The 57,671-nt window shown below is 42.0% G+C and carries 49 protein-coding genes, 1 other RNA gene, 2 pseudogenes and 1 CRISPR repeat array (1 of these 53 running past the window's edge); of the genes and pseudogenes, 37 read left to right on the top strand and 15 right to left on the bottom strand.

The features are described from left to right. Positions 1-666: the 5' portion of a sulfite exporter TauE/SafE family protein gene (locus IEW82_RS05860; RefSeq protein ID WP_188690667.1), read on the bottom strand. 204 nt of this gene lie to the left of the window's left edge; only the first 666 of its 870 coding nucleotides appear in the window; it begins with the start codon at positions 664-666; the stop codon falls past the left edge of the window. A gap of 224 nt (positions 667-890) precedes the next feature. Here IEW82_RS05860 and IEW82_RS05855 point away from each other — a divergent pair, with 224 nt between their 5' ends. After that, a complete protein-coding gene (locus IEW82_RS05855; protein ID WP_188690666.1) occupies positions 891-1,886 on the top strand; it encodes a formylglycine-generating enzyme family protein in 996 nt (331 codons plus the stop codon). A gap of 44 nt (positions 1,887-1,930) precedes the next feature. Beyond that, positions 1,931-2,815 (top strand): LysR family transcriptional regulator, encoded by an 885-nt coding sequence (locus IEW82_RS05850; protein ID WP_188690663.1) that lies wholly within the window; start codon positions 1,931-1,933, stop codon positions 2,813-2,815. Positions 2,816-2,921: 106 nt separating this feature from the next. On the opposite strand, the gene IEW82_RS05845 is transcribed toward IEW82_RS05850, so the two are convergent. The 3 genes from IEW82_RS05845 to IEW82_RS05835 form a co-directional block, all read right to left on the bottom strand. Next, entirely contained in the window at positions 2,922-4,478 is a 1,557-nt protein-coding gene (locus IEW82_RS05845; protein WP_188690660.1) for a cation:proton antiporter, read from the bottom strand. Between the two features lie 1,464 nt (positions 4,479-5,942). Further along, positions 5,943-7,115, bottom strand: a complete 1,173-nt coding sequence (locus IEW82_RS05840) for an MFS transporter (protein ID WP_188690657.1) — start codon at positions 7,113-7,115, stop codon at positions 5,943-5,945. Positions 7,116-7,184: 69 nt separating this feature from the next. Beyond that, positions 7,185-7,859, bottom strand: coding sequence for a FadR/GntR family transcriptional regulator (locus tag IEW82_RS05835; protein ID WP_188690655.1), 675 nt, complete (start codon positions 7,857-7,859; stop codon positions 7,185-7,187). A gap of 865 nt (positions 7,860-8,724) precedes the next feature. On the opposite strand from IEW82_RS05835, the gene IEW82_RS05830 reads away from it, so the two are divergent. The 3 genes from IEW82_RS05830 (at position 8,725) to IEW82_RS05820 (ending at position 11,536) form a co-directional block, all read left to right on the top strand. Next, positions 8,725-9,732, top strand: coding sequence for a DUF1646 family protein (locus IEW82_RS05830; RefSeq protein ID WP_188690652.1), 1,008 nt, complete (start codon positions 8,725-8,727; stop codon positions 9,730-9,732). A 365-nt stretch (positions 9,733-10,097) separates the two neighbouring features. After that, a complete protein-coding gene (locus IEW82_RS05825; protein ID WP_188690649.1) occupies positions 10,098-10,469 on the top strand; it encodes a MerR family transcriptional regulator in 372 nt (123 codons plus the stop codon). 71 nt (positions 10,470-10,540) lie between these two features. Beyond that, positions 10,541-11,536 (top strand): oxidoreductase, encoded by a 996-nt coding sequence (locus tag IEW82_RS05820; RefSeq protein WP_188690646.1) that lies wholly within the window; start codon positions 10,541-10,543, stop codon positions 11,534-11,536. 63 nt (positions 11,537-11,599) lie between these two features. Here IEW82_RS05820 and IEW82_RS05815 read toward each other — a convergent pair whose 3' ends face one another. Further along, positions 11,600-11,737, bottom strand: coding sequence for a hypothetical protein (locus IEW82_RS05815; protein ID WP_188690643.1), 138 nt, complete (start codon positions 11,735-11,737; stop codon positions 11,600-11,602). Between the two features lie 161 nt (positions 11,738-11,898). Between IEW82_RS05815 and IEW82_RS05810 the strand changes: the two genes are divergently transcribed. The 11 genes from IEW82_RS05810 to IEW82_RS05765 all read left to right on the top strand — a co-directional run bounded on the left by IEW82_RS05810 (position 11,899) and on the right by IEW82_RS05765 (position 26,139). Then, entirely contained in the window at positions 11,899-12,351 is a 453-nt protein-coding gene (locus IEW82_RS05810) for a GNAT family N-acetyltransferase (protein ID WP_188690640.1), read from the top strand. A gap of 241 nt (positions 12,352-12,592) precedes the next feature. Further along, positions 12,593-13,546: a nucleoside hydrolase gene (locus IEW82_RS05805; RefSeq protein WP_188690636.1), complete on the top strand. Its 954-nt coding sequence runs from the start codon at positions 12,593-12,595 to the stop codon at positions 13,544-13,546. A 231-nt stretch (positions 13,547-13,777) separates the two neighbouring features. Next, positions 13,778-14,333: a CRISPR direct-repeat array (repeat unit 32 nt; unit sequence GTCGCACTCCTCGTGAGTGCGTGGATTGAAAT). Positions 14,334-15,053: 720 nt separating this feature from the next. Continuing rightward, the gene (locus IEW82_RS20515) at positions 15,054-15,911 is read left to right on the top strand and encodes a CRISPR-associated endonuclease Cas3'' (RefSeq protein ID WP_444544436.1); all 858 of its coding nucleotides are present in this window, start codon (positions 15,054-15,056) and stop codon (positions 15,909-15,911) included. After that, complete coding sequence (gene cas3, locus IEW82_RS05800) at positions 15,844-17,454, top strand: CRISPR-associated helicase Cas3' (RefSeq protein ID WP_444544435.1); 1,611 nt, start codon at positions 15,844-15,846, stop codon at positions 17,452-17,454. Before IEW82_RS20515 ends, cas3 begins: the two co-directional genes overlap by 68 nt. A 19-nt stretch (positions 17,455-17,473) precedes the next feature. Then, on the top strand, positions 17,474-18,202 hold the full coding sequence (gene cas5c, locus IEW82_RS05795) for a type I-C CRISPR-associated protein Cas5c (RefSeq protein ID WP_188690634.1): 729 nt from the start codon (positions 17,474-17,476) through the stop codon (positions 18,200-18,202). Then, on the top strand, positions 18,203-20,122 hold the full coding sequence (cas8c, locus tag IEW82_RS05790) for a type I-C CRISPR-associated protein Cas8c/Csd1 (protein WP_188690631.1): 1,920 nt from the start codon (positions 18,203-18,205) through the stop codon (positions 20,120-20,122). It begins immediately after the preceding gene. Between the two features lie 12 nt (positions 20,123-20,134). Continuing rightward, complete coding sequence (cas7c, locus tag IEW82_RS05785; protein WP_188690626.1) at positions 20,135-20,965, top strand: type I-C CRISPR-associated protein Cas7/Csd2; 831 nt, start codon at positions 20,135-20,137, stop codon at positions 20,963-20,965. Further along, entirely contained in the window at positions 20,952-21,611 is a 660-nt protein-coding gene (gene cas4 / locus IEW82_RS05780) for a CRISPR-associated protein Cas4 (RefSeq protein WP_188690623.1), read from the top strand. Before cas7c ends, cas4 begins: the two co-directional genes overlap by 14 nt. After that, entirely contained in the window at positions 21,608-22,639 is a 1,032-nt protein-coding gene (gene cas1c, locus IEW82_RS05775; protein WP_188690620.1) for a type I-C CRISPR-associated endonuclease Cas1c, read from the top strand. Before cas4 ends, cas1c begins: the two co-directional genes overlap by 4 nt. Before the next feature lie 9 nt (positions 22,640-22,648). Continuing rightward, positions 22,649-22,939 (top strand): CRISPR-associated endonuclease Cas2, encoded by a 291-nt coding sequence (cas2, locus tag IEW82_RS05770; RefSeq protein ID WP_188690616.1) that lies wholly within the window; start codon positions 22,649-22,651, stop codon positions 22,937-22,939. Positions 22,940-23,433: 494 nt separating this feature from the next. Beyond that, the gene (locus IEW82_RS05765) at positions 23,434-26,139 is read left to right on the top strand and encodes a calcium-translocating P-type ATPase, SERCA-type (protein ID WP_188690600.1); all 2,706 of its coding nucleotides are present in this window, start codon (positions 23,434-23,436) and stop codon (positions 26,137-26,139) included. An 822-nt stretch (positions 26,140-26,961) separates the two neighbouring features. On the opposite strand, the gene IEW82_RS05760 is transcribed toward IEW82_RS05765, so the two are convergent. From IEW82_RS05760 to IEW82_RS05750, 3 genes are all read right to left on the bottom strand, one after another. Continuing rightward, positions 26,962-27,543 carry a hypothetical protein gene (locus IEW82_RS05760; RefSeq protein ID WP_188690597.1) on the bottom strand — a complete coding sequence of 194 codons (582 nt, stop codon included), beginning with the start codon at positions 27,541-27,543 and terminating at the stop codon, positions 26,962-26,964. Between the two features lie 127 nt (positions 27,544-27,670). Beyond that, the gene (locus IEW82_RS05755) at positions 27,671-27,826 is read right to left on the bottom strand and encodes a type II toxin-antitoxin system antitoxin (RefSeq protein ID WP_188690593.1); all 156 of its coding nucleotides are present in this window, start codon (positions 27,824-27,826) and stop codon (positions 27,671-27,673) included. Between the two features lie 12 nt (positions 27,827-27,838). After that, a complete protein-coding gene (locus IEW82_RS05750; protein WP_188690590.1) occupies positions 27,839-28,681 on the bottom strand; it encodes an SPFH domain-containing protein in 843 nt (280 codons plus the stop codon). A gap of 184 nt (positions 28,682-28,865) precedes the next feature. Here IEW82_RS05750 and IEW82_RS05745 point away from each other — a divergent pair, with 184 nt between their 5' ends. From IEW82_RS05745 to IEW82_RS05720, 6 genes are all read left to right on the top strand, one after another. Continuing rightward, positions 28,866-29,003 carry a hypothetical protein gene (locus IEW82_RS05745; protein ID WP_188690587.1) on the top strand — a complete coding sequence of 46 codons (138 nt, stop codon included), beginning with the start codon at positions 28,866-28,868 and terminating at the stop codon, positions 29,001-29,003. Between the two features lies 1 nt (position 29,004). Beyond that, a complete protein-coding gene (locus IEW82_RS05740; RefSeq protein WP_188690585.1) occupies positions 29,005-29,145 on the top strand; it encodes a DUF6241 domain-containing protein in 141 nt (46 codons plus the stop codon). A 262-nt stretch (positions 29,146-29,407) separates the two neighbouring features. Then, entirely contained in the window at positions 29,408-29,818 is a 411-nt protein-coding gene (locus IEW82_RS05735; RefSeq protein WP_188690582.1) for a histidine kinase dimerization/phospho-acceptor domain-containing protein, read from the top strand. Between the two features lie 38 nt (positions 29,819-29,856). After that, a complete protein-coding gene (locus IEW82_RS05730) occupies positions 29,857-30,975 on the top strand; it encodes an ATP-binding protein (RefSeq protein ID WP_229672379.1) in 1,119 nt (372 codons plus the stop codon). 895 nt (positions 30,976-31,870) lie between these two features. Continuing rightward, complete coding sequence (bglX, locus tag IEW82_RS05725) at positions 31,871-34,036, top strand: beta-glucosidase BglX (RefSeq protein WP_188690576.1); 2,166 nt, start codon at positions 31,871-31,873, stop codon at positions 34,034-34,036. Positions 34,037-34,052: 16 nt separating this feature from the next. Next, positions 34,053-37,388 (top strand): GH36-type glycosyl hydrolase domain-containing protein, encoded by a 3,336-nt coding sequence (locus tag IEW82_RS05720; RefSeq protein WP_188690574.1) that lies wholly within the window; start codon positions 34,053-34,055, stop codon positions 37,386-37,388. Positions 37,389-37,758: 370 nt separating this feature from the next. On the opposite strand, the pseudogene IEW82_RS05715 reads toward IEW82_RS05720, so the two are convergent. After that, positions 37,759-38,010, bottom strand: a pseudogene (locus IEW82_RS05715) (AAA family ATPase); the annotation flags it as partial. Here IEW82_RS05715 and IEW82_RS19980 point away from each other — a divergent pair. After that, positions 38,007-38,240 (top strand): annotated as a pseudogene (locus IEW82_RS19980) (TipAS antibiotic-recognition domain-containing protein); the annotation flags it as partial. The pseudogenes IEW82_RS05715 and IEW82_RS19980 sit on opposite strands and share 4 nt — an antisense overlap. Positions 38,241-38,475: 235 nt before the next feature. After that, positions 38,476-39,846 (top strand): RsmF rRNA methyltransferase first C-terminal domain-containing protein, encoded by a 1,371-nt coding sequence (locus tag IEW82_RS05705; RefSeq protein ID WP_188690569.1) that lies wholly within the window; start codon positions 38,476-38,478, stop codon positions 39,844-39,846. A gap of 280 nt (positions 39,847-40,126) precedes the next feature. Here IEW82_RS05705 and IEW82_RS05700 read toward each other — a convergent pair whose 3' ends face one another. Next, entirely contained in the window at positions 40,127-40,816 is a 690-nt protein-coding gene (locus tag IEW82_RS05700; protein WP_188690563.1) for a metallophosphoesterase family protein, read from the bottom strand. A 303-nt stretch (positions 40,817-41,119) separates the two neighbouring features. Beyond that, positions 41,120-41,461 carry a hypothetical protein gene (locus tag IEW82_RS05695; protein WP_188690561.1) on the bottom strand — a complete coding sequence of 114 codons (342 nt, stop codon included), beginning with the start codon at positions 41,459-41,461 and terminating at the stop codon, positions 41,120-41,122. 130 nt (positions 41,462-41,591) lie between these two features. Here IEW82_RS05695 and IEW82_RS05690 point away from each other — a divergent pair, with 130 nt between their 5' ends. From IEW82_RS05690 to IEW82_RS05655, 8 genes are all read left to right on the top strand, one after another. After that, on the top strand, positions 41,592-41,891 hold the full coding sequence (locus IEW82_RS05690; protein WP_188690557.1) for a hypothetical protein: 300 nt from the start codon (positions 41,592-41,594) through the stop codon (positions 41,889-41,891). A 147-nt stretch (positions 41,892-42,038) separates the two neighbouring features. Beyond that, complete coding sequence (locus IEW82_RS05685) at positions 42,039-43,055, top strand: aldo/keto reductase (protein WP_188690553.1); 1,017 nt, start codon at positions 42,039-42,041, stop codon at positions 43,053-43,055. Between the two features lie 675 nt (positions 43,056-43,730). Next, on the top strand, positions 43,731-45,734 hold the full coding sequence (locus IEW82_RS05680; RefSeq protein WP_188690550.1) for a methyl-accepting chemotaxis protein: 2,004 nt from the start codon (positions 43,731-43,733) through the stop codon (positions 45,732-45,734). A 314-nt stretch (positions 45,735-46,048) separates the two neighbouring features. After that, positions 46,049-46,702 (top strand): response regulator, encoded by a 654-nt coding sequence (locus tag IEW82_RS05675; RefSeq protein WP_188690548.1) that lies wholly within the window; start codon positions 46,049-46,051, stop codon positions 46,700-46,702. A 6-nt stretch (positions 46,703-46,708) separates the two neighbouring features. Continuing rightward, positions 46,709-47,815: a sensor histidine kinase gene (locus IEW82_RS05670; RefSeq protein WP_188690546.1), complete on the top strand. Its 1,107-nt coding sequence runs from the start codon at positions 46,709-46,711 to the stop codon at positions 47,813-47,815. Between the two features lie 186 nt (positions 47,816-48,001). After that, positions 48,002-48,937, top strand: a complete 936-nt coding sequence (locus IEW82_RS05665; protein WP_188690543.1) for an ABC transporter ATP-binding protein — start codon at positions 48,002-48,004, stop codon at positions 48,935-48,937. Positions 48,938-48,956: 19 nt separating this feature from the next. Further along, positions 48,957-50,078 carry an ABC transporter permease gene (locus IEW82_RS05660; RefSeq protein ID WP_188690541.1) on the top strand — a complete coding sequence of 374 codons (1,122 nt, stop codon included), beginning with the start codon at positions 48,957-48,959 and terminating at the stop codon, positions 50,076-50,078. Further along, on the top strand, positions 50,079-51,224 hold the full coding sequence (locus tag IEW82_RS05655) for an ABC transporter permease (protein WP_188690538.1): 1,146 nt from the start codon (positions 50,079-50,081) through the stop codon (positions 51,222-51,224). A 208-nt stretch (positions 51,225-51,432) separates the two neighbouring features. Here IEW82_RS05655 and IEW82_RS05650 read toward each other — a convergent pair whose 3' ends face one another. Next, positions 51,433-51,918 (bottom strand): QueT transporter family protein, encoded by a 486-nt coding sequence (locus tag IEW82_RS05650; protein ID WP_188690535.1) that lies wholly within the window; start codon positions 51,916-51,918, stop codon positions 51,433-51,435. 291 nt (positions 51,919-52,209) lie between these two features. Next, complete coding sequence (locus tag IEW82_RS05645; protein WP_188690532.1) at positions 52,210-52,413, bottom strand: zinc ribbon domain-containing protein; 204 nt, start codon at positions 52,411-52,413, stop codon at positions 52,210-52,212. Between the two features lie 165 nt (positions 52,414-52,578). Between IEW82_RS05645 and IEW82_RS05640 the strand changes: the two genes are divergently transcribed. The 3 genes from IEW82_RS05640 (at position 52,579) to ssrS (ending at position 54,019) form a co-directional block, all read left to right on the top strand. After that, entirely contained in the window at positions 52,579-53,532 is a 954-nt protein-coding gene (locus IEW82_RS05640; RefSeq protein WP_188690529.1) for a bile acid:sodium symporter family protein, read from the top strand. Positions 53,533-53,552: 20 nt separating this feature from the next. Beyond that, a complete protein-coding gene (locus IEW82_RS05635) occupies positions 53,553-53,783 on the top strand; it encodes an excisionase family DNA-binding protein (protein ID WP_188690526.1) in 231 nt (76 codons plus the stop codon). A gap of 59 nt (positions 53,784-53,842) precedes the next feature. Beyond that, positions 53,843-54,019, top strand: a non-coding RNA gene (ssrS, locus tag IEW82_RS05630) — 6S RNA. A 391-nt stretch (positions 54,020-54,410) separates the two neighbouring features. On the opposite strand, the gene IEW82_RS05625 is transcribed toward ssrS, so the two are convergent. Both IEW82_RS05625 and IEW82_RS05620 read right to left on the bottom strand, forming a co-directional pair. Further along, entirely contained in the window at positions 54,411-55,079 is a 669-nt protein-coding gene (locus IEW82_RS05625; RefSeq protein WP_188690522.1) for a CidB/LrgB family autolysis modulator, read from the bottom strand. After that, a complete protein-coding gene (locus IEW82_RS05620) occupies positions 55,076-55,450 on the bottom strand; it encodes a CidA/LrgA family holin-like protein (RefSeq protein ID WP_188691100.1) in 375 nt (124 codons plus the stop codon). Before IEW82_RS05620 ends, IEW82_RS05625 begins: the two co-directional genes overlap by 4 nt. A gap of 115 nt (positions 55,451-55,565) precedes the next feature. On the opposite strand from IEW82_RS05620, the gene cidR reads away from it, so the two are divergent. Both cidR and IEW82_RS05610 read left to right on the top strand, forming a co-directional pair. Beyond that, positions 55,566-56,462 (top strand): cidABC operon transcriptional activator CidR, encoded by an 897-nt coding sequence (gene cidR, locus IEW82_RS05615; RefSeq protein ID WP_188690518.1) that lies wholly within the window; start codon positions 55,566-55,568, stop codon positions 56,460-56,462. Between the two features lie 18 nt (positions 56,463-56,480). Beyond that, positions 56,481-57,374 carry an MFS transporter gene (locus IEW82_RS05610; RefSeq protein ID WP_229672376.1) on the top strand — a complete coding sequence of 298 codons (894 nt, stop codon included), beginning with the start codon at positions 56,481-56,483 and terminating at the stop codon, positions 57,372-57,374. Positions 57,375-57,671: the final 297 nt, after the last annotated feature.

The raw sequence follows: 57,671 nt of genomic DNA, 5'->3' as shown, positions 1-57,671 counted from the left end.
CGCAAAAATGGATGTTGCAGTGGCATTGTGAGTAGAAACCTTAAATAGATAAATTAAAATAGGAACAAGAAGCCAGCCGCCGCCGATGCCGAGGTAACTTGATAATATCCCCATGATAAAGCCAAGCGGGATTAACCATTTATCTTGTAATTGGGTGTTTTTCTCAGGTTGTGGGGCTACAGTATTTTGATAAGATATAGCTTCTGCGCCTTCTAATCCGGATGCGGCTTGATTGTATGAAGCACTGGCTGTGGCGATTTCTCTTACAGGTTGTTTTGTTTTTGCCTTTCTTGCAAAAGGAGAATTCTTGCTGAACAAAAAGAGTCCGAGTGCAACGAGTATGGTAGCAAAAACGACAAAAAAGTATTGAGAAGAGAAAGATTGCAATAACCAGACACCCAAAAGTGATCCAGGCAGGGCGCTTATCCCTATAATAAGACCCGTTTTATAATTGATTTTTTTCTGTTTGGCATAGCCCATCACTCCTGACAAGGAATTGATCAAAACAATAACGAGCCCTGATCCAGAAGCAACCGCTGGGTTCATATGGAAGATTAAGAGTAGAGCAGGGACAAATATAAATCCACCACCAGCTCCGACAATGGTCCCATAGCCACCAGCGATGATGCCGATAATAAGAAGTAAGAGTCCTGTAGAAAGTGCCATGATGTTTCCCCCTTCGTCTCTTTCCTCTAAATTCTCTCAAACCGGGTAGTGGGTGTAAATTCACTTTATTTTATAGGGTATAACCAAATTGAATACGCCCAATACCTTCATTTAATGTTAGGATGATAATAAGTAGAAATGTGTTCAAAATAAAACTTCTTGCAATAAATGGCTGACCTATTCAATGCCATCAAAGAGATAATTCTAAAAGGATGTGCGGAAAGATGGAAGAAAAAAATGGCATGCGCTCATGTTGTGCAGGTGGAAGTCGTGCAATGTTTAATGGAACCTTTCAAAAAGCTGAAAGTGTCAAAGAGGCAGATATTAAAAATGAAAAAACGATAAAATTCAAAGATAAAATGGTGTATATTCCTGGAAGGGAATTTCTAATGGGAACGGATGATGAAGAAGGCTTCAAGGCAGATGGTGAGGGACCTGTTCGAAAAGTGCAAGTGGATTCCTTTTACATGGATAGTCATACGGTAACAAACGCGGAGTTCAGTGCTTTTGTGAAAGAGACAGGCTATAAAACAGAATCCGAAAAGTTTGGTTGGTCTTTTGTCTTTCACAAATTTTTGCCTGAGAAGCCAGTTGGAAATATTCAGCGCGTTCCTTCAACCCCATGGTGGTTTGCTGTTGAAGGTGCCTATTGGTTTCAGCCTGAAGGGCCTCATTCATCCATAGAGGATAGAATGGACCATCCTGTTATCCAAGTCTCCTGGAATGATGCGAAGGCCTTTTGCGAGTGGGCGGGAAAAAGATTGCCTACGGAGGCAGAATGGGAATTTGCGGCGCGGGGCGGTTTGGAACAAAAGCGTTATCCTTGGGGGGATGAACTTACTCCAGATGGCAAGCATTACTGTAATATTTGGCAAGGGGATTTTCCAAGAGAAAATACAGAAGAAGATGGTTATCTAGGAACAGCACCTGCTATTTCGTTTCCTGAAAATGGCTTTGGCCTATATAATGTTTCAGGTAATGTGTGGGAATGGTGTGAGGATTGGTTTACGAATGCGCGTGATCCGAAGGAGTGTATCAATCCTAAAGGTCCCAGCGAAGGGCCCTCTAAAGTGATGCGTGGCGGTTCCTATCTATGTCATGAATCTTATTGTAATCGATATCGTGTCGCTGCACGAACCTCTAATACAGCAGATAGCGCCACAGGAAATTTAGGCTTTCGTTGCGTGGTTGACGTGAAAGATTACAAAGCAAGCCTCTAGTTTATATCATAGAGTCATCAGAGAAGGTTAAGAGGGTGGTTCCGATGAATATTGAAAGTTTAAGAATGTTTTGTCATGTCGTTGATGAAGGGAGTATTAGCAAAGCGGCACGTTTGGGTTTTGTATCACAACCGGCTGTGACAAGGCAAATTCGTCAATTAGAAAACCATTACGGGACGACACTATTTGACCGTACAAACGGAAAACTAACGTTGACAGAAGCGGGTAAGATTCTTTATCCCTATGCCAAGGAAATCATTAAACTGGATAACACATCTTTTGAAGAAATTCAGGAGAAACTGGGAGCGGCCGATACCGTCTTACATGTTGGTGCGAGCCTAACCATAGGAGAGTACCTCTTACCGGGTTTATTGGGGAATTTTAAAAAGAAGCACGAGCAGATCAAGTTTAGCCTCTCAATAGGTAATACGCCGCACATTTTATCTCAATTAGAACAGAACGAAATTGATATTGCCTTGGTAGAAGGGGCCGTCAAACAACAGTCGAAATATAAGATAGAGAAGTTTGCTGATGACGAGCTGATTCTAGTTACATCCTATCATCATCGTTGGCAGGATAGGGCCGAGATTGACATTGTCGAGCTGACGGAGGAAAAGATGATTTGGAGGGAACAAAATTCGGGGACGCGGTTGATTGTAGAGAACGCACTAAAAAAATATAATGTGCTTGAGAAAATTGAGAATGCCATGGAACTTGGCAGTCTACAATCCATTAAAAGTGCGGTGGAGGCCGACCTAGGCGTGAGTATTCTCCCAAGGCTAACCGTCACAAAGGAATTAAAATATCATACATTAAGGGAGATTTCCATTAAGGATTTCACTCTCATGAGAGATTTGTGGATGGTCCAGAAAGACCGACGATTCAAAAAAAGGGCCCAAGCTTATTTTGAAGCCTTTTTACAGGAGTAATGGTTTTAGAAGGATGGAGGCATTCATAAGATAGACAGTTGCTTTGAAATTGTGAATGTGTGCGTTTTCTCTATGAACAGAATACTTCTGCCCCAACCTCCAATCGTTATGATTCCTTTGCCTCTTCCAGCGCATCGGCAATTTCCTTGTGTTTTTTATCAATCAAGGAGGAGGAAACCAGTTCCTTAGATTCTAGAGCATTTAATGCCTCGTATTGTCTTGCTAATAATCGTTGCTGCATGCCTTTAATTTGACGATCCTTTAAATCAGGATACTTTTGATAGAGGACGTTAAGCACCTCTTGTTTTTTACGGAGCTTTAGGTCATAGTCCTCTCTTAATTCGGTATAGCTTTCCCCATGCAGCAGGCCGTCCTTCCGTGCGCTTTCAATCTCCTCAATGGCTGCTTCATAACGATAAATATCAGCAATAGCGTCTTGATAATCCTCCTCTTCTTGGTGGGTTTTCGTCAGCTTTAATTTCTGTATAAGAGGTTTGATCGTCAGCCCCTGGATTATCAGGGAGAAGACAACCACTGAAAAGGCAAGGACAAGAATATCATCTCGATGTGGGAAACCGTTGGGCAGACTCAATGCCAGAGCAATAGATAGACTGCCGCGGAGACCACCCCAATAAATAATGTGCTTCCAGCCTCTCTTTAAATTTCTCCCGAAGATTAATACACTGTAAGTGGCAATCGCTCGTGCAATGAGAATAAGGCAAATGGCTAAAAGGATTTCCCAGAAATGATTGGCGAAATTAATGCGATCGATTTCTAAACCAACCATTAGAAAAATCACTGAATTGGCAAGCAGGCTGATGGCATCCCAAAAGCTGCTGATGCTTAATTTTGTGGTAGGACTCATGCCGATTTTTGCCCCATAATTACCGAAGATCAGACCAGCGATGACGACGCTAATGACGCCACTAACATGGATTTGTTCAGATAAGAGATAGCTTCCGAAAAAGCAAATGATCGAAAAGACAATTTCTAAAGGGTAGTCATCAATTAAGGCGATGAGCTTCGAGATGATGTAACCCATAATGATTCCGACAAGGGCGCCACCGCCAACTACCCAAACAAATGTCTCTATAGCATGGAAAAAGCCAAGAGTGCCTTCGTTAATATAAGTTACAAGGGATGTAGAAGCAATCGTGAACAACACGACAGCGACGCCGTCATTCAACAAGCTTTCTCCTTCGACTAGAATGGAGAGACGGTGTTCGACTCCGAGGGTTCGAAATAATCCGATGACACTGATCGGATCAGTAGCACACATTAAGGCAGCAAATGTAAAAGCAACGCTTGTTGATTGACCCAGTACCCATTGTGAGCCAAAACCGACAATAACAAAGGTGATCAGGGTAGCACCGAAGGCAAGCAGAAGAATGGTTCTCTGATTGGTCCGAAATTCCCTATAGGGCAATTTTATTGCTGCTTCTCCTAAAAGGGCAGGTAAAAAGATCGCGATTACAACGGTATGAAAGGTGTTGTTGTTCGTAATAAAGGTTTTGGCTTCTTCAAGGGCTGGAATATCAATAGTCCCAAGGACTAATCCAACAACGACAAGGGCAATGGTGTAGGGCAATCTGGTTAATTTGGCTCCCAAGGCAACGATTGCAGAAATAGCTAAAATAATTAAAAACTGTTCCAGTGTATACATAATATCTCCTTATAAGAACATCTTCTCTCTTTTCATTATAGCTAAATAAGGAAAAGTTAACCCATTTTTTAATTGTAAGAAGCATGCTCTAACGTGCGGGAAGTGATTGTGAATCTAAGAATAAAAGCCGGGTATTCATTAAATTCATTGCTCACGGGGCTTATTAGTGAAGGCCAAGCAATCATTTATGTTGCAAAATATGAGACTGTCGTATGGGTTTAGTGGTTTAATAGGAGTAAGTGTCGTCATTTGCTTGCTACAAAGTTTGTGCGCTTTAGGTCAACGCACCGCCAATGTGTTTGTATCTCAACTGAGCACGACGTTTTTATTAGATTCACTCTTTAAAGAGGGTTTCATGAAATGTTCACCATATAGTTGGTGTGAGTATGGTTATGGAGAGTCATACTATGTTTAAATTAGGTGGTAGGCTAAAGCAAGTGAAAAGGGCGACTTCTTTGACAATTTGAGGAAATGTGACGATCATACCTATTTATGTATACTTTTAAAACCTTTGTGGGTTGAACCTTTAAAGTATACATGCAGCGAAGACTTACGGGCATCCTTAAAGTATATGTCTCTAAGAATTCTATAGGGATGCTGATACTGAAGTCAAGTGTTCATTCAAAGGTCCATTGCTCATTCTAAAAAGATGGTCTAAGAGTTTACAAAAGAATGTAAACCTCTTCGGGTTTAAAAACACATTGTTGGGTTAAATCCACTTCTGACACATAATCTCTTTACTCATCATTAGTATAGGGTGGGGCCTTGGGCTGATTCGAGATCTAATATAATGGAGTTGTTTAAAGTGAGAATTTTTGATCGCGTTCTATTGTTTTTTGCTGTAATTGTCGCATTAATCGTAATCATACTAGGCGTATTGACGATTAAAACATTTTTTTAATGACAAAGGCTTTGGAGATGAAGAGGACTCCGAAGCCTTTTATTAAATAATAAGGAAGTCTAACATTTTGGGTGTTCATGGAGTGATCGTGCCCGTTTCCGCTTCGGGCAGCTCGCTTTTTGCGGGGGCTTATCGATTCCCACTTCCCGCAAGACTCTAGTATTGCGGAGATTCGGGAACACACGATTTTAGAGTGCTCCGAAGCTCTCGCGCCTCGCGCTCCCATTCACTTGACCCGGCAACGAAGCCTCTTTCATATATGATGATGCTCTATACTAAGGACAAGGACCGGGTATGTTTTTCGCCCGGTTTTTCTTATAACACCAGAATTTATAACTTATCGCAGTGCTTATGCGTTTGGTTTTTGGGTTTCGCCACCTGATGACGGCAACCTTAATGTGTGATTGGAAGAAGCACATCAGGAGTGCCAGTATGGTGCAACCTTAATGTGTGATTGAAAGAAGCACATCAGGAGTGCCAGTATGGTGCAACCTTAATGTGTGATTGAAAGAAGCACATCAGGAGTGCACAGTGAAGCGATGCAGGCCAAGTTTTCTTTAGGTTCATGAGCGACTGGTCTGTTCTTCCATTTGCCCCTTTCCCCATCCTAGTAACGCAATAAATAAGAGGAGACAAAGCACAATCATTAAGACAAAGACTTGCTTATCATAGGCAATAAAGTCTCTAAGCCAGCCAGCAATGGCAGGAATGATGCCGCCAAGCATATAACCGACGCCTTGCATCATGGCTGTCCAAGAGCTGGCTTCACTTGATGAGGAAGTCGCGTTCAAAGGCAGGGCGAGTGCGAGAGGAAATAGTCCACCCAGTCCAATAGCGATGACAATGGTCGCTAACCACAGATTGGATAATCCATATACGATACTTAATAGTCCAATAAGAACAAAAAATGTACTTCCTGCAAGCCAGGCCTTATCATTTTTATAAATGTCAGCGAGGGACGGGATGATAAAACTAAAGAGCATTTGTATAAATGTAAATAAAGTGACTAATACCCCTGATTGCTCTTGACTCAACCCAATGGAATGTGCTGCCGGTGCTAGCCATGTGCTCATGCAATAGAAAACGCCCGACTGCAGGCCAAAGATGAGCGTAAAAATCCAGGCCTTTTTGCTTTTAAAAGGTAACTGAAAGCGAGGGGCAGCTTGTTTTACTTTTACTCGTTTTTTGACCAGGGGTAGCCAAGCAAGAAAGGCAATCACAGCGAAGAGGGTCCAGCTAGCTAAAGCAAGCTGCCATGAATGATGCAAGGATTTTTGCAGTGGGATCATTAACCCAGCGCTTAAGGAAGCGCCAATCCCCATCCCTACAGAGTACACGCCGATCATCATTCCGATGCGATTAGGAAAAGTCTTCTTGATATAGCCTGAGACAAGCGGTCCGGCAATAGCTAGGCCAATGCCTAGAAAGAAGGCAGAAAGAAGGAGAAGGAGTGCTGAATGCGCAAATGCTCGAGTGCACGTGGCAATGCCGATTAATACAAGACAAGCCGCAATGGTTTTTTCTAATCCAAAGCGACTGCCTAATGCCGCTGAAAAAAAGGCGAAGGCGCCCATACATATGACAGGAATGGCTGTTAGCCAGCTTACAACGCCATTACTTAAATGCAAGTCGTGACTAATGGTATCTAATACAGGCGAGATGGAGGCAATCCCCATGCGCAAATTTAAGGAGACAAGAAATAATGCAGCAATGATAAACAGTCCGCGTTTTTTCATAACAAACATCCTTTACATAAATTCTTTATACATCATATCATCAGATGTTTAGGTTGTAAATAAGGAGCTTTAACGCTCCAGGTTCTTGTTTACATATTGAACGGCTGCTTCCTCGTCTTGTGCTAGCAGGGCTTGGAATAAGCCTTCGTGGATATCGGTATTGTCACTGTAGTGTGTGGTATTTAAAACAAGACTGCTTAAAATGGTTCTTAGGATAGGCGTAAAGGCTTTATACAAATCATAGAGCACCTGATTACCGCTAGCCTTTGCGATCGCTAAATGGAAATCGATATCTGCCTGTATATAGGTGGTGTAATTGCCTTCCTGTAAGGCTCGAAACCGCTGATCCAAGAACGATTTAATACTTAATAAATCAGCTTCCGTTCGCCGCTCTGCTGCCAGTCTTGCCACCTCGCGATCCAGCATTGTACGGGCTTCGTAGACGTCATGACTATCGGCATGTTGGAGCTGATGATCAAAGGAGGCTTCGTTAGCCCATTCTAAAGAGAGTATCCGTGTGCCGCGCCCTTGCTTGACTTCAAGAATTCCGGCATGAACCAATACTTTTATGGCTTCTCGGAGGGTGGAACGTCCAACAGCAAATTCTTCCATAAGCTGAGGCTCGGGAGGAAGGCGATCACCTACTTTGTACGCCCCAGAAAATATTTTTTGTTTTAATTGTTCAATGATTTCATCCGTCAGCTTTCTTCCAGTGACCTTTGAAAATGAAGATGAATGGGTCATGTGGCTTTCACTCCTACAGTCAACATTACTTTAATTATAACGTGAAATGCTCCAAAAAGATAAATGTAGGCAGCAAGCCCCCACGTCATCACTTTTGGAGAGGTTTTAAGAAATTTTTTATACTATCAGAAATTATAACTTAGCTGCCGCGCATAAAGGAAGAGAGTATAAGGCGGGCTTTGACTTTCGCCACCTGAGGCTTGCGGGCACCCTAAGTGTGTGATGTGCAAAAATCACATCAGAAGTACCAGCGAAGTAGTGCAAGTCTAATTTTCTAAGAAGAAAAAATTATAAAATTTCTGGTCATGAGGATGGTGCGCGATTCCGCTCTCAGGCCGCTCGCTTTCCGCGGGGGAGTAGTAAGCCTCCTCGGGGTCTTACCGATCTCCCACTTCCCACAGGATTCTAGTCTCCGCATCATGAGTCAGCGGCGCCCGAGGAACACATGATTTTAGAGTGTTCCGAATCTCGCGCCTTGCGCTCCATTTCACTTGACCAGGAAATGAAGCCTCTTTCATATTGGAGGGTGCTCTGTACTAAGGACAAGGACCGGGCATGCTTTTCGCCCGGTTTTTCTTATCAGTGTCCAATAGCAGGAACACCAGAGTAAAACCTTATTGTCATTCAAGTGTGAATCGCTTGATCTTTGTGATTTTCGATTGAATATTTTGAATCCTTATCAAGTGTGAATAGCTTGGCAAGATTGTCCCATCACTTGCATATAGTGAACTAATCCCTTTAATGAAAAGTTTAGGTTGAATAGGCTGCGCTTGCTTTACCTTTTTTGCTTAAGCCCTGTGCTTATAAATGTTAGTAACCTTAACAGATTTATAAAGGGAAATTTTTGATGTGGGGCCGGTTATTTATGCAACTTGGGTTATTACTGATCTTCTTTCTTGTCTTATTTCTTCCATTGATCATCACTATAATAGAAAAAAATTTAGAGGTTTTTTTGTTTTTTATGGGTTTATTTGCGGTGTTAATAAGCGGAGGAATGAGTCGCGCTTTATTTGTAAAAGTCTCTCTGGATCCGATACAAATTGCTGGTGCCGTTTTTATTGCAGGGCTGCTCTTTCGTTGGTTACAAAGGCCGTTAGAGAAAATGATTCATGGCTTCCGTAGCCTAATGCCTTTTCGTCTATTCATTGGTTTATCTGTTTTTTTCCTAGGCTTGCTTTCGAGTGTGATTACGGCAATCATCGCTGCTTTAGTTATGGTGGTCATCGTCACGACTTTACAAATGGATCGTAAGTCTGAAATTAAATTTGTCGTGCTATCGTGCTTTTCCATTGGACTGGGTGCTGCGCTAACCCCAATTGGTGAACCTCTTGCTACCATTGTTGTCGGTAAGCTACATACGTCTTTCTTTTTTCTTATGGAATTAATCGGTCCAGAAATTATTGTGGGCTTACTTTTATTCTCCGTGCTTGCTGCCTTGGTGGTAAAAAGGCAAAACAGACATTACCTTGAGCGGAGTCGACCTCATAGAAAAGAAGGTTATGAAGAGATAGGTGTTCGCGCCCTCAAAATTTATTTCTTTGTTATGGGTTTAGAGTTTTTAGGCGAGGGATTTGAGCCCTTGATTAATAAATACTTTACTTCGCTGAGTCCCTCGCTTTTATATTGGATAAATATGATCTCGGCAGTATTGGATAATGCGACCCTTACTGCGGCAGAGATTGGTCGCTCAATGAGTACGCCTACATTAAAGGCGATTTTACTCGGTTTATTAATCAGTGGCGGTATGCTTATTCCAGGGAATATACCGAACATTATCTCAGCGGGGAAATTAAAAATTACGAGTGCTGAGTGGGCAAAAATAGGGGTTCCGTTAGGTTTATGTGTGATGGGGATTTTTTATTTGTGGTTATAAAGGAAAAGCGATTTATTTATAAAATTTTGGAGGGGCCGATATTGCTATTCGCTTCAATATGCTTGATCTGCGAAGGCGTATTGTGGTGGGCAAATGTCCCAATCACAACTTGAACGTAACAAAAGAGAGACACACTGCACAAGGAAGGCATTCGTTTTCTGAGGGAGAGTGCTAAGCCTTCTCGAGCTGCGCGCTGGAGGGGCGTTTTTTTATGGGGAACTCGCTTGAATGGTGAGGTATAGATAGAGTTATACTGGTTTTAAGTCACTTAAATTTTTCCTTTCCTCCATTTTAGGATTTTTAGATGTTGACATGGAGTGAACTCCATGTTGTAAAGTTATCGTGTGTAGAGGAGGTGCATCTGTATGACAGGACTCCGAATATCAGAAGTGGCAGAAATGACGCAGCTTTCAATGGACACGCTGCGGTATTATGAGAAGATTGGCCTTATTCCTATTCCAAAGAAGAACAGCAGAGGATACAAGGAATATACAGACGCTGAACTGCGCTATATCACCTTCATTATTAATTTGAAGCGAACGGACATGCCACTTGCTTCTATAAAGGCGTATATCGATGCCTATAATCAAAATGAGATTACCGAGTGTTATCAATTGCTAGAAACGCATGCAAAGGACGTAGAGAAGCAAATTGCAGAAAGACAAAGCATTTTGCAAACGATCCAATATAAACTCGACCATTTCAAGGAAATTGATGGGGGAGCAAAGAAAAGCTGAATGTTTCTTATGAGGAAGTATAAAAGCATGCGTATTAACCAATGATTGATGAAAAAATGGAGGTAAGACTAATGTTGAAGCAGCAAGCGAAGCCGTTAACAAAGCAAGTGCCCATAGATTCAGGATTTGGGCCGAGAACGACAGCACAAGAGGTACTGGGAAATCAGAATTTGAAAGGGAAAATAGCGATTATAACAGGGGGCTACTCAGGGCTTGGTCTTGAAGCCACGCGCGTACTCGCAGAGGCAGGAGCCACGGTCATTGTGCCAGCACGGACGAGAGAAAAGGCCGAAGCAGCGCTTAAAGATTTGCCAAATATTGAGCTGGAGACACTAGATCTCTCTGATCCTCAGTCTATTAACGCTTTTACACAGCGCTTTCTTGCCTCTAGTCGCCCGCTTCATATTCTTATTAATGCTGCTGGGATTATGGCAGTCCCACTTAAGCGTGATTCCCGGGGCTTTGAATCACACTTTGCAACCAATCACCTTGGGCATTTTCAACTGACAGCAGGATTATGGCCGGCTTTGAAGCAAGCGAATGGAGCAAGGGTGATTTCCATGTCTTCTCGTGGACATCGTATGAGTGGCATCGACTTTGCTGATCCGAACTACCATCATAGAGATTATGATAAATGGATGGCTTATGGCCAATCAAAGACAGCCAATGCGTTATTTGCTGTTGAGTTAGATAAAAGAGGAAAAGCGGATAATGTCCGCGCCTTTGCGGTGCATCCTGGAACCATTGTTACTGATCTGGCAAGACACCTTTCTGATGAGGAATTAAAAGCAATGGGGGCACTGGATGAACGTGGGCAGCGGCGAATAATGGAGTATAATCATGAGACAAAGACAATTCCCGAGGGTGCGGCAACCATTGTTTGGTGTGCGATAAGCGAGCAATTGAAAGGTAAGGGTGGCGTGTATTGTGAAAATGTGGATATCGCAGAAATTAATCCAGTCAATTCACCTACACCTGGCGTTAGACCTTGGGCGATGGATCTAAAAGATGCCGAACGGTTATGGACTTTAAGTGAAGAGCTTACAGGGACAACATTTGATATATAAATTGTGATTTTAAAGGGCAGGGTGTAGGTCACCCTGTCCTTTAATTATGGCGTAAAAGAGAGGTTAATCCTGATCTGTTTTTTTGGCATTGTGTTTCTTATCTTCTTTATTCTTACGATTTGGAAAGCTGACTGCATAGTCTAAGTGTCTTGAAAATTCCTCATTAAAACGCTGCGAATCCCGTTTTTTATTAGAGTCCAATGCCTTGCCTCCTTTTGCTCTCATTTATTAGTAAATTGTCTTACAGGCTCTATTATTATTCACCTCAATTTAAAAAGGACTTGTAAGATGAAAAATGGCCTTTGTAAAAATTATAAAAACATGAAATAATGAACAAAAATTAAAAGGAAAGCGCGAGGCGCATGTTGATTAGAAAACTAAAAAAGGATGAACGCCCGCCGATGACGTTATTGCTATTAGCTGACCCTTCTCGCTCATTAATTGAAGATTACATCAAAAGTGGAGAATGCTTTCTTGCTGAAGCGGCAGGGCAGGTCATCGGTGTTTACGTGTTATTGTCGACCAAGCCAAAGACAGTAGAATTAGTGAATCTTGCTGTGGATGAGCATTTTCAAGGGAAAGGACTTGGAAAGCATTTAGTGAACGATGCCATTCGTGTCGCTAAAGCAATGGGCTATAGAAGATTTGAAGTGGCAACAGGGAATTCAAGCCTTGGCCCGCTCGCTCTTTATCAAAAATGTGGCTTTAGAATAATAGAGGTTGAACACGATTATTTTGTGAAGCACTACTCAGAGGTAATTATAGAAAACGGGATGCGATGTATGGATAGGGTTTGGCTAAGCTTAGAGCTTTAGAGAGATCTGGGAAGATAGCCGTAATCCCTTCAGTTGTTTTAATTCTATGATTTCCTACAAGCGATAACTATAGAAATATTTGCAATTTGGGATTATGATAGCTACGAGGATGACAATTCCAGCTGCAGCTGCGCTGCTATGAAGTGGCAGAAAAAAGGACATAAATCTCTAATGCTGTTCTTTTGAATCTTATTTGTTTCTGTTGAGTCATTCTAAATACACCTAAGAAGGAAGAGGATGGATGAAGAAGCCTATTTATTTTAATCATGATGGTGGGGTCGATGATCTCGTCTCACTATTTTTACTCTTACAGATGGATAATGTGGAGCTGACAGGTGTTTCGGTCATTCCAGCTGACTGTTATTTGGAGCCTGCGCTGTTTGCTAGCCGTAAGATTATTGATCGTTTTGGCCAGGGGGGTCTTAAAGTCGCTGCTTCAGATTCCCGCGGGAAAAATCCTTTTCCAAAGGATTGGCGCCTACATGCCTTTTTTGTCGATGCCTTGCCGATATTAAATGAATCGGGGAGCATAATCACTCCCGTGGCCGAAGGGATGGCCCATTTGCATTTGATTGATACACTTCGAGCCACATCAGAAAAAACGACCTTATTATTTACAGGACCACTGACCGATCTTGCCCGCGCCTTAGATGAAGCGCCTGATATCGAAGCGCACATTGAACGCTTGGTTTGGATGGGAGGCACTTTCAGAGAAGAAGGGAATGTCGAAGAGCCTGAGCATGATGGCACAGCGGAATGGAATGTATATTGGGACCCAGAAGCAGCGGATCGCGTGTGGAAGAGTGGTATTACTATCGATTTGGTCGCTCTTGAAAGTACCAACCAAGTGCCACTTACTTTAGATGTGCGTCAGCGCTGGGCTGCTGAGCGCCGTTATCTTGGTGTTGATTTCCTCGGGCAATGTTATGCACTTGTTCCACCCCTTGTTCATTTCAAGACCAATTCCACCTATTATTTATGGGATGTATTAACGACAGCTTTCGTTGGGAAAAGCGATCTCGTTAAGGTTAAAACCGTTCATAGTCGTGTTCATACAGATGGTCCAAGCCAAGGGCGAACAGAAGAGGTTGCTGATGGTCGTCCTGTGAATGTGGTTTATGATGTCGACCGTGACGCCTTCTTTGACTACATTACCAACCTTGCCAAAAAGGCAGCAAACGTGCTGACGAAATAAGAGGGGATTTGTAAAGCAAGAACGGCACACCCATCTATATTTAAAGCAAAACGAACACATTTAGTTTATTCGGTGCGAATGCCAAGCGCACATCATTTACTAAGGAGATTCGCACCAAAAAAGAGCACAATAATATACTTTTATTTACAAATATAGAATTAATCAGTTATATTAAATGGTGTATTTTTGAAAATATGCAATGGAACTAGGTGATTATTGCCTATTTTCGCTGTCGCACTCCTCGTGAGTGCGTGGATTGAAATTACACATCACGAAAGTGGAGGCGAAGTAACCTGGTCGCACTCCTCGTGAGTGCGTGGATTGAAATAGGAAAAGACGTAAGAATCGTGGATATAGACGGTCGCACTCCTCGTGAGTGCGTGGATTGAAATAAGGCGGAGTACGCCAAGCGCAAAGCCGGTGAGTCGCACTCCTCGTGAGTGCGTGGATTGAAATCTTGATAAATTTATCGGGATGTAATCGCTCGATAGTCGCACTCCTCGTGAGTGCGTGGATTGAAATGGAATTGGCGCAAAACTGGGCGTTAAATGGACGGTCGCACTCCTCGTGAGTGCGTGGATTGAAATCCATTAGCATCCTGGAAACCGGTGATCGTTTGCTGTCGCACTCCTCGTGAGTGCGTGGATTGAAATTATAAGCAGGAATATATCTGGATTTGTCGAAATTGTCGCACTCCTCGTGAGTGCGTGGATTGAAATAAACGTTGTGTTGAAAGTGATGTGTTCAAGCGGTGTGTCGCACTCCTCGTGAGTGCGTGGATTGAAATATTGAGCCGTTTAAGAAAACGAAAGGGGACGATGTCGCACTCCTCGTGAGTGCATGAAAGGTTAAAGGGGGTATTCATTCTTCAATTGATTTTATAAACTAATTCAATCGTTTTGTTTGAAAGCGATTACCAAAAGAGGTATAGTAGTTTTATAGGGGGGATATTACATATGAATCGAGTTTCTCTCAACCTTGTGTACAAGTTTAAAACCTGTCCCAATAGAATAGACAGGCTTTTGAACTTACCAATATAATATTAAATTTTTCAATCCGCGCTTTAATTAAGCGACAAGTTAACAAACTAATTATAACATGAATTTTTGTTTTTTTAATTTTATTATTTAAACTTCATTTAATATTAAATTTGAAAGGAATATGTATTTTGAAAAAATTTTCAAAAGTAAAGAAGAGTGAGGAAATAAAGAAGGAGTGCCTTGAAATTAGTTACGGTGATCATCAAAAGACCTCCATTCGAAAAACATCGGTTCATAGCTTATATATATCAGAGTTAACTTTTTTAAAAGGCGAGAAGCGATAACAAAGGTGTTCTTTATTTGTGGTTATTATGTTTTCTCTATTCTTAATAGTCTATTCCCTCTATCACCCTAGAGAGATGTTTTTATAATTTATGTAAAATTTTAAGCGAAATATAAAAATATTTGTAGAATTATGTTACTATAGTAATAGATATTTTTACATATTAAAGAAGGTGAGGATGATTATGGGTTCTGTGGCTCATATTCGACAATCAGATGGGAAGGTTCAAACTGTAGAGGAGCATTTAGCGGGCGTTCAAAAATTAGCTTCAAGATATGGCCGGACAATTGGTGTTGAGCGTCTCGCAGGATTAGCAGGGCTGCTACATGATGTTGGAAAATATAGTGATGAATTTAGAAATTATCTATTAGATGCTGTTAGTCATCCAGAACGTCCACCTAAGAGAGGAACTGTTGATCATTCAACAGCAGGTGGGAAAATGCTCTATGAAGGTTTTCATTCCGAAGATAATAGTGTTCCTGAAAAAATCATTTCAGAAATAGTGGGGAATGCGATTATTTCGCATCATATGGGCCTTCAAGATTTTTTATCTCCTGAACTGGAATCAGATTACTTGAAAAGGGTAAGTGAAAAACCAATCGATGATTTTCAAACCGTTGTAGAAGCCTTCTATCACCATGTTTTGAGTCAGGAAGACTTTCAAGACTATGTCAAACAATGTGAAATCGAGTTAACTCACTTTTTTAAACAAAACATTAACAAACAAAATGGACAAAAACTTTTCCTCACACTTCTAACCAAATATATCTTTAGCTGCTTGATTGATGCCGATCGGACAGATACAAGGTGCTTTGAAGAGAAGACATCTCCGACGATAGACTCCCAGAATGATAGCTTATTCGAAGCCTATTACAAGAAATTAACTGACCATTTATCAGACTTGAATGCCGATCCCCATAGACACACCACCATTAACCAGCTAAGAGCGAAGATGTCTCAGGAATGTGATGCATTTGCTGAAAAACCTTCTGGCATTTATACTTTATCCATTCCTACGGGGGGGCGGAAAAACGTTAGCTAGCCTTCGGTATGCGCTCAAGCATGCTCTGACCCATAAAAAAGAAAGAATCATTTATGTTGTTCCTTATACAACGATCATTGAGCAGAATGCTGAGGAGGTCAAACGTATACTGAAAGACCGTGTCCATATTCTTGAGCATCATTCCAATGTTGTTGAGACGGAAAGTGAAACATTAAACTATGTGAAGGATAAGTCCTTAAAGCTCGCAAAGGATAACTGGGATGCCCCTGTTATTTTCACAACTATGGTGCAATTTTTAAACGCTTTCTATTCAAAGGGAACAAGAAACGTTAGAAGACTGCATCATCTCGCTAACGCCGTCATCATTTTTGATGAAGTGCAGTCAGTCCCCATAAAATGTGTCTCTTTATTCAACGAAGCCTTAAACTTTTTAAAAGGTGTTGGAGGCTCAAGTATTCTTTTATGTACGGCCACGCAGCCCGCTTTGGACTTTGTACAAAACAGCATCGAAAAGATTGATGGAGAAATTGTGCAGGATTTGGAGCAGATATCAGGGGCCTTCAAAAGGGTCGATATTATTGATCGAACGACGGATAAAGGCTGGGATACGGAAGCGTTATCTGACTTTGTTTTGGAGCAACTCCAAGACGTGTCAAGTGTTTTGGTGATATTAAATACCAAGACAGTAGTGAGAAGACTATTTAACCACATCAAAGAGACTGATCCTAATCTAAAAGTTTATCACTTGAGTACGTCGATGTGTGCAGCGCATCGGAAAGACATTTTAACCAGGGTAAAAGAGGCGATTAATCATAAAGAAAAGGTCGTTTGTTTGAGTACACAGTTGATCGAGGCTGGAGTTGACATTAGCTTTGAATGTGTCATTCGTTCCTTAGCCGGACTCGATTCCATTGCCCAAGCAGCCGGGCGCTGCAACCGTCATGGGGAGTTTGGGTATCGCCATGTTTATATCATTAATCATAAGGAAGAAAATTTGCAGCACTTAAAAGAGATTGCTACTGGAGCTAGGATTACGAAGCAACTGCTTTTAGATCGCCACCATGATCAAGGGATTAAGGATCTTTTATCTCGAGAAGCATTAACGCTTTATTTTCAATCCTATTATGAAGCGCTTAAAAAAGATCTTGATTATGCCATTCCAGCATTTCAGAAAAATATGTTTGAACTGCTAAAGGGAAATGCAGGATATAAGGAAGCTTATCGGCATAAGACCAAGAAGTCATTTAACTTATTGCTAGATACGAGTATCAAGACGGCAGCCAATCATTTTAAAGTCATCGATAATCAAACGACCTCACTTCTTGTTCCTTATAAAGAGGGGCGGGAGATCATTGCGGAATTTAATGGCGAGGTAACGATTGAGGATATGACAGCGCTATTAAAAAAGGCCCAGCACTATACGGTCAATGTCTATCAGCACGAAATTGACAGATTAAGTAAAAATGGGGATATCCAATTTTTACTTGAAGGCAAGCTACTCTGCTTGCGTGAAAATGCTTACGATCTCAATTATGGTGTCAATATAGAGGGAGATGGGCTGATGGAGGAGCATTTTATATAAAAAGACGAGGGGGAAGAGGATGCGTAATCGTAATTCAATAGAATTTGAAGTATACGGAAAATATGCTTTGTTTACTGATCCGGTCACCAAATTAGGTGGGGAAAAACTATCTTATCAGGTGCCGACATATCAGGCTTTGAAAGGTATTACGGAATCCATATATTGGAAACCGACTATAGTATGGGTGATTGATAGGGTGAGAGTGATGAACGCTATCCGTATGGAAGCAAAAGGCATACGCCCTATTGAATACAAGGGAGGAAATACGCTGGCCAATTACACCTATTTAAAGGATGTGAGGTATCAAGTGCTTGCTCATTTTGAATTTAATGAGCATCGGGAGGATCTCGCCTTTGATCGTAATGAGCATAAGCATCACAACATTGCCAAGCGCAGTGTGAAGGCCGGCGGAAGGAGAGATATTTACTTAGGCACGAGAGAGTGCCAGGGCTATGTGGAGCCATGTGAATTCGGCAGTGGGGAAGGGTTTTATGATAATTATGGAGGAACCATTCATTTCGGAACGATGGTCCATGGCATCAATTACCCTGATGAAACAGGAAAAACTATGATGGAAGCACGCTTATGGGAATACGAGATGAAAGATGGCTATATCGACTTTATCCGCCCAGAAGACTGTGATAAGGTTCGTCCCTTGAGCGCGATGACACCTAAACCTTTTCCAAAAGAGGCGATTGAATCAGTCGATGCATTGTATCATGACTATTTTGGTGAGAGGGGGGATTAGATGAGCTGGCTATTAAGTCTTTATGAGACCTATGAAAAGAATAGTGATCAAATAGGCGTCATTCACAAAAGAAGAGAGGACGAAGCATACACGTTACTTCCCGTTTCACACTCTACCCAAAATGCACAGATTGAAGTGACTGTGGATCTTGAAGGGAATTTTTATGATGCAGTAGTGATAGATAAGAAGAATGCAACGACAGTTATTCCTTGTACCGAGGCCTCCTTTAGTAGAACAAGCAAAGCTGTTCCACACCCTCTCCATGATAAATTGATGTATGTTGCCGGAGATTTTGAACGCTATGGTGGGGTGGTTAAAAAAGGTTCGCCATTCAGTGACTATATTGAGCAATTAAGAGAATGGTGCGACTCGTCACATGCTCATCCAAAGGTTATTGCCATCTATCATTATTTGAAAAAAGGAACTTTAATCAAAGATTTGGTAAACAAAGCGATTCTTCATGTGGATGAAAAGCATCAGCTTATCAAAAAGTGGACAAAAAAAGAGGAAGAAAAATATGGTGATAAGCCTGATATTTTTAAGGTTATGAGTGAAACACAGGACAAAGTGTTTGTGCGTTTTGACGTCCACGAGGTAGGTAAGGTGAATACAAGCGTTTGGAATGATACCTCCATTTACGATGCCTTTGTTGCCTACTATAAAGGGAAGCTGCAAGAGGATGATATGTGTTATATCACAGGTAAAATGGAGGCTAAAACCGATCGGCACGCCTCCAAAATACGTCATGCCGCCGATATGGCGAAGCTGATTTCAGCAAATGATACGGACGGGTTCACGTTTAAAGGGCGCTTTATAAACGCCAATGATGTTGCCAATATTAGCTTTGATGTTTCACAAAAGGCGCATAATGCATTGAAGTGGTTGATATTAAAACAAGGAAAAGTCGTTGATGGCCGTGTGTTTTTAGTCTGGGGAAATGAGTCAACGGAAGTCCCTTCTCCGCAAGATGACTTGCATGATTGGCTTGTAGGTATCGGCTCCTTAGATGAAAGACAGCAGCAGGAAGCCGGTGATCGCACACATGAAGTGTTTGCGCGGGCCTTCAACAAAGCGATAGCAGGTTATAAAAGCGATCTATCCTATGAGTCAAAAGTGATGCTGCTGATTTTAGATGCCGCTACGCCAGGCCGGCTTTCTGTGATGTATTACCGCAGCATGAACATCGAAGATTACTTAACGCGGATCGATAATTGGTTTAAAACCTGTAGCTGGCGACATACTTATAAGCGCGATGAGCAGAAAAAAGTCATTCCGTTTTGTGGACCACCTGCTCCAAGGGATATTGCATTGGCCGCCTACGGATCACATGCGAGTGACAAAGTGATTAAAGGGCTGATGGAACGGATGTTGCCTTGCATAGTTGACGGCCAAAAAATCCCATTGGACGTCATTCGCAGTGCGCTGGCTAGAGCATCTAACCCGGTTTCTATGGATGAGTGGGAATGGACCAAGACATTAAGCATCACTTGTGCCTTATTAAAAAAGCATTATGAAAAGGAGGAATATGACGTGACATTAGATGTGAATTGTAAGGAGAGAGACTATTTATTTGGGCGTTTGTTAGCGATAGCAGATGTTTTGGAAAAACGTGCCTTATATTCAGCTGACGAAAAGCGGGCAACGAATGCGATTCGCTATATGAACGCATTTTCGAGGCATCCTGCACGAACTTGGCAAGTGATTCAAGCAAATCTACAACCCTACCAAGCCAGATTAGGGGATCAAGTCTTTTATTTCAACCGTTTGATTGATGAGGTGGCGAGTGATATCAATTTAAACGATTTCAATGATAAACCTTTAAGTGGTCTATATTTACTCGGGTTCTATAGTCAGCGCCATGAATTATTTAAAAGTAAAAAGGAAAAAGAAAAAGGGCAATTAGAAAATACTAATTTATAGGAGTGGATAGAGATGACGATTTTAGATCATAAAATTGATTTTGCGGTTATTTTTTCTGTAAGAAATGCGAATCCAAACGGGGATCCTTTGAATGGAAACCGGCCAAGACAGAATTATGAGGGATATGGCGAGGTTTCTGATGTTTGTCTGAAACGCAAAATTCGCAATCGGTTACAGGATGCCGGAGAGCCGATTTTTGTTCAATCGGATGAGAGGAAAAGTGATGCCTTTAAAAGTTTAAAAGAGAGAGCCGATGCTGAGGAAGATTTAAAGAAGGCGATGAAGGATAAAAATAGTGATTTATTTGCTGAACTCGCTTGTAAAAAATGGCTGGATGTAAGGGGATTCGGCCAAGTCTTTGCTTTTAAAGGTGATGCATTATCTGTTGGAGTGCGGGGACCGGTATCTGTTCATCCTGCTGTCAGTCTTAGTCCCATCGATATCTCTAGTATTCAAATCACTAAAAGCGTCAATTCAACGACGTCTGATCGCAAGGGCTCCGATACGATGGGAATGAAGCATCGCGTGGATTTTGGCAACTATGTCTTTTATGGCAGTATTAACACACAGCTTGCTGAAAAAACGGGCTTTACTCATGAGGATGCTGACAAATTTAAGCAGGCACTCATCACCTTATTCGAGAATGATGCTTCCTCAGCGCGTCCCGATGGAAGCATGGAGGTACAGAAGGTATATTGGTGGGAGCACAATTCAAAGTTAGGGCAGTATTCCTCTGCAAAAGTCCATCGTTCTTTGAAAGTGGAAGAGGATCATGAAAAAAATGTAAAGACTACCTTAGAGGAATTAAATGGGCTAGCGGTACAAGTCTATGATGGTCAGTGATGAAGACGACTATCTCATGCTTTCTGGCATCCAGCATTTCCAGTTTTGCAAGCGGCAATGGGCGTTGATTCACATTGAACAGCAATGGGCCGAAAATGTGAGGACTGTCGAGGGCCAGCATCTTCATCGCAAAGCAGATCAACCCTTCATAAAAGAAAAACGAAAAAATAAACTGATTGTCCGTGCCTTGCCGATACAATCAAAAGAGCTCGGGGCAACAGGGATCTGTGATGTGGTTGAATTTATTGAAGATGACGATGGGGTATCGGTTCTGAATTCCGATCAGTTATATATTCCGATCCCTGTGGAATATAAAAGAGGCAAACCTAAAAAAGATCGTTCGGATACATTGCAATTAACGGCCCAAGCCATGTGCCTTGAGGAAATGCTTCTCTGTCATGTCCCAACGGGTTACGTTTTTTATAATGAAATCAAGCACCGTGAGGAAATCCCAATTACTGAGGAAAACAAGGAGAAGGTAAGGACGGTTTTTAAAGAAATGCATCATTATTTTAAAAGCCGTCATACACCGAAGGTTAAGACAGGCGCCTTTTGCCGTAATTGCTCGTTGCAAGATATTTGCTTACCAGAGCTGATGCATAAACAATCTGTGGCGAGCTATATCGAAAGGATACTAAGTGAATGAGGAAGTTATTAAATAGCTTATTTATTACAAGCCCAGATGTTTATTTGACATTGAATGGTGAAAATATTGTCGTGAAAAAGGAAGATGAGCGTATTGGTAGGGTGCCGCTCCATAACCTAGAAGCCATTTATACGTTTGGCTATAGCGGGGCGAGTCCTGCTTTAATGGGGGCATGTGCGGAGAAAAATATTGCTCTCGTCTTTTTAACAAAGCATGGCAGATTTATCGCTCGAGTAATTGGGGAGAGTAGGGGTAATGTTGTTTTGCGTAAAGCGCAATATCGCGCGTCCGATAGTGAGGCGACAAGTGCTGCGATTGCCAAACACTTTATCATCGGGAAAATTTTTAATAATAAATGGATCTTGGAGCGGGCAACTCGTGACTATCCTTTAAGAATAGATGCCGATCTATTTAAGGATGTCTCAATAAAGTTATCAGACATTCTTTCAGAAATTAAAAAGGTGACTGATTTAGAAGAGCTTAGAGGGCATGAAGGACAAGCGGCGATCCTTTACAATAAAGTATTCGATCAGATGATTCTTCAGCAAAAGGACACGTTCTTTTTTAAAGGGAGGAATCGCAGGCCGCCGCTGGATAATGTCAATGCCATGCTTTCCTTTGCCTACACCTTGCTGGCCAGTGATGCCACCGCTGCTCTAGAAGCAATCGGCTTGGACGCTTACGTCGGTTTTTTACATCGTGATCGTCCCGGCCGAGCTTCTTTGGCGTTGGACGTCATGGAAGAATTAAGAGGAGTCTATGCCGATCGCTTCGTTCTATCACTGATTAATAAAAAGATCGTTCATAAGGAAGACTTTCTGAAAAAAGAAAATGGGGCAGTCATCATGACAGATGAGGCGCGCAAAAAGTTTTTAAAAGCATGGCAGGAAAGAAAGCAGGATAAGATTAAACATCCCTTTTTAGGTGAGCGCATTTCTTGGGGACTAGTCCCTCATGCGCAAGCCATGCTACTAGCCAGATATTTAAGAGGAGACTTAGATGGGTATCCACCATTCTTATGGAAGTAGAGTGATCAAATGCTAGTTGTTATCACATATGATGTGAGTACCGTTGATGCCACTGGGAAAAAGAGGCTGCGAAGGGTTTCAAAGCTGTGTCAAAACTATGGGCAACGCGTTCAAAATTCTGTATTCGAATGTGTAGTCGATTCTACCCAACTCAAGCAGCTTAAATATGAGTTGTTGGAGGTCATCAATAGCGAAAAAGATAGCTTACGCTTTTATCGATTAGGTGATAATTACAAAACAAAGGTAGAACATATTGGTGTTAAAGATTCCTTCGATGTAGAAGGTCCTTTATTTATCTAGTCTAAGTGCGAATGTCGAGCGCACATCAATTACTAAGGAGATTCGCACCAAAAAAGGTGATAGTAATATACCTTTATTTGTGAATATGGAATTAAAAAGGTAAATTAAATGGTTTATTTTTGAAAATATGTAATTAAACTAGGGGATAATTACATATTTTCGCTGTCGCACTCTTCGTGAGTGCGTGGATTGAAATGATCAGTTAAGCGCCGAGGAATACGGAAATTGGTGTCGCACTCTTCGTGAGTGCGTGGATTGAAATCAGGATGGCACAACAAATGGGTATTCTATATCAGCGTCGCACTCTTCGTGAGTGCGTGGATTGAAATATTATCAAAACACCCTAGCTTCCGACACTGTACGATGTCGCACTCTTCGTGAGTGCGTGGATGCAATAAATAAAAAAATAAATAGTTTTATAGCTGATAGGGGTTCTATTTCCTACTCTACCTTTATAGATTATAGTGTGGAGAAAATAAATAGAGGGTGAGTAGATGGAATGGTATCAACTAGAAACTGAAAAAATAGAAGAGCTTGTCAAAACAAATCGTTCGCAGGGACTTTCAAATGAAGAAGCGGATGAAAGGCTTAAACAAAATGGACCGAATGAATTAAGAGAAAGTGGTAAGCGTTCACCCATAGCCATTTTCTTTTCGCAATTCAAGGATTTTATGGTCATTGTGCTATTAATAGCCACCGTATTGTCGGGATTACTAGGAGAGTACTTAGATGCTATCACTATTATTATCATTGTCATCATGAATGGTATTCTCGGCTATATTCAAGAGAGAAAAGCAGAAAAGTCACTTGCAGCTTTACGTGAGTTATCTGCTCCGATGGCAACAGTACTCAGAGAGGGAAAGTGGGAGACACTTCCTGCTCGTGATCTGGTTACAGGTGATATCGTGAAAATATCCAGTGGCGATCGGATCAGTGCTGATCTTCGTTTACTCTCCGCAAATGGTTTGTTGGTTGAAGAATCGGCCTTAACTGGGGAATCCATATCTGTACACAAACAATCAGATCCTATTGCTGGGGAGAGTCTGCCACTTGGTGATCAGGCCAATATCGGCTTTATGGGGACAATGGTGACACAAGGAAACGGTACTGGGGTGGTTATCCATACGGGAATGAAAACGGAGATGGGGAAAATCGCTGGTTTGATTCAAAGCGCTGAGACCATGCTCACGCCCCTGCAGCTTCGTCTAGAACAGCTGGGGAAAATTTTGATCATCTTGGCTGTCATTTTAACGATTATCGTCGTTGGTGTTGGTGTATATCGTGGACATGCTTTGACCGAGATGATATTATCAGGTGTTTCCTTAGCTGTTGCTGCCATTCCAGAAGGGCTTCCAGCCATCGTGACAATAGCCCTTGCGCTTGGTGTGCAGAAAATGATCCGGCGGCATGCGATTGTCCGCCGGTTGCCATCTGTTGAAACATTGGGTTGTGCGACAGTAATTTGTTCGGATAAGACAGGGACCTTAACACAGAATAAAATGACGGTGACGCACTTATGGACTGAAGGAAAAACCTGGTCGCTTTCAGAAGGTGAGGGCAAAATAGCGTTTAAGCGGGCCGGACGGTCACAGTCAATTGCTCAAGAACAGACGTTAAACCAGTTATTAAGCTATGCAGTTTTGTGCAATGATGCGCACTTGCAGACGGACGATGAAAAAGCGTCTGGACAAGCTGGAGATCCCACCGAAATCGCCTTGTTGGTAAGTGGTCAAAAGGCTGGCTATTCAAAGGAGAAACTTTTGCAGGATTATAAGCTTTTGCAAACCTTTCCTTTCGATTCGGGACGAAAGATGATGAGTGTGATTGTTGAAAATCGAAAGGGAGAGCGCATGGTCTTAACAAAAGGTGCGCCTGATGTCCTGCTTGATAAGTGCGATTACGTCATGTGGGACAAGCAGAGACAATTGAAGAGGCGCCAGCATGAAGACAAGATTAAAGAAGCCATTCACACACTTGGCAACCAAGCATTACGTACCATCGCTGTAGCCTATAAGCCTTTGTATGGTAGCCGTAAAGAGATGAAGGAAGATCAAGTTGAATGCGGGTTGACTTTTGTAGGACTTCAGGGGATGATTGATCCTCCGCGACCAGAGGTAAAAGAGAGCATTGCTGAATGTCAGCGTGCCGGGATCAAAACGGTAATGATCACGGGGGATCATGTTGTAACAGCGCAAGCTATTGCTCGGGAATTGGACTTATTACCTCCTGATGGCAAGGTTTTAGATGGGACAACACTTTCAAAAATGTCCGATGAAGCACTTGAAGAGCAAGTGGATGAAATCTATGTGTATGCGCGGGTTTCTCCTGAACACAAATTAAAAATAGTGAAGGCCCTGCAACAAAGAGGACATATTGTAGCGATGACAGGGGATGGTGTCAATGATGCTCCTGCCATTAAATCAGCAAACATCGGCATCGCGATGGGGAAAACGGGCACTGATGTTGCCAAGGAAGCCTCATCACTCATTCTCAGTGATGATAATTTTTCAACCATCAAATCGGCGATTGAAGAGGGACGGAATATTTATGAAAATATTCGAAAGTTCATCCGTTACCTTCTTGCTTCCAATGTCGGAGAAATTCTTGTCATGTTATTTGCGATGGTATTGTCTTTGCCGCTACCACTTTTACCGATTCAAATTTTATGGGTGAACCTCGTCACTGATGGCTTACCCGCCATGGCGTTAGGAGTAGATTCTGCGGAGGACAATGTGATGAAGCGTCATCCGCGTAGGCCTGATGAGGGTGTTTTTGCACGAGGGCTAGGTTGGAAAATTATCTCTCGTGGGATTCTCATCGGCGCGGTGACCTTGATTGGCTTTTGGCTAACGCTTCACAATACATCGCACAACTTGATTCAAGCACAGAATGTCGCTTTTATGACACTGGTCATGTCGCAATTAATCCAGGTATTTGATTGCCGCTGTGAACGCTCAATCTTTGATCGCCACCCATTTGGCAATAAATATTTGCTGCTGGCCGTCCTATCATCTATTGTGCTCATGCTTGTTGTGATGTATATTCCGTTTTTCCAACCGATTTTTCATACCGTTCCATTATCTATACATGACTGGTTACTTGTTATTGGATTATCGGCAATTCCCACATTTTTGCTTTCTGGCTTCTCTCTCTTTAATCAAAAAGAAGAAGAGCAATCCACTTATGTAAGACATGCTTGATCTAACCGACGGGAGCCTCATTTTATGAGGTATCCCGTTTTCAATTAGAAGGATAAAACTGTAGAAAAAAATGGGATAGAGATGTTTTTGAGTAGAAAAAAATGGGATAGAGATGTTTTTGAAAGGAAAAGTAGAGTGTCTATCCTGTGAACAAAAATCCTGCTGAAAACAACACACCTCCCAATCAAGAGTGCGAGTTTCTGAATCAAAGTGTGAGCGTAACAAAAGACATGGCTGGTCGGTTTCACAAAAGCCAAGAGCTTTTTAACGCATGCTGAGGACAATTGTTTAATGAGTAGACAGTGGATTAAAAGGCAAACTCTATTAAGGCAACCTGGTATAGAGCCTGTTTTTTAATAATATCAGAATGGAAGTTTTCGCCGCCACTTGATAAGGGATTATTGTGCAAGTTCAAGCTTTTATTTTTAGCCATCTGAGGCTTGCGTACCCTTAATGTGTAATTGGAAAATGACATCAAGAGTACTGGCAAAGCGAAAGTAAACGTCAAATTTTATTTATACTATCAGAATGTATAACTTCGCTGACGCTCATAAAGGGAAGAGAGTATAAGTATAGCTTTGACTATCGTCACCTGAGGCTTGCGGGCAACCTAAGTGTGTGATTTGCAAAAATCACATCAGGAGTACCAGCGAAGTGGTGCAAGCCAAGTTTTCTAAAAGAAAGTAAAAAATTTCTGATCATGAGGACAGTGCGGATTTCCGCTCCAATCAACTGGGTTGCTGACGATGCTTTTTGGGATTAAAATCTTATTCCGTATTTTAATAAGGACCAGGCACGCTTTTCGCCCGGTTTTTCTTATCCTTATTGCTTAACTTTTTGCTTCCGCTCTTTTTTTAGAGTTAATTTTATGAAAGGCTCTACTCTTCTTGCTGTATAGAGAATAATGGGTGTGGGAAAGTAAACAGCGATGGTTTTACCTAGAGCCTTACACCCTATGGTTAAAGAGGTGGCAATGACGGTAAGACCAATAGAGACAGCTTCACCTAACCAGCTATGAATATGAAAGGTATGTACGATTTGAGTTCCGACAGCTAAGGCAGTTGCCCCGCTGAGCACACCGGCGATGTCACCAATGACATCACTGCAAATACTTGCCACTCTTTCGGCATTGCGAATAATAAGGACAGCGCTAGTTGCACCAGCGATTTTTTTCGAAGCCATGGCGTGAAAGGGCGTCTCATTTGCTGCGGCAGCCGCAACGCCAATCATGTCAAAAAAAGCCCCTAAGACCACAATGAACAGGACGATAAAAATCCCAATGTACCAGGGAATACCGTCTAAGAGTACCGTCCCTGTATCAAAGATGGCGCTTAAGGGAATCGATAGTAAACTGATCATAATAATAAATTTTATTGCTTGATTAAAATGTTTTTTCTTAGCCATGACATTTACCCTTTCACTACGACAAACAAGATCTAGCACTCCAATGCTTTATGTTTATCATAGCAAAAAATTACAAGAAGACAAAACCTTGAAGTAAAGATGGGCTTTTTTCCATTCAGTAGATTTACTATTTTTTTGGGAGTCTTCCTGCACGCTTGGCAGCTTCACGTAATAGAAATTCAATATGCCCGTTGACACTTCGAAATTCATCGGCTGCCCACTTTTGTAAAACATCGTAAAGGTCAGGATCTATTCGTAGAGGAAAATTCTTTTTCTTTGCCATGCCATCCCTCTTTTAATATAGGCTACCTGTGTTGATAACGGGTTGTGTTCCTTTATCGGAAACAATGGCGACCATAAGGTTATTTATCATATTTATCTTTCTTTCATCATCAAGTTCAACCACATTATCCTTCTCAAGTTGTTCAATGGCTTCTTGGGCCATGCCGACTGCACCCTCGACGATTTTCTTACGTGCGGAGATAATGGCTGAGGCTTGTTGGCGCTGAAGCATAGCCTGAGCCACTTCTGTAGAATAGGCCAGATGCGTGAGACGGGTTTCAATGACATCGACACCTGCAACGTTTAAGCGATCTTGTAATTCGCGCTGCAGCTCATCTGAAACTTCGGGAGCATTGCCACGCAAGGTGGTCTGGACATTTTCAAACGTATCATAAGGATATTTTGAAGCGATATGCCGAATGGCCGTTTCGCTTTGGATTTCAACAAACTCGGAATAGTTGTCAACATCAAAGGTGGCTTTAGCTGAATCAATCACCTTGAAGACAACGACGGCAGCGATTTCTATGGGGTTTCCCTCAATGTCGTTGACCTTCAGCATTTGACTGTTGAAATTTCGCACACGTAATGTGACTGTCCTTTTGCTAGAGAGAGGCAAGGTCAAGAAGAGACCACTTTCTCTAATACTCCCCATATAATGTCCGAAGAACATGATGACTGATGCTTGATTAGGTTGAACAATGGTGATACCGCTCCCCAGAAGTGCAGCAATGATGATGAGGACGATGCCAAGAATAGCGTTTGTTGAGAAAAAACTTGCTGCGGCTAATGCTAAGCAAATCACAATGATGACTATACCTAAAAAACCACTAATGCGCCACGCCTTTGTTTCTTTCATAGATTATCCTCCTTAGATAATATCTGTATTATATTAATATGATATCACTTTTGTATAATAATGTAAACAGAAAGTTGTGCTATTTGTTTAGAAAATTCATATTGTACTGAACTTTAATTGGTTTATTGGCAGGTATTGTTTATAATTAAGCTTAGGATGATTTAGCCTGCCTAAGGGGAAGCCTATGCTAGATAAAGTTTTTAGCACAAAGGGTCTGAATCCTTTCGGGAGCGATGTTACACTTCAACAACTGACAGATGACATCTATCAATGGCATGGCGCATCAAAAAGTACAAGCGCCAGAAAAGTGGGGATTTTATGAGATGACACAAGAAAGAGTGGATCGGCTGTTTAAAGGGCTGGATGAGAATACTTTGACACATGGGGACTTCTATCGGTCGATTTTAACACGCTGGAGTAAAGGGGATTTTTCTCATGTCGCTCAGGATCATAATGCCATTTAGGACCTGCAAGGTGGTACAATAGGAAAGGCAACACGAAGACTCACACCTGAAGAAGAAAAGCTTATATTGCAAGTCAAGAGAAATAGAATTTAAATAGCAGTCTTGAATTTTTAAAGTCTTAAGCCTCGTGTTTAAGACTTCCCACTTCAGATGGACTTGGTGAATCCAAAGACTAACAAGCTTAAAGGCTAGGTTTTTAGATTGGCCTTCCTTTAAGAGAGGTGTATGGTGTCTTAAAATATAGAAGGGAGCCATCTGAATAATGAAACGGAATGAGCATATTGAGAAGTCGGAACGTGAGAAGCATCTGAATCAATTAGCCTCTGTTGGACAAATTGCGGCTGGGATTGCTCATGAAGTCAAAAATCCATTAACAGCAGTTAAAGGGTTTCTGCAGTTATTGGAAAGAGAAGGTCAACATCATTATATAGATATCGCGCGATCGGAATTGGATAATGCCCTAGACACATTAAATAATCTCCTTCAAGTATCTAAGCCAGATTTACAGGATGAAGATGATCAAACCTTTAGTTTGTCTATTGAATTAGAGTCTATATTAAATCTCTTCCAAGACAAGATGTATGAGGTGGAGGTCATAACGGATTTTAGACACACGAGTGCAAAAATTTTAGGGAAGAAAAGCCAGTTTAAAAAGCATTCTTTAACCTTATAAAAAATGCGATGGAAGCCATGGATGGAAAAGGAACATTAATGATTACGCATTCACTTGATGGGAATGATGTTGTGGTGACCATTCGAGATACGGGGAAGGGGATTGAGGAAGATAAGATCGAAAGGTTAGGGACCCCCTTTTATACCACAAAAGCACAGGGGACAGGGATGGGATTAACTCAAGCCTTTTCAGTCATGTATCAGCATGGAGGAGAGATAAAGGTCGAAAGTAAGCTTAATCAGGGAACGACGTTTATTATAAGACTTCCTCAACACAAACAGATAAAGAAGAGAGGGTTGAGAAAAATGGATTTAAGGTTTCATGATGGCGATAGCTTAAAGGATTTTTTCCTAAAAAATAAGGAGGAATTTGAAGAAAAACTATTAGCGGAGGCAATCAATGTAAGAGATAAAATAGATGAAATACATACCATTGGTAATATCAATTTGGTCGACAATGCTCATAAACTCATATTATTTGTGATAGAGGAACGTGTTCAAGAATTGATTGCTTTTGCCAAGCAAGAAGGGGTGTCATGGTCAAAGTATTCTTTGACACTTGCCTTTAAATTAGAGTGGATACAAGCGATTCGTCGGACACTTTGGACGTTCCTATTTAACTATGATACCTTAATGGATAAAGAGTTAGAACGTGGAGCCTTTTATTCATTGGAAATACAGATTAATGATTTAATTGATCAATTTTTAACCCATTTTTTTATCAGTTATTCGAAATACAAGGATGAATTGCTTGAGCGTCAAAGAGAGATTGCTGAAAATCTCTCCGTGCCTATCATTCCTATTCATTCACAGATCTGTGTTTTACCATTAATAGGGCGAATTGATGAGCAGCGGATCTCTACCATCTTGGAAAAAGTGCTTCATGAGATCGAGGTTCGGCGGATTCAAACCTTGATCATTGATCTTTCTGGAGCATTGACTATAGAGAATGCGATTGCTGGTCACTTGATAAAAATTACTGAAGGAATTTCTATGATGGGGTGCCAGACTGTTATGACTGGACTCCGTGCAGAGTTAGTAAAGGGATTAATCGCATCAGGGGAAACGTTTAAAGGGCAAGTCAAGTTCAAAGGCACATTACAGATGGCATTGGCCGATATGTTCTTTAAATCCGATATTAACAGCTCAGAGCATTGATAAAGTAGATGGGACTGGGGCAGAAGTATTCAGCTTATAGAGAAGTCGAACGCATTCACCATTATGAAGGCATGCGCTCGGCTTTTTGCTTGAGTCATAAAGCGCTCCGCCAAAGCACTTCGCTTTCCACGGGCACGGCCTCAGGTGCACCATCGGGATCCTCGAAAAGTTGGGGAGCTTGAGGTGCTTGCTTCGGTGTTCGACGCACAGGAAGTGCTAGCCTCGATGTTGTCACATGGATGTGACGCACTTAGCCTAAGTGCCTTAATGACGTGATGTTTTTAGCCGATCGTCCTTAGTGGGCGCAGCTCATTTTAGAATGGTTTTATCTATGTTTCAAAGTATTTATGATTAAAAGTCTCCTGTTCCTGCGTCTACGCGTAGGGCCTCGAAGTCAGCTTTCTCGGAACAACTCGCGGTTTATTTGTAAAGTAACACTCGCCCCGTTTCCAAAGGCGTCTCGCGCCTTGCGCTCCATTCCACTTGACCAGGCAATGAAGCCTCTTTCATATTGGATGATGCTCTATACCAAGCAAGGACCGGCCATGCTTTTCGCCCGGTTTTTCTTATGGGGCTGGTTTGGGAAATAGGCCTACAGGATAAGTGGATATATGGAGTTTGATTAGTGTTGTTACTCTATTAGTTGAAACGTTTCTATAATGGATTTTTACAGGAATAGATGAAATTAACCCTTATATATACTGTTTATTATCTTAATTACCCTGATAAAAGCACCAAAGTATAGAATAAATTCTGCTATCTTTATTGAAACGTTTCGATAGATGCGTTATAGTTATATTGCAATCGATTACAGAGTTTATTTTGATATAGTCTTTGGGCATCTCGCTCGTTGACTGATTATCTATAAGACAGTTTTAATTTGGAGGGCGAGAAGATGAAAGAAGAAGAGCTTTATCAACTTTTAAATAAGATGACTTTAGATGAAAAAATCGCTCAGCTCATGCAATTGGCGACTCCTTTTTTTAAAGGGTCTTCAACGCGCGGACATATTACTGGTCCAATGAAGGAAATGGGTGTGAGTGAAAGTGTTATAGAGCATACAGGATCAGTTCTTGGGGCTTCGGGGGCACGTGAAATCAAAGCGATTCAACACCGTCATTTAGAAGACAATCGTTTAGGCATTCCACTTCTGATGATGTCAGATATTGTTCATGGATTTAAAACGATTTTTCCAGTTCCGCTGGCCATCGGATGCTCATGGGATTTAGATTTAGCACGTCAAAGTGCTGAAGTTGCGGCAAAGGAAGCGGCAGTCTCAGGGATTCACGTGACCTTTGCTCCCATGGTGGATCTTGTTAGAGATCCCCGTTGGGGACGTGTCATGGAATCCACAGGTGAAGATCCCTATTTGAATGGCGAATTTGCACGTGCGTTTGTTCAAGGCTTTCAGGGAGAGGACTTAGCAAACGATATGTATAGTGTCGCTGCGTGTGTGAAACACTTTGCGGCCTATGGAGCCGTTGAAGGTGGACGTGATTACAACACAGTGGATCTATCTGAACGCCACTTAAGAGAATATTATTTACCTGCTTATAAGAGTGCGCTAGAGGCAGGGTGTGAAATGGTGATGACTGCATTTACAACAATCAATGGTGTACCTGCCACTGGAAACCGGACATTAATGAATGATGTGCTGCGGCAGGAATGGGGTTTTGAAGGAGTCATTATCTCAGACTGGGGCGCTGTAAAAGAGCTGATTCCCCATGGAGTGGCTCAAGATCTAAAGGAAGCGGCTTTAAAGGCCTTTCGTGCAACGGTAGATATTGAAATGATGACAACGGCTTATATCGATCATTTAAAAGAATGGGTAGACGAAGGTGTTGTGGCGGAAGGGGAGATTGATCAGGCTGTTATGCGAATCTTAAGGCTAAAAAATAAGCTGGGTCTTTTTGAAAATCCCTATCGTGGTGCTGATGAACAATTAGAAGAAACCGTTGTTTTCTCTCCTTCACATCGGCAAATGGCTAAAGCACTTGCAGTGAAGTCCTGCGTTTTACTCAAAAATGATGGCGTTTTACCACTTGATCAAGAACAGCATCTCGCTTTAATTGGCCCTTTTGCCGATAACGGGGATGTTTTGGGACCTTGGTCCTGGCAAGGCTCTAAAATGGATGCGGTCACATTGCGGCAGGGGTTAGCTTCGCATATTTCTGAAGAGCGCTTGAGCGTAGCGAAAGGCTGTGGGATTCAATCAGTCAATGAGGCTGAAATGATGGCTGCCCTTCAAGCTGCACAAACCGCAGATAGAATTGTTCTCGCTTTAGGTGAGGCATCGGAGATGAGCGGTGAGGCAGGGTCGCGAACCGCTATTAAACTCCCAAAACCGCAGATAGAGTTGTTCAAGCGTTTAAAGGCATTAAATAAAGAAATCGTCGTTGTTTTATTTAACGGGCGACCTCTGGATCTCAGTGATATCGTCGATGAAGCTGACGCTATTTTAGAAGCTTGGTATCCAGGGAGTGAGGCCGGAAGTGCTGTGGCTGACCTGTTAATGGGTCAAGAAAATCCATCGGGAAAATTAACAATGTCCTTTCCGCAGACGGTTGGACAAGTTCCCGTTTATTATAATCATTTTAATACAGGGCGCCCGCTGAATGCCCCTGATGCTCAGGAACGTTATGTTTCCCACTACCTTGATAGTCCTAATGATCCCCTTTTCCCTTTTGGCTATGGATTGAGCTATTCGACCTTTACTTATGCCCAGGTAACCTCTACTGCAAGTACGATCAAAAAAGGAGAGACTTTAACTTTGACAGTTGAGGTAACGAATACGAGCGATCGACCTGGTGAGGAGATTGTTCAGCTTTATATTCGCGACCATGTAGGCGAGGTTGTCCGCCCATTAAAAGAGTTAAAAGGTTTTAAGCGGATCAGCCTACAGCCGGGTGAGTCGTGTCAGGTGCAATTTGACATTAAAGAAGAACAGCTGAGGTATACCCATGCTGACTTGCAATGGAAAAGTGATCCAGGTGCATTTACAGCCTATGTCGGACCAAATAGTGAACATGTAACGGCCGTACCTTTTCAACTTATGGACTAACAGGGGAGATAGAAGCATGAGAAAAGAAGCAATAAATACCATACAAGCAGGCAATCTCACGTTCCGCCTGTTAAATAGCGGGGATGTCTATCAAATCAGCCATCAACATATCATGATTAATCAGCTCTTATCCAATCCTATTGATGGGGCATTAAATAACCTGTACTTACGTCTCCATGAAGAGGAGGGTATCAAAGCCTTTCCTCTATTGGGGATACAATCGCAAAGTACCTTTGCTTTTTCGGAAACAGGAGGGATCTGGAGGGGGACGATTAACACTATCACCTACGAAGTCAGGCTGCATATCACAGAGCAAGCGATCTGGTTTTGGGAGGTGAATGTGGCGGGGAAGCACCCGACAGTTGACTTGATCTATGGTCAAGATCTTGGTCTTGCTGAGCCAGGTGCAGTGCGTACGAATGAAGCCTATGTTAGTCAGTATATTGATCATCAGGTATTTGATGATGAGCAAAGGGGCTATGTCCTCTGCAGTCGGCAAAATCAGCCCCAACAGCAGTGCTTTCCGTATATCCAACAAGGGGTGCTACAGCAAAAGGCCAAGGGTTATTCAACGGATGGCTTTCAGTTTTTTGGCCGCTCTTACAAATCCACCAATGTACCCAAGGCTTTAAATGAAGCCACTTTAGAAAATCGCAATTATCAATATGAAATGGCCTATTCGGCTCTGCAGACAGAGAGATTTGCGTTAAACGGAGTGAAACAAGTTGTTTTCTATGGCTTGTTTAAAGCGGATCACCCGAATGCAGTGACAAGCTTGGCGTATGAAGCCGAGCTGGTGCGAGCCTGGAAGGACGTTCAAAAGCAGTCGTCTTCATGTGAGTGGCCTGTAGAGAAGGTGGCGCTTAACCCAATCTTTGGAGCACCTCTAGAAACAGAGGCGTTGAACGATGAGGATATTCAACACTACTTTCCGGATAGGCAGCTAGAGGAAACGGCGGAAGGCAGACTTTTATCCTTTTTCACCTCGACCTATGAGCATGTGGTATTCAAGGAAAAAGAGGGGCTTGTAGAACGCCCGCACGGTCATATCCTAATGAATGGGTATAATCATGACCAACCAGAGCTCACGTTCGCAACGACAAGTTATATGGGAGGAATTTTTAATTCACAAGTTGTGGTTGGGAATTCGAACATGAATAAAATGCTATCGAATCCCCGGAATCCACTCAACATTATGAAGACATCAGGGCAGCGTCTTTATGTTGAGGTGGAGGGGCAATATCGGCTGCTAACCATGCCATCTGCCTTTGAAATCGGCTTTAACTATGCTCGCTGGTATTATAAAACGACAGATGACCTTTTGATCATAACAAATTTTACTGCAGCTAAGCATCAAGCGCTTCAGCTTCACGTTACATCTGTACGTGGGAAGAGCTATCGGTTTATAGTGACACAGCAGCTTACTATGAATACAAATGAATATGTTGTCCCATATGAACAGAGGGGAGAAGGCAATCTTTTAACATTCCATGCAGATGCAGAAGCGGATAGCGCAAAAGTGTATCCACATCTTGGGTACCAATTACGTGTTTGGGGAGCAGCGTGTGAGGTATATGATGAACGGTTTCTTGCATCAGGCGTAACTCCTGGATCCGCTGCTTTAACAGTCCTGCAAATTGCGCCAAGCACTGAGTGGTGTTTAACGATCGAAGGCACTCTATCAGGTACCTTTTCGCTAGTAAAGGAGATGGATTTCATATATGAGACAGACAGTTATCGAACGTATTTTAAAGGGCTGATGCACCATTTTAAGCTCTCTCAACCAGGAGAAAAGCAAGAGGAGCTCGAAAGATTTAATGCCCTTGCCTGGTGGTATACCCATAACATGCTTGTCCACTTTTCGACACCACATGGGTTGGAACAATATGGAGGAGCCGCTTGGGGAACACGCGATGTGTGTCAAGGGCCTGCGGAATATTTTTTAGCTACACAAAATTATGAGACGGTCAAACTGATTATTAGAAAAGTTTTTGCCCAGCAACAACTGCAAACTGGGGGCTGGCCACAATGGTTCATGTTTGATGCTTACCGTCTTCAGCAAGCAGAGAGCCATGGCGATGTGATCGTGTGGCCGCTTAAAGTGATCGGTGATTATCTTAAGGCAACGGGAGATATGGCTATTTTAGATGAAGAGCTACCTTATACAGATTCTACAACAGCCCTTTACACTTCTAAGACTGCAACGCTCATGGCACATATAGATAAAGCGATGGCAGCCATTCAACGCGATTTTTTACATGATACCTGTCTTTCGGCTTATGGCGAAGGGGATTGGGATGATACCTTACAGCCAGCGAATCAACAATTTAAAACATTCATGGCGAGTAGTTGGACGGTAGCCTTGACTTGTCAAACGCTGCGCACCTTAGCTGATGTCTTTGCGACAGAGGATTCGGAAAGAGCAGAGGCGATAGGGACGATTCTAAGAGGCATTGAAGAGGATTTTCATCGCTACATTCTGCAAACCGATGTGATTCCTGGCTTCATTTATATGGAAACGTCTGGTGACGCTCAACCGATGCTTCATCCTGAAGATAAAGCAACAGCGATTAACTATCGTTTGCTCCCCATGCAGCGCAGTATTATCAGTGAACTGTTGACACCCGAACAGGCGCATTATCACGTGGAGATTATTAAGACGCATCTATCCTTTCCGGATGGGGTGAGATTGATGGATCGTCCCTCTCATTATCAAGGAGGCGTGAGTACCCACTTTAAGCGTTCAGAACAGGCGGCGAATTTCGGCCGGGAAATCGGACTTCAATATGTTCATGCCCATATTCGCTTTGTCGAAGCAATGGCAAAGCTTGGCTATGGGGAAGAGGTTTGGAATGGTCTTTCTGTCATCAATCCGATTAAAATTCAGGAAGCTGTTCCGAATGCAGAAGTACGTCAAAGTAATAGCTATTTTAGTAGCTCAGATGGCAAGTTTGATACACGTGAAGAGGCTGAGAAGCTCTTTGACCTCTTGAGAACAGGTGAGGTAGCCGTGAAAGGAGGCTGGCGTATCTATTCTAGTGGTCCTGGCATTTACATGAATCAGCTTATATCAAATGTGTTAGGCATTCGCTTGGAAAAGGACCAGCTTGTGGTTGACCCAGTGTTGCCCGAGCATCTTGATGGGCTTACCTGCCAATTTGCCATCCACGGGATACCTGTGACGTTTGTTTATCATCTTGGACAACAAGTTAAGCGCCTGGTCATTAATGGTAAAATTTTAGAGGCAAAACGTGTTCAAAATCGCTATCGTCGAGGGGGATTTGCTATTGAGAAACAAGTGCTTCAAAAATATATAAAGAAAGAAGAAAATGTATTAGAGATTTATATTTAAAGCGGCAACAGAGACTTAAAAGGCACATCCTTTTAGGTCTCTTTTTTGTACTATCAGAATGTATAACTTCGCTGCCGCTCATAAAGGAAGAGAGTATAAGGCGGGCTTTGGCTTTCGCCTTCTAAGGCTTGTGGGCACCTTAAGTGTGTGATTGGCGAAAATCACATCAGGAGTACCAGCGAAGTGGTGCAAGCCAAGTTTTCTAAAAAGCATAGAATGTATAAAATTTCTGGTCATGAGGACGGTGCGGATTTCCGCTCCAATTCACTTGACCTGCGTGGGTGTATATTGGCGGTGTAAGCTTTCAAATCATGGCCAGAGCAAAGCAAAAGAGAGAGGGGCAAGAGAACAAAATAAAATTGCGAGTAGTCTAGTCTTCGGTGAAAAGGTGGTGGATGAATCGCTCTTTATCCTCAAAAAATAACTTCATCGTACGGTAGTGTTGGGTTTCCTCAAGTGTGGTTTCTTTGATCCCATCCTCAGTAAACTCAAAAACGGTTGCTTGTGGATAGGCCATGATGATGGGAGAGTGCGCAGCAATGATAAATTGCGAATGCTGTTGGACCAATTCATGCATTTTGGATAAGAATGCAAGCTGGCGCAAAGGCGATAGAGCGCCTTGCTAAGACGCTTGCTACGGGTAATCCAGCAGGCGAATTAGCACAGTAGACAGCGGAGCTTCATCGAGAGTGGTTGACGCTGCATTGGGTAAAGTATAGTGAAGAGGCCCATGCAGGACTTGCGCAAATGTATGGTGATGATGAAAGATTCACAGCTTACTATGATGCTGTTCGTCCAGGAGCCACAGCTTTTCTTCGAGAGGCTATCCTTATTTATACAGGGAAACCTTAAAAAAGCAATTTAAATGGGTTGAAGCATCAGCACTCAAAGCAGTTTTCATTTCAATTTCAAGCTCCTCAGGAATAAATGCTGTGTTCCCGAGGGGTTTTTAAACGTGTGCTAGACACAAGGCGTAGCTGTTTTTCAGCTATTCGATCGAGCGTTCTATATCTTGAGGTAGCGTGGGGCCTTGTCATGGATTACAATAGCAAGGAAGACAGACATGCTTTTGAGGTGACAAGAAGACATGCAGCTACCACGAGACTTTCAAATCAAAATGCAAGACCTCTTAAAAGAGGAGTATGAGGCTTTTATTCATAGCTATGATGAAAGCAAGAGTCAAGGGCTTCGGGTGAATACCTTGAAGCTATCAGTAGAGACCTTTCTAAAAGAATCTCCTTTTACTTTACAACAGGTCCCATGGACGGAAACGGGCTTTTACTATGAGGAAAACAGTCGTCCTGGGAAGCACCCATACCATGAAGCGGGATTATATTACATACAGGAACCAAGCGCTATGGCGGTTGGAGAGAGCGTGGCGCCCAGGCCGGGGGAAAAGGTGCTGGATCTTTGTGCAGCGCCGGGAGGGAAAACAACGCATCTGGCTGCACAAATGCAGCAAGAGGGATTGCTGGTAAGCAATGAGATCCACCCCATGCGTGCTCGGGTTCTTTCCCAAAATGTTGAACGGATGGGGATTAAGAATGCCGTGGTGACCAATGAGACACCCGAACGATTGGCAGAGCACTTTCCAAGCTTTTTTGATCGAATTTTAGTTGATGCGCCTTGCTCAGGTGAGGGAATGTTTCGGAAGGATCCTGAAGCCCGCGCGGAATGGAGTTTAGACAATGTAGCACGCTGCTCTGAGCGGCAATTGGCTATACTCAATCATGCGGCGACGATGCTACGTCCAGGGGGGAAGCTCGTTTATTCGACCTGCACCTTTTCACCAGAGGAAAATGAAGGGGTAATCGCTGCGTTCATCAAGGCGCAGCATCATTTTGATATCGTAGAAGGTCCCGACTACCAAGGGTTGAGTCACGGACGCCCTGAATGGGTAGCTCACGCTGTCCCATCTCTTGAAAAAACGCGGCGGATTTGGCCTCATCTTGTCAAAGGAGAGGGGCACTTTATTGCGGTATTAAGAAAAGGCGATGGTGAGCAGGGACAAAGGCTCAAGCCTGCGGAGATACTTAAGGATCACAAGCTGATAAAGGAATATCAAAGCTTTGTCAAGGCTAGCTTGAATACGATACCCAAGGGACAATACGCTCTATTTGGCGACCAGCTTTATCTCGTGCCGGATGGCATGGTTTCAATGAAAAATTTAAAAGTCATCCGTCCCGGCTGGCATTTGGGGACACTGAAAAAAAATCGCTTTGAGCCTGCTCATGCCTGTGCGTTAGCTCTTAAAAATGGAGAGGCTAAATATACCGTTAATCTGTCAAAGGATGCCTCTGAGGTCGTCGCCTATTTAAGGGGAGAGACGCTTAATATAGATGGAGCCAAAGGCTGGTATCTCGTAGGGGTGGACGGTCATGCGTTAGGCTGGGGGAAGCTGAGCAATAACATGCTCAAAAATCATTATCCAAAAGGCTTGAGATGGACAGGGCGTTAACAATGAGAGAGGCCAAAGGCTGTGGAGAATCTGGGATGAAGTGGCGGCATGTTGAACCGAAGGCTTAGCATCGTATGTCGCCTAGCTGCCGTATATCCGTTAAGGGCCTTCGGCTAAGTGCGCCACATCCATGTGACAACACCAAAGCTAGCACAGCCTCGGAGGCTGTGCTAGCGAAAAAGCGAGGCGGTTCATAATTTTACTGATAACGCCGAACGCATGCCTTTAGAAATTTTGAATGCGCTCGGCTTCTCTATGAGCCGAACTTTTGTCCCTACCTCTATTTTATGTGATAGGTCTGACGAGTCGGTAACTCAAGGGCATTGAGCTGACCGCCATACACACAACCCCCATCAATGCCAATAATATTATTCTTACCGAAAAAGACGTCGACACTGTCGTGAAAGGCATGAGTCGGTGTGTGACCAAAGACGACAGGCTTTTCACCTTTATAGCCATAGTGGAATTCTTCGCGGATCCACATTAAAAGATGAGGATCCGTTTCGCTGACCGGGGTTGTTGGGTCAACACCCCCATGAACAAAGATATAATCATCTGTTTCATAATAGTGGTCAAGCGTTTGGATGAAGTCGAGATGCTTAGTCACGGCTTCATTTTTCTTAAGTGGAATGAAGGCGGACACCGCCTCTTCAAGTTGAGCTGAAGGAATGGTGTATTCATAGCTTCGCAGGGTTTCAAGCCCGCCGTTACGAAGCCAATGTTTGATGTTGCTTTCATTTTGAAAGGCCTTCTCCATCATGTCCTCATGATTGCCCTTAAGTAAAATCGCCCCCTGATCCCTAAGCCTCATTACTTTCTCTATGACAGCTTTAGAATCTGGACCGCGATCGACATAGTCTCCTAATAAAATCAACTGATCATGATCAGGGTTAAATTCGAGCGCTTCTAATAATCGCTCAAATTTATGAATCTCTCCATGAATATCACTAATCGCGATGATCCTTTTCATGTCTACAAGACTCCTTTTATGATGATGATTCTTAAGATTAAAGCGATATCATTTGTTGCTTATTGTAGCACGTTTCTCCCAAAAAGTATGTAACATGACTCACAGAACAGATATTATTTTTTGTTAAGGAAATTTTGAAGACAAGAGAGAGTATATTTGAGACGGAGTGCAACAAATAATGGCAACATTCATGAATCATTCGTTATGAAAAGAGAGAGGTTTATTAATGGGATTTCAAAAAAGAGTTAGAAAAGAGAATGTCCCGAAATCCCTAAGTACTCGGGATTTCAGGACATCCTTGATTTAATGTGCAGGAAGTCTATGAGTCTTGCCATCTTCCTTTAAGACTTTTAAAATCGTTTCACGAACACGGTGGGCGTGTTCCCCTTCAACGACCATTAAAAAGGTTTGATCAACATAAGTTAGAAAGAGAGTAATGAGCATGGATAGGCTTGAGATTTTATAGGGCTTGCCGTTTTTGTGATAGAGATAAACATGACTCTGGGACTCTCTGCATAAATCATAGATATGCAGTAATCTACGGATGCTCAGCTGTTTGGTAATCCTCAATGATGTCATTGCTTTCATCTTTTCACATCCCCTTTGTATGAGTGTTAATTCTGATTTCTGATTTGAACTCATCATTCCCGTTCCACCCTATCATCAAACATTACAATTGTGTATCAGAGGTTTCCTTGGTTTTTTCTTCTAGTGTAATCCTATGAAAGATTGCAAGAGAATTGGCATAGGTATAGTAGAAAGGGAGGGGGATGGATTGAATGTTAGTCAGGTCTTTCGCCGTTACTTGAAACTTTATTTTCCATCAGGAATGTACGAGGAGTGGTATATGGACGTCGCTACCATTGCCACGCGGGATTTACGTCTGAACGGGATTAGACGCTTGATTCCATCAGAGAATGAATGGTTAAAGCTTCATGTATTCTTTTGTCATGGTATTAGAGAAAAGTTATTTCTTATTCAGGATGAAAGTGGACAAACTCACCTTGTCATAGGTCTCATTAAGGGGAATCGCGTGTTGCATTGCCAGAAGTTGATTCAGCAACCTTATTGCTAAGACTTAAGTTTCTTATAGATACTAACTATAAATAGTATTCTATATTACGTGAGTTTGAGTTTATGAAAATAAAGTCAGTCCTTCAAAAGAAGCTATAAAACAATTTATAATGATGAATAGATTGATGCTATGAAGGAGGAGTTGGAATTGGATTATCGTTATTTAGGTAAGACAGGGTTGAGGGTAAGCGATCTTTGTCTTGGTACGATGACCTTGGGGCGGGAAACAAGCGAAGAGGATAGCTTTCGCATTCTTGATCGATTTGTTGAGGCTGGCGGAAACTTTATTGATACGGCGGATGTGTATTCACAGGGAGGTTCTGAAACCATTGTCGGGCAATGGCTGAAAAATAAAAGACGTGAGGATTTTGTATTGGCGACAAAGGTCAGATTTCCAATGGGAGATAGCTTAAATGATGTCGGATTGAGCCGCAAACATATCATTGCTGGTGTTAAAGAAAGCCTGCGCCGCTTACAAACAGATTATATTGATCTCTATCAGGTCCATGCTTGGGATCCTAGAACGCCTCTAGAAGAAACATTAAGCACATTAAATGATCTTGTCCGTGAGGGGCTCGTGCGTTATATTGGTGCGAGTAATTTTAAAGCGTGGCAATTGCAAAAAGCCATCGATACGAGTAAAGCGCATGGCTGGGAAGCGTTTGTTTGTCTGCAGCCCCAGTATAATTTGCTTTGTCGAGCAACGGAATATGAATTAATCGATGTGTGTGTGAATGAAGGGTTGGGGGTAATTCCTTGGAGTCCGTTAAGAGGGGGCTGGTTAAGTGGGAAATTCACCCGTGGTATGGAGAAGCCACCTGAAAATACACGAATTGCTCTGGCCGAAAAACAAGGCAGGGGAGAGTCGTGGTCACGTTACAATAATGATTTCACTTGGAATGTATTGGATGCGCTTTATTCGGTCGCTGAGGAAGCAGAAAAGCCCCCTGCACAAGTGGCAATCAATTGGCTCCTGCAAAGTCCCGGTGTTACGGCTCCCATCATTGGTGCACGCACAATAGAACAATTAGAAGCAAATTTAGGCGCTTCAGGCTGGACGCTTAGTGAAGCACAAATGGCTAAGCTGAATGAAGCCAGCGCAATGCTTGTCACATATCCTTATGATCAAGATGCAGAGAATCAACGCCATCGAGGGAGAGAGTAATGTGTAAGATACTCTAAATTGAATAATAGGAAGAGCCAAAGCCTTCATGAAGAGCGCTTTGGCTTTTTTAAGAGATCAGAAAGTATAAAATTTCTGGTCATGAGGACGATGCGCGCGTCCGCTCCAGGCCGCGTGCTTTCTGCGGGGGAGTGGTAAGCCACCTCGCGCCTTCGCACTGCTAAGGTCTTACCGATCTCCCACTTCCTGCAGGACTCTAGTCTCCGCATCATGAGTTAGTGGCGCCCGAGGAACACATGATTTTAGAGTGTTCCTCGGGCGCCTTGTGCTCTCATCCATAAAATGGGATACATTCTGCAATAAAGTAGCAGGTAATACATTTGCTTGTTGCGTGACCATGACCTTCACCTTCACTTCCCTATGTGTAATCCGGTCTTCTGACAAGAACGCATTTTAGAGAGGTGGGGGTACCCTAAGGCATTGAAAGTTCGCATATAACGGGTATTCTGTGGCGCGCTTTTAGTCTTGAATTAAGCTAAATTATTCAATGGCTTCTTATTTCACTTTAAATAAACGATTAATTCATTTGTATGAAAATTGAGTTTCATTACGATGTTCGTTATACTATTTATTTTTTTGTAAAGCTGACGATATAACAGATATGATCGACAAGTTTATTTTTATTTTTAGACAACATCTAGGAGGGAAAGTCACAAAATGCAAGAAAATAATGCTTTTAAGCGTGCTATCAGCGTGCTTTTTCATCTTAGCTTAAAAGCTAAACTTACTCTATCGTTTTTGGTTATACTGATCGTTCCGCTTGTGGTTAGCAACTGGATTTCTTATAAAGATGCGGAAAATACAGTGGATAGCCAAATGATGAACTCGGAACATAATAGTGTCAACATCGTTAACCAAACGATTGATCAGTTTATAAGTGCTCAAGAGCAAAATATTGATTATCTTGCTCAAGCTATTCCAGCAGCTGATATCAACAATAATGAGAATAAGAAGACGCGTGAGATTCTCAATAAAATTCAGAAGTCCTCTGCAAATGTTGAACAGACTTATGTTGGAACTGAGACAGGTTCGTTTATGAACGAGCCAACATCGTTTAAAAATCCGCCAGACTATGATCCTAGGAAAAGACCCTGGTATCAAGATGCTATGAAGGCCAATGGTAAGGTCATTATTACTGATCCTTATGTCTCTCAGTCTTCTAAACAAATGGTAGTCACCATTGCGCAAAAGACACAAGACGGACAAGGGGTCGCTGCGGTCAATTTAAGATTAGACAGCATTACAAATATGCTTTCTAGCATTAAAGTTGGTCAGCATGGGTATCTATCCTTATTGGATAAGAATAACATGATCATTTCTGATCCAAAGGAAAAAGAAGGAACTAAAGCTAAGGGGTCATTTTATAAAACCATCCACTCAGGAAATTCTGGGGACCTTAATGTTGTACATAAGGGAAAACAAGAAAGGCTTTCCTATGAAACCAACAAATTAACAGGATGGAAGATTATCGGAACCATGTATCAGGATGAAGTGGATCAAGCTGTCCATCCTATCTTAACGAAGACAATTATTGTCCTAGTGATTTCTTTAATTCTCGCAGGACTCCTTATCTTCTTGATTATCCGATCCATTACCCGTCCGCTTGCTCTTTTAATGGATTCAGCCGATAAAGTCAGTGAAGGCGATCTACGGGCTCCTGTTGTCATTAAGACGCAAGACGAAATTGGTCAACTGGGACATGCTTTTGAACGGATGCGGACGTCACTGATTCAGGTCGTTTCTGAGATTGAAAGTAAAGCGACATCTTTAGCGGCATCCTCTGAAGAGCTTTCTGCTAGCACAAATCAAAATAGCAAAGCGACTGAGCAGATCACGCAATCGATCCAGGAGCTTAGCTTAGGTGCAGAGCGGCAGTCGCGTAAAATCGATGAAAGCACACAATCAGCGATAGAAATGGTCACCACGATCCAAGAGATCTCAGAAAGCTCTAATGAAGTGGCTTCTACAGCGATTAATACTTCTAACGTTGTCAATGAGGGCAATGAAGCTGTTGAGGTTTCTGTACAGCAAATGCAATTTATTAAAAATACGGTTAGTGAATTAGCTGAAAAGCTCAAAACATTAGGAGAATACTCAGCCAACATTGATCAAATCATTAATGTCATTACTGAAATTGCTGACCAAACCAATCTATTGGCGCTTAATGCAGCCATTGAAGCGGCACGAGCTGGTGAACAAGGAAAAGGCTTTGCTGTCGTTGCCGATGAAGTGCGTAAGCTTGCTGAACAATCCTCACAATCAACGGATAAGATTCGTGAAGTGGTCACAGCTATTCAAAAGGAAACCGATCTCGCCTTGCAGTCTATGGAGACAGGTAAAGTCGAAGTAGATAAAGGGATTGACGTCGTGAATAGCGCAGGAGAATCCTTCAAAAATATTAAGCAGTTTGTAGATAACGTCACAAGTCAAATCCAAAATGTATCTGCAGCTGTGCAGGAGATCGCTGCCAGCACAGAACAAAATGTCCGCACCTTTGAGGATATTTCGGAGATTTCCAAGCAAACCTCAGCAGGAACACAAGACGTTTCTGCGACAACCGAGGAACAGCTTGCTTCTATGGAGGAAATTTCCTCATCCGCAGAAAATCTTTCAGAAATGGCTGAGGAACTCCAAGGCATCATCGAACGATTTAAAATTTAAAGAATTAAAGTTGTGTCATCACTCTTAAACGGGTGATGGCACTTTTTTGATAGGTTGCAATAACTCCTTAGACTATACAACTTAAAAGCTAATATGAACAAAGCGGGGGAGAAGTTTAACAAAGGAGTCTGTAATGAAACACACAAAAGTGGCTCCAAGAGGGGGTTCTCTATTTCAACAGTGAGGCTACCGATTGTGCTTAAGCGTGATAGATTAAAATGAATATCATGAAAATAAGTTACTCAACTGTTTTGCATTATGCGCTATAATGGTGAAAAGTCGATACGTGAGAGAGGAACGGTCGGGAATTCGTTATGGATAAGATAAGAATACTATTAGCCGATGATAATTCATTTATCAGGGAAGGTATGAAAATTATTTTAAACACATATGAGGAGTTCGATGTCGTAGCGACAGTCAACGATGGGCAGGAAGCTGTCGATTATTGCCTGCAAATGGATGTGGATATCGCCCTCTTAGATGTCCGCATGCCTAATATGAACGGAGTAGAGGCCACCAAGAAGCTGTCAGAGGCGACTGAGACAAAGCCAGTCATTTTAACCACATTTGATGATGATGATTACATTTTGGATGCAATCCGTAATGGCGCTAAGGGATATTTACTCAAAAACACTGATCCTGAGCGTATTCGGGATGCTATTAAGGGCGTCTATAATGGCAATACCGTGATGCAGGATGTCGTCCTAGACAAACTTAAAATCAATCTGAAGACAAAGGAAGCAGATCATGAAGCACCGTTTGATACAACGCTATTTACAGCTAGGGAATTGGAGATCATGGAGCTGATTGCTAAGGGATTGTCCAATAAAGCGATGTCGAAGCAGCTTTTCATATCTGAAGGGACAGTCGCGAACTATATCACCTCTATATTAGGAAAGACTGGACTTGAGCACCGCACTCAGATTGCGATTTATTATCTCAAAGGGGCAGTCGAGAAAACGGAGTAAATAGCTATGGATTTCTGGATGATTATCACTAAACTTATTTTAATCATTTATATCGCTTTTACCAACGCCTATTTCCAAGGTCAGGATCTTGGCTGGGTAATCTTTGTGTTACTTATTTATTTTTGTCTGAATCTCTTGGCCTATATTTTTCATTCCACCACAATAAGAAAAGTCATGCTGTTTTTTACCGCTCTATTTATTATTTTGTGCCAGCATGTCTTAGACCCATCTCTTATCATTCTATTACCACTTTGTCTTTTTGAACTGATGAGCTATTACATACAAAAAAGCTGGGTGCTTTTGCTAGTATCCTGTCTTCCGGAATTGGTGCTCAAAGAAAGCCTGCGGATTCCCTATGGGCTGAGTACATCACTGAGCTTTGTCATTTTCTATCTTGTCTTTACTCATACAAAGAAATTAACCCTGTATACGGATCGATTGGATAAAATGCGTCAAGATATGCAGCGGTTGACCCGAAAGTTGAATGAAAATGAAGCCTATATTAAGCAATCGGAGTACACGCTAAAGCTAGAGGAACGCAACCGTTTATCCCAAGAAATTCATGATAGTATTGGACATTCCATGACAGGGGCGCTTATTCAGATGGAAGCGGCCAAGCATGTGATGAATACAGATAAGGAAAAAGCTACTGATCTTTTACAAAATGCTATAAATATTTCTAAGGAAGGCATTGAAAGCATGCGTTTGACGCTGAAAAATATGAAGCCAGAGACTGATCAAATGGGTCTCAATCGTTTGCGCCTTTTAATTGATGCCTTTTCTTCTAAGCATGGCATTCCAGCACCTTTCACCCATAAAGGTAATTTAGATAAGATTACCCCGTTGCAATGGAAGGTGATTATAGAAAACACTGGCGAAGCGTTAACCAATGTTCTGAAGTATGCCAACGCCACTGTGGTTGCCATTGATATTCAAGTGTTAAATAAATTCGTTCGACTGGAAATAAAGGATAATGGTCAAGGGATGGAAAAGCTAAAGAAGGGTTTAGGTATTGTTGGCATGGAAGAACGGACAGCCGCGCTCCATGGAACAATTATTGTAGATGGAAGTAAAGGTTTTTCGGTGACCACACTGCTCCCACTGGCAACATGAGATTTCTCATAGTGAAAAAGTGAATATTTTCATATCAAAAGGATGAACTTATGCACTGACGTAAGCTCATCCTTTCGTTTTATACTAGCAGCAGAGATAAACACTATATAACACAATGATCAATTGAGCTAAGTAAAAAATGGATGGCAATAAAAACTAAGATGAGATAGGGTGAGGTGCAGCATTATGAAGGTTTTAGAATTAAAAAATCTAACAAGAAGATTTGGCGATTTTGTCGCTGTGGATAATGTGTCCTTGGCAATAGAAGAAGGAGAAATCTTTGGCTTTCTTGGCACGAATGGTGCGGGGAAAAGCACGACAATCAATATGATTTCTGGCTTGCTTCGACAGTCAAAAGGGGACATCAAGCTGTTAGATAAAGAGATCAATAAGAATAAGAAGTTTGCTAAAAGCAATATCGGCATGGTCCCACAGGACATTGCGATTTACGAGGATTTGACCGCCCACGAAAATGTTCAGTTTTTTGCAGGCTTATATGGCTTGCGTGGTTCTGAATTAAAGAATCGTGTGGATGAAGCTCTGCAATTTGTCGGTCTGACAAGTCGAGCGAAGGACTATCCAAAGAATTTTTCTGGAGGCATGAAGCGTCGACTCAATATTGCCTGCGCCATTGCCCATCGTCCTAAATTAATTATTATGGATGAACCAACAGTGGGAATTGATCCACAATCCAGAAATTATATCCTCAACTCGGTCCATAAGCTGAATGAGATGGGCTGTACAATTATTTATACGAGCCATTATATGGAGGAAGTTGAAGAAATCTGCTCACGGATTGCGATTATTGACCATGGAAAAATCATTGCTGAGGGTACGAAGGAGCAACTTAAAGCAATTATCACGGATACCAAGGACATTTGGATTGGTGTTCATTCACCGGAGTCCCTAAACATTTCAACATTAAAAGCGATTAATGGGGTGAATGAAGTTCAGGTTGATGAGGACGTTGTTAAAATCAATTCACGGGCAGACGTGAATAACCTGAATCGCATTATTCAATATTTTATTAACTCAGGCATCGAAATTCGTTCGATTGATGAACAAGCACCTAATTTGGATACGGTTTTTCTCACTCTAACGGGGCGGACCTTACGAGACTAATTAAAAAGGAGGTGGCATTATGAACATTATCTCAATCGCTTTAAAGGAAATCAAAAGTGATTTTCGTGATATTAAAACGTTTATACTTCTCTTGGCTTTCCCGATTGTTCTCATGCTTATTCTCGGCGCAGCACTTTCTAATGCCTTTGATTCAACACCAAAGATTGATACAGTTCATGTGTTATATCAACCATCAGCCAATGGGCAGCTCGATCAATCGTTTCAGGCCTTTGCTAAGGCTGTCGCCGATGACAATGTCCAGTTTGAAAAAGCTACCAGTAATTCAGCTGGTAAAAAGGCTGTTCAGGAAAATAAAGCCGATGGTTATGTAGAGATAACAAATGGTGGAATGAAACTCTATGAAAATGACACCAATAGTATTCAGGGGAGCATTATTGAAGGGATGCTGTCAGCCTTTGCGGATAAATATAATGTTGCCAAAACGGTATATACGATTGCGCCTAATCAAGTTGAACAGGTGCTCAAAAGCTCGGGTCAAGGCAATAGTGTCAAAGAAACCACATTGAATTCTGTGAAGCAGCCTGGGGCAATGGATTACTACGCGATTACGATGACAACAATGATCGCTTTATTTGGTGCCTTGTCTGCAATCTATTTAATTCGTGGGGAACGGAAGAGAGGCACTGCCGCTCGATTGGTTGCAGCGCCAGTGACTAAGATGGAGATTTTTATTGGGAAAATATTAGGGGCGATGGTCACAAGTACGCTCTGTACGCTCGTCGTTGTTTTTTTTAGTAAGTTTATGTTTAAAGCCAATTGGGGAAATCATTTGGGCGTCGTCTTTCTCGTGCTGCTCACCGAAATCTTTTTAGCCATCAGCTTTGGTTTAGGGGTGAGTTACATCATGAAAACGGAAGGGGCAGCCCGAATGGTTGTCATGGTCATTGTTCAGTCAGCGGCCTTCTTTGGTGGTTCCTATTTTCAGATAGATGACGCAGGCGGCCTATTGGCAAAAGCCATTCAGCTTTCCCCTCTTAATTGGGCAAATACAGCTTTGACAAAGGCAATTTATGCCAATGAATTCACGCCTGCTTGGCATACGGCGCTATTAAATGTAGGAATAGCAGTGCTCTTTCTATTGATTACTATTGGTGCATTACAACGACGGGAGGGATTGTAAATGAAGGATGTACTCTGGCTTGTCCAAAATATGTTAAGAATCCTTTTTAAGAGTAAAAAAAGCGTTTTGTTAACACTTGGTTTGCCCATTGTGGGTATCATTATCTCTCTTCTCATGTACGGTGGTACTGGAACAACAAACCTTCATGTCGGTATTGTCAATCATGATTCAAGCCGTATCACGACGGATACGATTAAATTTATTAACGGGCTCAGCCATGTCGACACAAAAACGGTTTCTCCCAGGACAGCAAAGGATGAGGTGGCCGAGGGCACGCTTGATTGTGTGATTACTTTCGATAAGGGGTTCACGAAAAGTGTTGAAAGTGGCATCCCCGATCACATTCAGATCGCTTCAATCAAAGGGGCAACGGTGACAGGTTTTGTTAAGTCCTATTTAAATAATTATCTGGAGAACATTGCTTCCTTTAGTAAAGTCGCGAATGGGCATATAGATACGTATAATCAGTTGTATAAAACCTATCAGCAGTCTCACTTTAAAGTGAAGACAGGCACCCTTAAGGACACATCAAAAAATAAAGAAATGACTTATCAAACCATTGGTTACCTCATGATGTTTATGCTGTATTCAGCCATTAATTTATCAGGAATGATCACGAGAGAGAAGGAAGGACGCACGTATTTTCGATTGCTCTCGACACCTATTAATTCTCGAAAATATGTCTTGGCGAACATACTGACTAACCTTTGTGTCATGATTCTACAAATCATCATTGTTATCGTTGTCATGACAAACGTTTTTCACATTCATGTCAGCGTGCCTTATTGGGAGATATTTGTGACATTGCTTCTGTTTGCCTTGATTGCCATTGGCCTATCATTAGCAGTTGTAGCCTTTGCGAGCAGTACGAGCTCCATGGGGGCAATTGAAAATCTTATTGTGGCCCCGACAAGTATGTTGTCAGGTTGCTTCTTTCCAATTGATGTCATGCCTGAAACCATTAAGAAAATCGCCCACTTCTTGCCGCAAAGCTGGCTTCTGGATACGATCAATAAGCTCCAAGAGGGGCAGCATTTTACAGGACTCTATTTAAATGTTTTGATATTACTCGCTTTTGCCTTAGCTTTCTTTTTAATCGCTGCCTATAAATTCAGCCGTAATAATCAAGTAAGTACCTTTCTTTAAACAGCTGTTTAAAGGTCAAAAGGCTAACCAGCAATCTTGAAATAGAGTACGAAAAAATGAAGAAAACTGCTCGCTCGGTCTAAAGCTTGACCATGGCAGGCAGATTCTTCTTTAGGGAAGGTCATCACCGACCGCATGGTTTTCTGCTCCAAAACGTTCGCAGGCCATGGGTATGACCCCTGACCCACAGATTATGCTAGCTTTGGGTTTAAATGAGTGTTTTGAAATGAATCCGTTTATCGATGATGGACATGATAGGCGCTCCAACAGCCATAACAATGCATTCTCCAATCGCGGTGGTCAACCATGTAAAAAAGAAGGGGAGATGATAGGCGAGGTGAAGCTCGATAGCAATAAGGAACATGGTTACTGTAAAAACAGCTGTATTCATGATCATCCTTAACCTGACTCCTTTGATGTATTTAGAAATCATTATCGTTATGAGTAACGAAAGGATGGATTGACCGACTCCAAAGGTTAGATCGTAGGGCGCAATAGGTGAAAAAAAGAGATTGGCTAAAAAAACACCTAAAACAATGCCGTATATGTACTTTTTGTTAAAGACAACGAGATGATTAAGCATCTCTGGAATTCGTAATTGGATATTGGTAAAACTGATCGGCTGAATGAGCATGGTAATAGCGATATATAAGGCTGCAAGCAGGCCATTTGCGACTAAGGTTTTGATGTTCATTTTCTCTCTCCTTAGCATTGACTAGATTGTCATGCGGATGCATAGATATATTATTTTACCATGTACGCTTATATCCGCAAGCATATATTCAGAAGAAAGGATAAAAAGGCCTAGTTTAACCATGTGACTATAAAGGAGGAGAGAGGGGGACAAGTCAAGCAGCTGCAAAAGTGAAAGATAGGGGGACGTTGGTGTGAACGAAGACAGGGGATTTTTACACCAATCCTCTGTCTTCGTTCGTAAAACATAAGGCTTCAGGAAAGAAAGGAAAAGCATTGAGTCATTTCTTATTTATCCGAAGAATAAGTCTAAGATATTGGAGCCCATAGAGGCTTTTTTGTTATAGAACTCGGAGTACCCACAGTTTTTGCAATACACAACAACAAACTGATTGTTTTGGATATCAAACATTTTAGACAGCCCAGTTCCTGTCATGGCTACTTCCTTTGTCCCGGCGTCTGTACTTCCACATTTGATACAGCTTTTGTCATTCATGATTCATCGCTCCTTTTTATTTCTACATGTTTATACGTTGAAATTGGGATTGGGTTTCATTTAAGGCGAATGTCTATCCGTCATGGTTTCTGACATTTTCTTTATAAAAGGTTAAGCGTATAATAAAGTTCAGAAAGTCATCTCATCGGTGAGGAGAGAGGTGCGGTGCTACAGAGTATCAATAAGCAACTCGAAAAATGGATGCCCCTCATTACTCCAACCGGGGTTGTCGTTGGGGTAATAGGTGCTTCGTATCTCAAAGAATTTTCTTTTTTAATTCCGTGGATCTTTGCCTTTATGACATTTACAGGCAGTCTCAGCTCTAATTTTAAATCCTTGAAGGAAGCTGTCATGCATCCGTTTCCCGTTTTCATCACGTTGTTTATTTTACATATACTTATGCCCCTATGGACATGGGGTGTTGGTCATACAGTGTTTAGTGGGGATGCCTATACGCTGACAGGGCTTATTTTGGGCATGGTGATTCCTACAGGCATTACAAGCTTCATCTGGGTATCGATGTATAAAGGGCATGCCACACTAACCTTGTCAATCATATTAATTGATACTTTATTATCACCACTAATAGTTCCCTATTCGTTGCACTGGCTCATAGGGGAAACAGTGAAAATTAATAGTGTAAGTCTTATGTTGGGATTGCTGCAAATGATCGTTATTCCATCTTTGATTGCGATGACCTGCAATCATTTAACCCATGGAAAGGTTAAAAGAGTCTTGAGCCCGCGTTTAGGACCGTTCTCGAAACTCGGCCTTGGTCTTGTTGTCATGCTTAACGGTGCGGTTGTTGCTCCTTATTTGAAGCATTTTAGTCTCAAGCTTTTGAGCATTGCTGGGATTGTGTTTATTCTTGCTTTTTCGGGATATCTGTTTGCCTTTATTATTGGTAGACTGTTGCGACGCTCGCAATCGTCGGTCATCGCTATTACCTACACGGGTGGGATGCGCAATATTAGCGCAGGGGCCGTTTTGGCTGTGTCCTATTTTCCCGCTCCTGTAGTCATTGGCATGCTCTTTCAGCAAGTTCTAGCCTCATTATATGGTGTGTTTCTCAATAAATTTTATGCGATTAAAACAAGTGAGAATCGTCAGGTATCTTAATGTAAGTAGGAGGAAAATCCATGTATTTAACCGTGAATGAAACAGCTGAGTATTTATCACTCCCGGTTTCGTATATTGAATCACTCATTCAGCAGCAACGCATACGTGCTGTTCATGATGGTCAGCAATACTTAATCAATAAGGAACAGTTTAATCGTCATTTAGAACAGGTAGAAAAGTATAAAAAGCAACTTGAAGAAGAAAGTCATGAGCCCATTCCGGAAGATTGGGACGCAAAAGATGAAGATTGACCGAAGTAAATGGTATTAATTTACTATATTAATCTCGATAGAATGTGTTATAATATATTCAGAAGCTGCAATGCCCGTTGCGCTATGATGTTTCAACCGATGCATGTAAAAAGGGAGTTTTACATTTGAAAGCTGACATCATGCCTTCAAGTAAGGACGATGAACGCTTTCATGCGAACACCCACCTGTCGAGAGCAGGTTCGAAACACAGGCGTGACGACATCAGCGGCTGATACATATGTAAAGAGAAGAACTGGGAAACTGGTTCTTTTTTTGTGTTTCAATATGATGCCATCTGATATGAATGTAGCTAATGAGTAGTGACGCATGCTTCCGAATCAGGGTGCGGGCGCAACAAAAAGCCCTCCATTTTAACAAAAGCCAGCATCAAAATGACGAATCTCAGCTCAATTTAACAAAAAGAGAACGAAACCAAGGTGCACGTTTCCGAATCAAGATTTACGCGCAACCTTATATGATTTCTTAAAAAGAGGATGTCCCAAAGCCTAGCTGCCTTTGAGGACATCCTCTTTTTTATATGTCAGAATGAGGAAGAGCTTATAAGGGCAACTTTGGCTTTTACCGTTAAAGCTTGGCGAGAAGTCAAACTTTAAGCTATGCGATCTCTTAAAAGACGAGCGGAGCAATACATAAGGTGAAAAGGGCTGCTAAAATCATTGAAACACTTGAGATGGTGCCGGAGACAGCGCTGAGCTCAAAGGCTTTTGAGGTGCCGGCACCATGGGCACCAGTGCCAAACAATACACCACGAGCGATTTCGTTATCAATTCGAAACCAGCGAATGACAAGTGGACCAATAATAGAGCCAAGAATCCCAGTTAGAATGACAACGATAGCTGTAATTGTTGGAATCCCTCCGATAAGCTGGGAGACATTCATGGCAATGGGAGTCGTGACTGATCGCGGAATCATGCTATCTAATAAGGAAGCATTAAGATGAAGGCATTTGGCGAAAAGCGCTGAAGATAGCATGCCCATCATCGCCCCACTCATCACACCGAAAAGAATCTCGACAGCGTATTTTTTTAAGACATCAAAGTGTTTATAGAGCGGTACAGCAAAAGCGATAGTAGCCGGCTGTAACATCGCACTTAACCATTTGCTCCCTGCATTATAGGTATGGAAGGGAACGTGGCCGAGGAGAATGATGATGACCAAGGCCAATGGGGTGATGAGCAGTGGTGTTAAATAGACGCGTGTATACTTGCGATAGACCACTTTTGTCGCGTAATAAATAGCAATCGTTAAAATAAAGCATAAGGCAGCAAGAATCATAATGCCCTTTTTCTCTCCCTTCTCTTGGCGATGGCGACAGCAACGCGTCCTGCACAGGCCATGACCAAGCCAGTGCTGAGGATAACCAGCGTGATCACCTGCAAGCCATTTTGGAACAGCAATGTTTTATATTGAATGATCCCGACTGCTGATGGAATGAAGAAGAGCAACAGCTCTGCAAGCATCCAGTTTGCTCCAATATCCACCCATTTTAGTGGAAGGATCTTTGTTTTAAGTAAAATAAAAATAAGAATAATTCCCAAGATGCTCCCAGGAATTTTTAGATGAAAAAGCTGTGTTATTTCATTCATGATTAAAGAAACAAAAATAAAAAAAGCGATCTGGAGGATCCCTTTGATGATGGTTTTTATCCTCATGTGATATGCACTCCTTACAAATTTATTGTATGACAGGATGTCTTATAGGTAAAATGAATATTAAGAATGAATTGTATTCCATTTATCTATAGATGAGAAGGTGTGAAATATGGATGTTCGTCACTTGCACTATTTTATAGAAGTTGCGAATTGGAAAAGCTTCACAAAAGCTGCACAGCATCTCTATGTCACGCAGCCAACCATTAGTAAAATGGTGAAAAACCTTGAAGAAGAATTAGGAGTCGCATTACTGGAACGTACCGGAAAGCAAATCCAATTGACTGATGCTGGAAAAGTGATCTTGGAGCAGGCCAAAGCGATTACGTCTGCCTTTCAAAATATGACGTCAGCTCTCGATGATTTAAGAAACCTTAAAACCGGTCATGTACGCATTGGCTTGCCACCGATGATCGGCGCGCGTTTTTTTCCACAAGTGATCGGTGGTTTCCGAGAAAAGTATCCAGGTGTCACACTTCAGCTTGTGGAGGATGGAGCAAAAAAGATTGAGCAGGATGTCGCTGGTGGATTATTAGACATCGGTGTTGTACTTCTCCCCTTTAAAAAAGAGGTGTTTCATTCCTTTCCCTTTGTGAAAGAAGAGATTAGACTTGTGGTACCGACCACCCACTCATTGAGTGAGCGGACTGAAGTCAGCCTTGCTGAATTGGCTCATGAACCTTTTATCTTGTTCCGGGAGGATTTTGCGCTTCATGAACGGATTATCAAAGCCTGTCTAAGTGAAGGGTTTCATCCGCAGATTGTTGCTGAAAGCTCACAATGGGATTTTATCAGTGAAATGGTGGCGAGTCGTTTAGGCATTGCTCTATTACCAGAGGCCATCACCGCCGGCTTAGATCGCGAACGAGTAAAGGTGATCCGCTTGGTCAAGCCTACGATCCCGTGGCATCTAGCTGTTGTGTGGAGAAAGGACTTCTACTTGCCCTTTGCGGCAAGGGAATGGCTTCACTATACGCGTCAGGTGATGAAGGAATTGGGGGAGAACTGAAATCAAAAAGGAGAGGTTTTGGACGCTTTAAATGGGCTTTCAACCACCTTTTTTTCAGGGGCGGATGAAGCCTTGATTTATGAATCATTAAAAGAGGAAAAAAAGCATCATTTGATGGATAAGGCGATGGGAAATATCCAGTCTGTCGGATTTATTGCTATGCTTATGGCTGTCATTTTTGGTTCTTATATCGCTAAGGACTTACATCATCAACAGTTTATTTTTCTTATTTACCTTGGTCTTGCGTTTCATCTTCTCGAGTGTCTGCTCATTTTCTTTATAAAAAGTCCCAATTACATAGGAAGCTTTCATGACAATCCTTTTAAACAAGTGGGGGCAGGGATTCAAGCCATTCGCAAGGCGCCACAGCTTCTTTTTTTGTTTTTGAATTATACGCTGGTTTTTATTCCTGCTGATTCCGTTTACGAGGCATTTAATCAACCCTTATTTAAAAATGCGGGGCTGCCGGTGTTTTTCATCGGGATTGTTTACGCCTTAGCAGCTATAGGGGGCTATCTAGCTTCAAAATATGTTGGCTGGCTGACGTTGCATTTTCCTAGGAAATGGGTGATGCATCTGACTGGGCTTCTAACGGTGCTGGGGCTTTTCTTATCTGCAGTATTTCAACAAACACTTGGGCTCATCCTTGGTGCTTTTTTTCTCTTAAGAATTGGACAAGCTATGAGATACCCTATATATTCACAATGGAGTAATGATCTTATCCCTTCCTCGATAAGAGCCACAACGCTATCCTTACTTTCTGTTCTTGATTCTGCTTTTGATTTAATCATTTTTGGTAGTCTATCTGCCATTGCTATCAAAGGGTTAACAGGAATATTGCTTGCAAGCAGTGGTGTGGCTTTAATGGGTGTACTTTTCCTCATAAAAAGGATGCGACAGCATGAAAAATAAAATGGGGAAAGATTTAAATCCATATATTAAGGGGCATTTTTGTATATAACGTTAATATTTTAGTTGATTCTTATAAGATGAAAGCCTTTAATTTTTAAAAATGTGTCTAAAAACCTAACATTTCTCCCGTCTTTCTGAAAAAAGCATAGGTTTTTATCGAATTGTGATGCAAAAAATGTTGATTTTAGTTAATCCTGAATCCGTGATGAATTGAAATCGACTTTGATTTTGTTGTAATTTTGATGGATTGATAATCCATAAAACCCTTTTTATGCTTATGACCTATGTCATCTCTAT

It is taken from the genome of Pullulanibacillus camelliae (genome assembly GCF_014642655.1).
GTDB classification, from domain to species: domain Bacteria; phylum Bacillota; class Bacilli; order Bacillales; family Sporolactobacillaceae; genus Pullulanibacillus; species Pullulanibacillus camelliae.
This window is presented reverse-complemented; position numbering and strand designations above follow the sequence as displayed.

Coding starts and splice junctions, on each gene's coding strand:
- IEW82_RS05855 (WP_188690666.1), top strand. CDS start 891: ATGGAAGAAAAAAATGGCATGCGCTCATGTTGTGCAGGTGGAAGTCGT.
- IEW82_RS05850 (WP_188690663.1), top strand. CDS start 1,931: ATGAATATTGAAAGTTTAAGAATGTTTTGTCATGTCGTTGATGAAGGG.
- IEW82_RS05845 (WP_188690660.1), bottom strand. CDS start 4,478: ATGTATACACTGGAACAGTTTTTAATTATTTTAGCTATTTCTGCAATC.
- IEW82_RS05840 (WP_188690657.1), bottom strand. CDS start 7,115: ATGAAAAAACGCGGACTGTTTATCATTGCTGCATTATTTCTTGTCTCC.
- IEW82_RS05835 (WP_188690655.1), bottom strand. CDS start 7,859: ATGACCCATTCATCTTCATTTTCAAAGGTCACTGGAAGAAAGCTGACG.
- IEW82_RS05830 (WP_188690652.1), top strand. CDS start 8,725: ATGCAACTTGGGTTATTACTGATCTTCTTTCTTGTCTTATTTCTTCCA.
- IEW82_RS05825 (WP_188690649.1), top strand. CDS start 10,098: ATGACAGGACTCCGAATATCAGAAGTGGCAGAAATGACGCAGCTTTCA.
- IEW82_RS05820 (WP_188690646.1), top strand. CDS start 10,541: ATGTTGAAGCAGCAAGCGAAGCCGTTAACAAAGCAAGTGCCCATAGAT.
- IEW82_RS05810 (WP_188690640.1), top strand. CDS start 11,899: ATGTTGATTAGAAAACTAAAAAAGGATGAACGCCCGCCGATGACGTTA.
- IEW82_RS05805 (WP_188690636.1), top strand. CDS start 12,593: ATGAAGAAGCCTATTTATTTTAATCATGATGGTGGGGTCGATGATCTC.
- IEW82_RS20515 (WP_444544436.1), top strand. CDS start 15,054: ATGGGTTCTGTGGCTCATATTCGACAATCAGATGGGAAGGTTCAAACT.
- cas5c (WP_188690634.1), top strand. CDS start 17,474: ATGCGTAATCGTAATTCAATAGAATTTGAAGTATACGGAAAATATGCT.
- cas8c (WP_188690631.1), top strand. CDS start 18,203: ATGAGCTGGCTATTAAGTCTTTATGAGACCTATGAAAAGAATAGTGAT.
- cas7c (WP_188690626.1), top strand. CDS start 20,135: ATGACGATTTTAGATCATAAAATTGATTTTGCGGTTATTTTTTCTGTA.
- cas4 (WP_188690623.1), top strand. CDS start 20,952: ATGATGGTCAGTGATGAAGACGACTATCTCATGCTTTCTGGCATCCAG.
- cas1c (WP_188690620.1), top strand. CDS start 21,608: ATGAGGAAGTTATTAAATAGCTTATTTATTACAAGCCCAGATGTTTAT.
- cas2 (WP_188690616.1), top strand. CDS start 22,649: ATGCTAGTTGTTATCACATATGATGTGAGTACCGTTGATGCCACTGGG.
- IEW82_RS05765 (WP_188690600.1), top strand. CDS start 23,434: ATGGAATGGTATCAACTAGAAACTGAAAAAATAGAAGAGCTTGTCAAA.
- IEW82_RS05760 (WP_188690597.1), bottom strand. CDS start 27,543: ATGGCTAAGAAAAAACATTTTAATCAAGCAATAAAATTTATTATTATG.
- IEW82_RS05755 (WP_188690593.1), bottom strand. CDS start 27,826: ATGGCAAAGAAAAAGAATTTTCCTCTACGAATAGATCCTGACCTTTAC.
- IEW82_RS05750 (WP_188690590.1), bottom strand. CDS start 28,681: ATGAAAGAAACAAAGGCGTGGCGCATTAGTGGTTTTTTAGGTATAGTC.
- IEW82_RS05745 (WP_188690587.1), top strand. CDS start 28,866: ATGCTAGATAAAGTTTTTAGCACAAAGGGTCTGAATCCTTTCGGGAGC.
- IEW82_RS05740 (WP_188690585.1), top strand. CDS start 29,005: ATGACACAAGAAAGAGTGGATCGGCTGTTTAAAGGGCTGGATGAGAAT.
- IEW82_RS05735 (WP_188690582.1), top strand. CDS start 29,408: ATGAAACGGAATGAGCATATTGAGAAGTCGGAACGTGAGAAGCATCTG.
- IEW82_RS05730 (WP_229672379.1), top strand. CDS start 29,857: ATGATTACGCATTCACTTGATGGGAATGATGTTGTGGTGACCATTCGA.
- bglX (WP_188690576.1), top strand. CDS start 31,871: ATGAAAGAAGAAGAGCTTTATCAACTTTTAAATAAGATGACTTTAGAT.
- IEW82_RS05720 (WP_188690574.1), top strand. CDS start 34,053: ATGAGAAAAGAAGCAATAAATACCATACAAGCAGGCAATCTCACGTTC.
- IEW82_RS05705 (WP_188690569.1), top strand. CDS start 38,476: ATGCAGCTACCACGAGACTTTCAAATCAAAATGCAAGACCTCTTAAAA.
- IEW82_RS05700 (WP_188690563.1), bottom strand. CDS start 40,816: ATGAAAAGGATCATCGCGATTAGTGATATTCATGGAGAGATTCATAAA.
- IEW82_RS05695 (WP_188690561.1), bottom strand. CDS start 41,461: ATGATGAGTTCAAATCAGAAATCAGAATTAACACTCATACAAAGGGGA.
- IEW82_RS05680 (WP_188690550.1), top strand. CDS start 43,731: ATGCAAGAAAATAATGCTTTTAAGCGTGCTATCAGCGTGCTTTTTCAT.
- IEW82_RS05675 (WP_188690548.1), top strand. CDS start 46,049: ATGGATAAGATAAGAATACTATTAGCCGATGATAATTCATTTATCAGG.
- IEW82_RS05670 (WP_188690546.1), top strand. CDS start 46,709: ATGGATTTCTGGATGATTATCACTAAACTTATTTTAATCATTTATATC.
- IEW82_RS05665 (WP_188690543.1), top strand. CDS start 48,002: ATGAAGGTTTTAGAATTAAAAAATCTAACAAGAAGATTTGGCGATTTT.
- IEW82_RS05660 (WP_188690541.1), top strand. CDS start 48,957: ATGAACATTATCTCAATCGCTTTAAAGGAAATCAAAAGTGATTTTCGT.
- IEW82_RS05655 (WP_188690538.1), top strand. CDS start 50,079: ATGAAGGATGTACTCTGGCTTGTCCAAAATATGTTAAGAATCCTTTTT.
- IEW82_RS05650 (WP_188690535.1), bottom strand. CDS start 51,918: ATGAACATCAAAACCTTAGTCGCAAATGGCCTGCTTGCAGCCTTATAT.
- IEW82_RS05645 (WP_188690532.1), bottom strand. CDS start 52,413: ATGAATGACAAAAGCTGTATCAAATGTGGAAGTACAGACGCCGGGACA.
- IEW82_RS05635 (WP_188690526.1), top strand. CDS start 53,553: ATGTATTTAACCGTGAATGAAACAGCTGAGTATTTATCACTCCCGGTT.
- IEW82_RS05625 (WP_188690522.1), bottom strand. CDS start 55,079: ATGATTCTTGCTGCCTTATGCTTTATTTTAACGATTGCTATTTATTAC.
- cidR (WP_188690518.1), top strand. CDS start 55,566: ATGGATGTTCGTCACTTGCACTATTTTATAGAAGTTGCGAATTGGAAA.